Genomic DNA, 42811 nt, shown 5'->3' with positions numbered 1-42811 from the left:
CGCCAACACCATGGCCCACCCCGCCACCCGCCGATCCACCTCCCGCACCCGCACAGGAAACACACTCAACATCCCCACCGCCAACAACCACCCCGCCCAAACCACCCGCATCACCCCCTCACCTCCCCCTTGCCGCATGAGAAGCCGCGCCGTCCAGGCTGCGGGAGGACGGCATGACTGTCACCTCCATGAGGCGGAAGGCCGGGGAGCGCCGAGGCGTGCGAGTTGGGCGTGGCCTGTCGTCTTGGGGGTGGCGTCGAGCGCTTCGGGGGGAGGGAGGGCGGCATGACCGTCACCTCCGTGAAGGCGGGAAGTGGGAACGCCGAGGTGGGTGAGTGGGCGCTTACAGCCATGCGGGTGAGGAGCAGAGCACCCCAGAGTGTGGGAAGGGCCACGACCTTCGGCTCCACGGGCGGTAGCCGGGAATTCCAAGGCCGAGGGTGGGATCGCAGGGTGCATGAGCGTTCACGTCCGCGTGGAGTGGGAGGGAGCACCACCATCCACATCTGCCGGGCAGGTGGCGTGGCGTTGGGGTGGGGGAGAGGTGTCAGGTTGGGAGGGGGGTGATGCGGCCGGCGGTTATTAGGGCGGATTCTTCGGATTCGGTGGTGAGGTGTTGGTTGAGGGTGCCTAGGAGGTCGCGGAAGAGGCGGCCGCTGGGGGTTGGGGGGACGATGCCTTGGCCTACTTCTTCGGTGACGGCGACGATGTGGGCGGTGGTTTGGCGCCAGGCTTGGAGGAGGTTGGCGCATTCGGTGTGGACTGGTTCGGGGCTGGCGGGGGGCCAGGCGTTGTGGGCGTCGATGGTGGCGGTTAGCCAGGTGCCGAGGCCGTCGATGAGGAGGACGCCGGTTTCTGTGGTCAGGAGGTGGGCGAGGTCGGTTGTTTCGAGGGTTCGCCAGTGGGCGGGGCGGCGGGCCTGGTGCGCTTTCAGGCGGGCTTGCCATTCGGGGTCGTCGTGGCCGGGGGAGGCGGTGGCCACATACGTCACCTCGGGTTCGGCGGCGAGGCGTAGTTCGGCTTCGGCGGATTTGCCGGAGCGGGAGCCGCCCAGGAGGAGGGTCCGGCGGGGCAGCGTCCGGGGACGCACGCGATCTGGGGGGGCTTTCGTGTCCAGTACCGTTCCGTCCGGGACGGTGATCGCTCCCCAGAATCGAAGCCTGCGCTCCAGTTCCGCTTCTGAGGGCGCCCGATGGTCGAGACCGACCGCCACGATCTGAGTGGCCTCGTCGACCAGACCACGACGCCGCAGGTCGCCCAGATGGTCGGGTCGCTCAAGAAGATCGATGAGCACGATGTCGTAAGGCTCGGCGCCCGACGCGTCGGTGCGATCAAGTCCATCCCGTCCCTGAGAGAGATGGGGTCTCTCAGCGCCCGGCGCGTTGGTCCGGTCAAGGACATCACGTCCGTGAGGTCCCTTAGTGCCTGGTGCGTTGGACCCGTGATCGTTGGCCGCGTTGGCCCCATCATCGTTGGCTCGGTCGCCGTCGGCCCGGTGGCCGTTGGCTTGGCTGGTGTTGGCTCGGTGGGCGTTGGGCTGGTCGGTGTTGGCTCGGTCGCCGTTCGCGAAGAGCAGGCGGTCGCCGTCGGGGGCGATCACGGAGTCGCCGTCGGGGGTGCGGGTCAGGTCGTGGTGGGTGAGTGGGATGTTGTCGTCGATGACCACGGAGAACGGGCGTCGAGGGGTCGTGACCCGGCCGCAGGACGCGCAGCGGCAGCCCTTTTCCGGCCATCCTCCGGGACCGGCGGTTCCAGTCAGCAGCACCTTCATGAGTCCCCCGTTTCTCGTGCCTCCGCAGGATAGCGGCGGCGCCAGGGGGGCCAAATCACGCCTGTGGATAACCCGGCGGGAGGGCGCCGCGAATGGCCTCCGTGTTTGAGGGATATCTCAGCGTTATAGGGTTCGTGGACCCGAGGGTTGTTCAGATCTGCCGGGCTTGGCCCCTGCGAAGGGTCCCGGCGGGTTCGGGGGTTCGCGGATTCCGCTGAGTTGTATCCGGGGTGACCCGGACCGCGCGATAAGGAGCGTATGGCATGACATGGCGTTGGCGTTATGAAAACGCGAACGGCGGTGAGGTAACCGATCGTCCTTTGCCGCGGGAGGTCTTCACCAGCCAGGCCGATGCCGAGTCGTGGCTCGGCGAGATCTGGCGTGACCTGCTGGAATCCGGTGTTGAGCAGGTCACCTTGCTGGAAGACGACCGACCGGAATACACCGGCATGTCATTGCGTCCCCAATAGTCCGGAAATAAAAAGCCCACTGGATATTCCGGAAAAGGAATGATCCAGTGGGCTTTCTTGTGCTCAGCGGAACCCATCTGCCGGGAAGCGCGGGGGCCGTGCTCAGAGGACCCGCCCGATGCCGTGCTCAGAGGCCCCTGTGCTCAAGGGAACTCATCCGTCGAGACCCCCGAAGCCCGTACTTCGGGCTGGGCTCGTGCTCGGAACCTGCGGATCAGGGGCACCTGTTCAGAGGCCACCATGCTCAGGACACCTGCTCAGGGTGCCATGCTCAGGGCATCTGACCAGGACCCCATGTCCAGAGCACCTGCTCAGGGGCGGCGGCTGGGGCTTACGGTCTTTGCGGGGTCGCGTTCGACCACGGAGCCGAGTGCGTCGTCGATCTGCTTCAGGGCGTCGGCTTCGAGCTTGACGCCGGACGCCTTCACGTTGTCGCGGACCTGTTCCGGCTTGGTGGCGCCCACGATGGCGGAGGAGACGTTCGGGTTCTGGAGCACCCAGGCGACCGCGAGCTGGGCCATGGTGAGGCCGTGGTCGGCGGCGATCGGCTTCAGGTCCTGGACGCGGCGGAGGACCTCGTCGCCCATCATCCGGCCGATGAAGCCGGATCCGGACGGATCGGTCGCCCGGGAACCCTCCGGCGGCGGCTGGCCGGGCAGGTACTTGCCGGTCAGCACGCCCTGCGCGATCGGCGACCAGACGATCTGGCCGATGCCCTCCTGCTCCGAGAGCGGCACGACCTCCGCCTCGATGACCCGCCACAACATCGAGTACTGCGGCTGGTTGGAGACCAGGCGGTCGAAGCCCATCTCGTCGGCGATCTTCACCGCCCTGGCGATCTGGTCGGCTGTCCATTCGCTGACGCCCACGTAGAGGACCTTGCCTTGCCGTACCAGATCGTCGAAGGCGCGGAGGGTCTCCTCCAGCGGGGTCTCCACGTCGAAGCGGTGGGCCTGGTAGAGGTCGACGTAGTCGGTGCCAAGGCGGCGGAGTGAGCCGTTGATCGACTCCATGATGTGCTTGCGGGACAGGCCCCGGTCGTTGCGGCCGGCGCCGGTCGGCCAGTAGACCTTGGTGAAGATCTCCAGCGACTCGCGCCGGATGCCGTTGAGGGCGCGGCCGAGGACCTCCTCGGCACGGGTGCCCGCGTAGACGTCGGCCGTGTCGAAGGTGGTGATCCCCTCGTCGAGGGCGGCGCGCACGCAGTCGCGCGCGGCCTCCTCCTCGACCTGCGAGCCGTGGGTGATCCAATTGCCGTAGCTGATCTCGCTGACGAGCAGACCGCTGCGGCCCAAGTGGCGGAATTCCATTACCGCACCCTACTAACTAGAAAGTCGTGATCTGGACTGCCGCAGCGGTGAGTAGCCTGGTCGGCGGCCTCGCGGCCGTCTATGGGACGGGTTTCTGGTTAGTAAAACAGACTCACTTCTTGACCGGCACCGGCTTACCCCCAGGCAGCACGGTCGGCTTGGGGAAGCGCAGCCTGCGGATCTGCGAGGAGCGCATGGCCGCGTAGAAGCCGACGCCCTTCAGGTTCTCATCGGGATACCTCCGGGCCGCCTCCTTCTTGACCCGGCCGGCCACGTAGAAGGAGCTCACCAGCACCAGAACCATGACCAGCGGCAGCGACATCGTGTAGAGGGTGAGGACCCACCGGCGGATCTCCGGCGGGAACGGGACCATCGACGCCAGCATGATCAGCAGCACGGCGGGCAGGAAATACTGCCCCGGCAACCGGCGCGAGTCGACGAAGTCCCTGGCCAATTTGCGGACCGGGCCACGGTCACGGGCGGGCAAATATTTCTCCTCGCCGCGGAGCATCCCCTCCCGGGCGCGTTCCCGTAGCAGCCGATCCCGCTCCCGGGCCTGCTTGTAGGCCTCTTTGCGGTTGGACGGCGCCGTCACCGGCGACCTGCGGCGCCCCTGCGCCTCGCTCCGCTTGGGGGTTGGACGCCCCTTGGCCGGAGTCCCCTGGGGCCTAAGATCTTCCACAGGGACGGGGGAGTCGTCCGTGGTGGGCTGGGTACGACGTCGGAACACGTTGTCCAGCGTACCGGGAGTGCAACTTAGTGACGCCCCCGTGCGTTATGCGTAGGGTGAACCTAGGCGGTCAACCCGCTTGTCGGGGCAATTGAACGACTGGGGTTACCCCCGCACAACCTTAAGAAGGGGACGGCCGACGCGCATGAGCGTGATGAAGAGACTTTCCATGATCTTCAAGTCCAAGGCCAACAAGGCCCTGGACAAGATGGAGGACCCGCGGGAGACCCTGGACTACTCCTACCAGAGGCAGCTGGAATTGCTGCAGAAGGTGCGCCGGGGCGTGGCGGATGTGGCGACCAGCCGCAAGCGGGTCGAGTTGCAGATCAACCAGGCCGAAGCCGAGGCCGCCAAGCGTGAGCAGCAGGCCAAGGCCGCCTTGTCCTCGGGCCGGGAGGACCTGGCCCGGGAGGCGCTGGCCCGGCGGGGCACGATCCAGACCCAAGTGGCCGATCTGCGAATCCAGTACAACAACCTCCAGGGCGAGGAGGAGAAGCTGACCCTCGCCAGCCAGCGTCTCCAGGCCAAGGTCGACTCCTTCCGTACCAGGAAAGAGACGATCAAGGCCACCTACACCGCGGCCGAGGCGCAGACCCGGATCAACGAGGCGTTCTCCGGCATCTCCGAGGAGATGGGGGACGTCGGTCTGGCGATCCAGCGGGCCGAGGACAAGACCGCCCAGATGCAGGCGCGGGCCGGGGCGATCGACGAGCTGCTGGCCAGCGGCGCGCTCGACGACTTCACCGGGCAGCGTGACGACATCCAGGCCGAGCTCGACCGGATGGGCGGCGGCAGCGACGTCGAGCTGGAAATCGCCAGAATGAAGGCGGAACTGGGGCAGGCGCCGGCGCCGAAGAGCGCGATCGAGCAGGGCCAGCCTGCCGGGCAGCAGCACACCCAGCAGATCCGCCAGCCGGGGGAGGCACAGTGATCGTACGAATCATGGGAGAGGGCCAGGTCCAGATCGGCGACGGTGATCTCGACGTCCTGAACGCCCTGGACACCGAACTCGAGCGGGCCATCGAGGCCGACGACGAGGCCATCTTCCGCACCAAACTGCACGCGTTGCTGGACAAGGTCCGGCATGTGGGCAAGGCGCTCCCGGACGACTCGCTGGAGGCGTCCGAGCTTATCCTGCCTCCCGCTGACGCCTCGATCGAGGAGGTCAGGGAGATGCTCGGGGACTCGGGGCTCATCCCCGGGTGACCAGGTTCCGATGACCAGGTTCGAACCCGATCGGGGGCTGACCGGGCGCATGGTGGCGACCATGTTCCTGCTCGGGCTGCTGTACGTCGCGTTCATGGCGGTGCTCATCGCCGTCGGGACGCAGGCGATCGTCGTCGCGGTGATCGCCGTGGGCTTCCTGCTGGCGCAGTACTTCCTGTCCGATCGGATCGCGCTGTTCGCGATGCACGGGCGGGAGGTCTCGCCGCAGGAGGCCCCCGAGCTGCACGGTGTGATCGACCGGCTGAGCGCCCTGGCCGACATGCCGAAACCGCGGGTGGCCATCGCCGACTCGGATGTGCCGAACGCCTTCGCCACCGGGCGTAACCAGAAGAACGCCGTCGTCTGCGTGACGACCGGGCTGCTGCGGCGGCTGGAACCGGAGGAGCTGGAGGGCGTGCTCGCCCACGAGCTCTCTCATGTCGCCCACCGCGACGTGGCCGTCATGACCATCGCCTCGTTCCTGGGCGTGCTGGCGGGGCTGATCACGCGGTTCACGCTGTACTCGGGGCTGGGGCGCAGCCGCAACCAGAACGGGCCGCCGATCGGGCTGATCATCCTGCTCGTGTCCGGGATCGTGTACGCGGTGAGTTTCCTGCTCACCCGGCTGCTGTCGCGCTATCGCGAGCTGGCCGCGGATCGAGCCGGAGCGCTGCTCACCCAGCGGCCTTCCGCGCTGGCCAGCGCGCTGACGAAGGTCACCGGGGACATCGCCAGGATTCCGACCAGGGACCTGCGGGCGAACCAGGCGTTCAACGCGTTCTTCTTCGTGCCCGCGCTGTCCCGCGCCAGCATCGCCACGCTGTTCGCGACGCATCCGCCGCTGGACCGCAGGCTGGAGCAGCTGGCCCGGATCTCCGCCGAGCTGGGCCGCCGCTGATGGGCTGGTTCGACGCGCTGCTGGGCCGCTCCAAGCCCGCCCGGCCGGATCTGGACGCGCTGTTCGCGCTGCCGTCGGCCGCGATCAGCCTGCAGGTCGCGATGGCCTTCGCCCCGGCCGGGCAGGGCTCGGTCTGCTTCCGCGCCGCCGAGGGCGCCGCCTTCGCCGAGCTCCAGTCGGACATCCAGGCCCTGCTCGGCAAGGTCGAGATTTCTCAGGACTCGTACGGTTACACGTGGCTGCTCGCCCGAAACGACGATATTTCGGCACTTGTCACGGATTTGCACGCGGTCAACTCCACCCTGGAGTCGGCCGGGTTCGGACCGTCCCTGCTGTGCACACTGGTGTCCTTCACCGACCCCGCCGGGCGGCGCCTGGCCCTGGTCTACCTGTACAAACAGGGCACGTTCTACCCGTTCGCCCCCCTCGACCGCGAACGCCGCGACAACGCGCTCGAGCTCCAAGCCCGGGGCGTCCTGGCCGCCGAGCTGAAAATCGAGCCGGATCTCTCCCGCTGGTTCCCGGTCTGGGGCGCTCCCGGCGTCTGATGGTGTGGAATGTGGGCATCAGCTGGCTGCCCAGGGGAGGCACTGTGAAGGCTTGGACCCACGTCGCGCGAACCGACGCGATCGCCGCCGAGGTGATCCGCATGGCGAAAGCCGTACGGGACCGGAATCCGGCCACGCCGGTGCCCACCTGCCCGGCCTGGGATCTGCGGGAACTCGTCGTGCACACCGGGAGCATCCACCGCTGGGTCACCGCGATGGTCCGCGACCTCACGCCGACGCGCTATGAGCGCGCCGAGATGGACCTCGGCATCCCCGAACTCGCCGGCGAGCACGCCTCCTGGCTGGAGGCGGGGGCCGCGCCGCTGGCCGAGGCGCTCAGGTCACAGCCCCCGGACGCGGCCATGTGGTCCTGGGGTAGCGACCGGCACGTGCGATTCTGGTCCCGCCGGCAGCTGCACGAGAGCGTCATCCACCGGGTGGACGCCGAACTGGCGCTCGGCATCGCGCCCGAGATCGACGAGAGCATCGCGGCCGACGGGGTGGAGGAGTTCCTCGACGTCCTGCCGTACGCGCGCTGGCGGCCGCAGCTGGCCGACCTGCACGGCGGCGGCGACAGCATCGCCTGGCAGGCCGACACCGGCGCGGCCTGGCTGATCACCCTGACCCCGGAGGGCTTCCGCTATGAGCACTCCAGCGCCCCCGGCGACGTCACCGTGCGCACCGCCACCGCCGCCGACCTGATGCTGCTGGCCTGGCGCCGGCGCAGCTACCAGGACTACGCGGTCGAGGGCGACGTCAAGCTGCTGCAGTGGTGGGTCGACCACTCCGCAATCTGATCGCCAAGAGCGCGTGGCGGTCCCCGGCGGGGCGATCGGCCGCTGATGTGATCCGCCCATGATCAACCTTAGGCACGCGGCCGCCGCCGCGTTCGTCGTGACCGGGCTTCTCGGCACTCCCGCGTTCGCCGCCGCACCCGACGGGTATGCCGGTGTCGTGGTGAAAGGATCGCGTATCTCCGTCACCGGCCACGGCAACGTCTCCGCCCCGCCCGACCTGATGCGCCTGCAGGCGGGCGTCGAGATCCGCCGCGCCACGGCCGGGGAGGCGTTCAAGGCGGCCAGGTCGGCCGCGGCCAAGCTCACCAAGATCCTGCTCGGCGCGGGCCTGGCCGAGAAGGACCTGCGCACCAGCGAGCTCTCGCTCGGCCCCGAGTACGAGAACTACCCCAAGATCATCGGCTACCGCGCCACCCAGGGCGTCGAGGCGGTCGTCCGCGACCTGACCCAGGCCGACAAGGTCATCGACGCCGCCGCCGGACTGGGGGAGGACGCCCGCCTGAACGGCATCCACTTCGAGATCTCCGACCAGAACGCCATCCTGGTGGCCGCCAGGGACGCCGCCTTCAAGGACGCCATCGCCAAGGCCAGGCAGTACGCCAAGCTCGCCGGCTGCAGGCTGGGCAAGATCGTCTCGGTCAGCGAGGAGGGCGGCGACGTCCCGGGCCCGATCCCCTACCACGGCCCGATGGCCGTGGCCGACAAGGCCTCGATCTCGCCGGGCCGCCAGTCGGTGGGCGTGACCGTCACTCTCACGTACGAGCTGAAGTGATCAATCGGCCCGGCTGGGTTCGCCCCAGCCGGGCTGATGACCGTTACGGCAGCGCGAGCATGCGGTCCAGCGCGACCTTCGCCCAGTGCGTGGTGTCGGCGTCGACGGTGATCTGGTTGACCAGGTGCCCGTCGGCCAGCGACTCCAGCGCCCAGACCAGGTGCGGCAGGTCGATCCGGTTCATCGTGGAGCAGTAGCAGACGGTCTTGTCGAGGAACGTGACCGTCTTGTCGGGGAACATGGTGCCCAGCCGCTTGACCAGGTTCAGCTCCGTGCCGATCGCCCAGGAGGAACCCGCGGGGGCGGCTTCGAGGGTCTTGATGATGTATTCGGTGGAGCCCACGAAGTCGGCCTTGGTCACGACCTCGTGCCGGCATTCGGGGTGCACCAGGACGTTCACGCCGGGAATCCGGGCCCGTACGTCGTCCACGCAGTCCGCGGTGAAGCGGCCGTGCACCGAGCAGTGGCCCTTCCACAGGATCATGCGGGCGTCCCGCAGGGCGGCGTCGGTGAGGCCGCCGTTGGGCCGGTGTGGGTTGTAGACGACGCAGTCGTCCAGGCCGAAGCCCAGCTCCAGCACGGCGGTGTTGCGCCCGAGATGCTGGTCCGGCAGGAACAGCACCTGGCTGCCCTGCTCGAACGCCCACTCCAGCGCCCGCCGCGCGTTGGAGGAGGTGCAGACCGCGCCCCCGTGGCGCCCGCAGAAGGCCTTGATGTCGGCGCTGGAGTTCATGTAGGTGATCGGCACCACCTGGTCGGCGATGCCCGCCTCCTCCAGCGCCTCCCAGCACTCCTCGACCTGGTTGAAGGTGGCCATGTCCGCCATCGAGCACCCGGCTGCCAGGTCGGGCAGCACGACGCGCTGCGCGTCGGAGGTGAGGATGTCGGCGGATTCGGCCATGAAGTGCACCCCGCAGAACACGATGTACTCCGCGCCGGGCCGGGCCGCGGCCTCGCGCGCCAGCTTGAACGAGTCGCCGGTCACGTCCGCGAACTGGATCACCTCGTCCCGCTGGTAGTGGTGCCCCAGCACGAACAGCCGGTCGCCGAGCCGATCCTTCGCCGCTCTGGCCCGGGCCACCAGCGTGGGGTCGGAGGCCGGCGGGAGTTCACCCGGACAGTCCACCCCACGTTCGCTGTGCGGATCGGTGCCCTGGCCGAGCACGAAGAGCGGAAGACTCGTGGTCGTCACTGACCACACCCCCTTCGGGGACTTATCGTCGAACTGACGACTAATGATTACACACGAGTTGGGGGTGTTTATTCCCCGGGGTAGGGGATGGGGGAATGTCAGTCGAGGGCGAGGTGTTGGTAGCGTCTAAGGACGACATCAATCGGCCGCTCTCCCATGGGTGGCTGAAGCAGACGGTGGGAGTCACTACATGACGGTTGAGAGCAGCGAGCAGACCACGCAGCAGGGGCTCCTCCTGACTGACGCGGCCGCCGCCAAGGTCAAGAGCCTGCTGGACCAGCAGGGTGAGGAAGGGCTGCAGCTGCGCGTCGCCGTGCAGCCGGGCGGCTGTTCGGGCCTGCGCTACCAGCTCTACTTCGACGACCGGTCGATGGACGGGGACGTCGTGTCCGACTTCGGCGGCGTCGGTGTCGTCACGGACCGCATGAGCGCGCCGTACCTGATCGGGGCGACGGTGGACTTCGTGGACACGATCGAGAAGCAGGGCTTCACGATCGACAACCCGAACGCCACGGGCTCCTGCGCCTGCGGCGACTCGTTCAACTAACGGGGACCGGGTTAACCCACCCTGTACGGCGCGTGCCGTACAGGGTGGTGGCATGTGTCCGGATCGTGAGTTCGGGCGGGCGCGAAGTCGCGTATTCTTGCGTGGCTCGCGATCTGGCGGGCTCAAGAACGCGCTGCTGACAACGAGGAGAATGACCCCGTGCGCATCGCCGTCACCGGCTCCATCGCCACCGACCAACTGATGACCTTCCCGGGCCGGTTCGCCGACCAGCTCGTCGCCGAACAGCTCGACCGTGTCTCACTGTCCTTCCTGGTCGACGACCTGCAGGTCCGCCGGGGCGGCTGCGCGGCCAACATCGCCTTCGGCATGGGCTGCCTGGGCCTGACCCCGATCCTGGTCGGCGCCGTCGGCGCCGACTTCGCCGACTACCGCTCCTGGCTGGAGCGCCACGGCGTGGACTGCGCCTCCGTGCACGTCTCCGAGCTGCGCCACACCGCGCGCTTCCTGTGCACCACCGACGAGGAGCACAACCAGATCGCCTCCTTCTACACCGGCGCGATGGCCGAGGCCCGCGAGATCGAACTGGGCCCGATCGCCGACCGGCTGGGCGGCCTGGACCTGGTCCTGATCAGCCCCAACGACCCCGACGCGATGCTCAGGCACACCGACGAGTCCCGCAGCCGTGGCATCGCGTTCGCGGCCGACCCCTCCCAGCAGCTGGCCCGGATGCCCGGCGACCAGATCCGCCAGCTCATCGAGGGCGCGGCGTATCTGTTCAGCAACGACTACGAAAAGGGCATGATCGAGCAGAAGACCGGCTGGTCGGACGACGACGTGCTGTCCCGGGTGGGCGTCCGGATCACCACGCTCGGCCCGAAGGGCGCCAGGATCGACCAGGTCGGCGAGCCCTCGCTGCACATCTCGCCCGCCCCGGAACTGGGCAAGGCCGACCCCACCGGCGTCGGCGACGCGTTCCGGGCCGGCTTCCTGTCCGCCCTCGCCTGGGGCCTGTCGCTGGAGCGCTGCGGCCAGGTCGGCAACCTGACCGCCACCCACGTCCTGGAGCGCATCGGCTGCCAGGAGTACGAGCTGGGCCAGCAGACCTTCCTCGACCGTTTCTCCGGGGCGTACGGCAAGGCCGCCGCCGCCGAGGTGGCCGAGCACGTGCGCTGCTACCACCCCTGACCCGCCTGAGCGGGCCACCGGCGAGGTGGCCCGCTCAGCGTGGCGTCACTCCTGCGCGTAGATCTGGCCGACGGTCATGGCCAGCTTCTCGTCCGGCAGGTGCGCGGCCAGGTCGGCCTCGCTGATCATGCCGACCAGCCGGTGGTTCTCCAGCACCGGCAGCCGCCGGATCTGGTTCTCCTGCATGGCCGTGAGCGCGTCGTCGACATCGGCGTCGGCGTTCACCCAGACGAGCGTGCCCTCGGTCAGGTCGCCGGTCCTGACCTTGGCCGGGTCGTGCCCCGCCGCGATGCACCGCACCACGATGTCCCGGTCGGTGATGATCCCCTTGAGCCGGTCGTCGGTCCCGCACACGGGCAGCGCCCCGACGTCCATCTCGCGCATCATCTTGGCCGCGACGTCCAGCGTCTCGTTCTCGCCCACGCACTCGCACCCGAAGTGCATGATCTCCCGTGCCGTGGTCATGGCGATTTCCCCCTTTTTGTCCGGTTTCAATCGCTACGTACCCCGTCGGCGGGGATTAATAGTTAATAGTTACGGCGCACATGGATCGACCAGCCGCCCTGGGGGAGTTCGTAGCTGGCCACGTGCTCGTGGGACTTCAGGCGGCACCAGGCCGGGATGTCGGTGAACGCGGCCGGGTCGTCCGCGAGGACCGCGACGACGGCGCCGAGGCCGACGGTGTTGATCTGGTCGGCCAGCATGATGATGGGGATGGGGCACTTGCGGCCCAGGGCGTCAATGGTGAGGGCGGTGGCCGGGGGAGCGGAGGGGCGGGCGGCCGCGGATTCCTGCGGCAGTTCCCGCGGAGCGGGCTTGCGGCGCCACATCACTGGAACCCCCGGATGATGATGTCCCCGAACATCTAGTGCACTCCCAGACTATGACGGATGCGGCGGACGATATCCGGCAGGACGGTGAGGAATCTCTCCACATCATCCGCGGAAACGCCACGGGGCAGCGATACCCGGACGTTCCCATGCGTAAGCACGCCCATCGCCTCAAGCACATGTGACGGTCGAAGCGTACTCGCCGTGCATGAACTTCCTGACGACACGGCGAAACCCGCCTTGTCCAGCTCTGTCAGGAGCGCCTCACCTTCTACATAGAGGCAGGAAAATGTCACCAGGTGGGGAAGACGTTCCACCGGGTCGCCGATCACCTCGACATCGGGCACCAGGCGCGGGACCTCGTGGCGGATCCGGTCCACGAGGGCGGACAGGCGGGCCGACTCGGCCGCCGCCTCGGCCACGCGGGCGCGCAGCGCCGCCGCGGCGGCGACCACCGCGGGCACGTTCTCGAACCCTGGCACCCGTCGGCTCTCCCGGTCGTCCTCGGGGTACGGCGAGCGCCACCGCACCCCTTTACGGACGGCCAGCACGCCCACCCCCGCCGGGCCGCCCCATTTGTGCGCGCTGGCGGCCAGGATCGACCAGCCGGGCGGGATCGGCAGCCGTCCGGCCGACTGGGCCGCGTCCACGAACAGCGGCACCCCCGCCGCCTGGCAGGCCTCGCCCGCCTCGGCCACCGGCTGCAGGGTGCCGACCTCGTGATTGGCGGTCTGCAGGCAGGCCAGCGCCGTGCCCGGCTCGGCGACCGCGGCGGCGAAGGCGGCGGGGGAGACCCGGCCGGTGATCTCCACGCCCACGGTCTCGACGCTTCCCCCGTCACGTTCGTGCACCCCGGCCGCGTGCAGCACGCTGGAATGCTCGACGGCACTGACCACCAGGCGCCGGCCTGCGCGTTTGCGGCCGGCCAGCCCGCCGAGCACGCCCAGATGCACGGCCTGGGTGCCGGAGGAGGTGAAGGAGACCTCGTCGGCTCGGGCGCCCAGGATCTCGGCCACCTCCGCCCTGGCCTGATCGAGCAGGAGGCGGACCCGGCGTCCTGAGCCGTACAGCCGGGCGGGGTCGGCCCAGCCCACGTCCAGGGCCGCCAGGAGGGCCTCGCGGGCCGCGGGATGCAGGGGCTCGGTGGAAGCCGCATCGAGGTACGCCACAGTGAGGACATTAACGGGGGCTGCTCAGAGGGGCAGTGCCAGTCCGCGCTAATGTGTCCCCCAGCATTGAAGTGAATCAAGTAAAGCGGGCGAGAAGATCTCCCGTTTGCAGTGGAATCTGAGAAACGCCCAGGGGAAGAGTCCTTTGGGCTTCATCTGTGGGGTAGGCGATCCGTGAGTCCGACCCGCCGTACGACACGGCGACCGTTGGCCCGCCGCCGGTTGCCCAGCCTCGCCGTGGTGGCGTTGCTGGTCGCGTCCGCGTCGGCGTGTAGTGCCGAAGAATGGTCCCGCGGGGCCATGCCCGAGCCGCAGACCCACCAGGGCAATACGATGCTGACCCTGTGGCTGGGCTCCTGGATCGCCGCGCTCGCGACCTTCGTCGTCGTCTTCGGCCTGATCATCTGGTCCGTGATCTTCCATCGGAAGCGCAAGCACTCCGACCAGCAGCTGCCGCCGCAGGTGCGGTACAACCTGCCGATCGAGATGCTCTACACGCTCGTGCCGCTGGTCATGGTGGCCGTGTTCTTCTACTTCACCGCGCGCGACGAGACCGAGATCATGAAGGTCACCGGGACCGCGCCCGTGAAGGTCAAGGTCGAGGGCTTCCAGTGGAGCTGGCGCTTCACCACTGAATACCAGGGCAAGACGGTCGTCGTCGCGGGGGTTCCCGCCGACCTGGCCAAGCAGTCCCTGGAGAACCCGCAGGGCCCGCAGCTGGTGCTGCCGGCCGGGTCCAAGGTGGAGTTCCTGCTTCACTCGCCGGACGTCATCCACTCCTTCTGGGTGCCGGCCTTCCTGTTCAAGCAGGACGTGCTGCCCGGCTTCAACAACCGGTTCGAGATCGACACCCTCGACAAGACCGGCACTTTCTTCGGCCGCTGCGCCGAGCTCTGCGGAGTCGACCACAGCAGGATGCTGTTCTCGGTCAAACTCGTCCCGCAGGCCGAATTCGATCAGTATGTCGCTAGTCAGGCGGGGGGCGCCCAGTGACCGCCATTCCGGAACCGGCCGCGCTTCCCCCGCGGCCCTACCGCAAGGGCCGGCTCATCACGAGCTGGCTGTCCACCACGGACCACAAGGTGATCGGGCACCTCTACCTGATCACGTCGTTCGTGTTCTTCCTCATCGGCGGCGTGATGGCGCTGGTGATGCGGGCCGAGCTGGCCCAGCCGGGGATGGAGTTCGTCTCCAACGAGCAGTTCAACCAGCTGTTCACCATGCACGGCACGATCATGCTGCTGATGTTCGCGACCCCGCTGTTCGCGGGCTTCGCCAACGAGCTGATGCCGCTGCAGATCGGCGCGCCCGACGTGGCGTTCCCCCGGCTGAACATGGTCAGCTACTGGCTCTACCTGTTCGGCAGCATCATCGCGGTGAGCGGCTTCTTCAGCCCCGGCGGTGCGGCCGCGTTCGGCTGGACCGCCTACTCGCCGCTGTCCAACGCGGTCACCTCGCCGGGGATCGGCGCCGACCTGTGGATCATGGGTCTGGCCCTGTCCGGCCTGGGCACCATCCTGGGCGCGGTCAACTTCATCACCACGATCATCACGATGCGCGCGCCCGGCATGACCATGTTCCGGATGCCGATCTTCACCTGGAACATCCTGCTCACCAGCATCCTGGTGCTGCTGGCCTTCCCGGTGCTGGCGGCGGCGCTGCTGGTGCTGGAGGCGGACCGAAAACTCGGGGCGCACGTGTTCGACTCCGCGACCGGCGGGGCGATGCTCTGGCAGCACCTGTTCTGGTTCTTCGGGCATCCCGAGGTGTACATCATCGCCTTGCCGTTCTTCGGCATCATCACCGAGGTGCTGCCGGTCTTCAGCCGCAAGCCGATCTTCGGCTACATCGGCCTGGTCGGCGCCACCATCGCCATCGCCGGCCTGTCGGTGACGGTCTGGGCGCACCACATGTTCGTCACCGGGCAGGTCCTGCTGCCGTTCTTCTCGTTCATGACGTTCCTGATCGCGGTGCCCACCGGGGTGAAGTTCTTCAACTGGATCGGCACGATGTGGCGCGGCCATCTCTCGTTCGAGACGCCGATGTTGTTCGCGGTGGGCTTCCTCATCACGTTCCTGCTCGGCGGCCTGACCGGCGTCATCCTGGCCTCGCCGCCGCTGGACTTCCAGATCAGTGACTCCTACTTCGTGGTGGCGCACTTCCACTACGTGGTGTTCGGCACCGTCGTGTTCGCGATGTTCGCCGGGTTCTACTTCTGGTGGCCCAAGTTCACCGGCAAGATGCTCAACGACAAGCTGGGCAAGTGGCACTTCTGGACGCTGTTCATCGGCTTCCACCTCACGTTCCTGGTGCAGCACTGGCTGGGCGCGGCCGGCTTCCCCCGGCGGTACGCGAACTACTCGGCCGTGGACGGGTTCACCGACCTGAACATGATCTCCTCGGTGGGCGCGTTCCTGCTGGGCGCCTCCACGCTGCCGTTCCTGTACAATGTCTGGCTGACCCACCGGACCGCGCCCAAGGTCCTCGTAGACGACCCGTGGGGTTACGCGGGCTCGCTGGAGTGGGCCACGTCCTGCCCGCCGCCGCGGCACAACTTCCACGAGCTGCCCAGGATCAGGTCCGAGCGCCCGGCGTTCGACGCCAAGTATCCGCATCTGCCGGCCAAGCCCCCCATCGAGGAGAAAGTATGAAGGTCCAGGGCTGGATGTTCATCCTCTGCGGTGTCTTCTTCGCCGCGGCGGACCTGGTCTACTGGTTCTGGTCCAAGGAAGTGACCGGCACCACCGCGATGGCGATCTCGGTCGGGCTCGCCTTCATGATCGGCTACTACCTGCTCTTCACGGCCCGCAGGATCGGCGACCAGCCGGAGGACAACAAGGAAGCCGAGATCAGCGACGGCGCCGGTGAGCTGGGCTTCTTCAGCCCGCACAGCTGGTGGCCGCTGTTCACCACTCTGTCGGCGGCGCTGGCCTTCTTCGGCTTCGTGATCGGCTGGTGGCTGTTCATGATCGGCATGTTCGCGCTCATCATGAGCACGATCGGCTTCGTCTTCCAGTACTACCGGGGGAACTTCTCCCACTGAGGTCCATTACTTAGGTTTCACCAAGCCCCGGCGTGCCGATAAGCACGCCGGGGCTTTTCTTTTACTCGCCCGTCGGACGTACCGCCTGTAACTGGGTAATAACCCTACGAAAGGGATCAAACCGACGGGGGAGTACGCAACGTGCGAGCTACTGGTGCTGGGGCGCTGGCCCTGCTGATGGCGACAGGATGTTCCGCCGCGTCCGCGGTCGAGGAGAACCAGAAGGCCAAGAAGGGGTCCGCGCCGGCCCTGTACATCTCTCCGGCGAACGGAGGCAGGGATCTGCTGCCTGGGCACCCGATCAGGGTCGACTCCGCCAACGGCGCTCTCACGGCCGTCACGGTGACGACCAAGGGTAAGGCGGTGCCGGGCATCTTCAGCGCCGACAGGACCCGCTGGCGCAGCCTGCGCCCCATGCTGGCCGACACCCAGTACAGCGTGGCCGCGACCACCGCGGCCGGGTCAGCCCGCAGCGCGTTCTCCACCCTCAAGCCCAAGAGCGTCTACAACATCGAGCAGATCATCCCCAACAAGGACATATCAGGCCTGACGGTGGGCGTCGGCATGCCCATCATGGTCAGCTTCGACAAGGACATCGCCGACCGGGTCTCGGTGGAGCGGAACCTGTTCGTGCAGGCCTCCAGGCCGGTCGAGGGGGCCTGGCACTGGTTCGACAACAAGACCATCGCCTACCGGCCCAAGGAATTCTGGCCCGCGCACACCAAGGTCCGCTTCACCGCGCGCCTGTCCGGCGTGCGCGGCGCCGACGGCATGTACGGCGTGAAGGACTACGTCCGCGACTTCAAGATCGGGCGCTCCCAGATCAGCACGGCCAGCGTGCTCACCCACATGATGAAGATCAAGCGGGACGGCAAGCTGATCCGCAGCGTGCCGATCAGCGCCGGCAAGGGTGGTGTCACGAAATATCACACCACTAACGGCATTCACCTGGCCATGTCCCGCGAGCCGGTCACCGTGATGACCTCGCCCGACGCCGGCCCCGGTCAGGCCGGCTACTACTCCCAGACCGTCTACAACACCGTCCGCATCTCCAACAGCGGCGAGTACGTGCACTCCGCGCCCTGGTCGGTGGGCTCGCAGGGCTACTCCAACGTCAGCCACGGCTGCGTGAACATCAGCCCGGAGAACGCCCGCTGGTTCATCGACAACACGCTCATCGGCGACCCGATCATCATCACCGGCAGCCCGCGCGTGCTGGAGCCGCTGAACGGCTGGGGGCACTGGCAGGAGTCCTGGCCGGAGTGGCTGAAGTGGAGCCGCCTGCGCGCCGCCGAGACCGACAGCATGTGAAAAGGGCCCGGAGAATGAATCTCCGGGCCCTTTCCCCATGGTCTGGCTAGTGCTTGTCCTCACCCGAGCCGATGGCCGCGTGCCCGTGGCCGCCTTCCTCTTCGAGCGGGACGTGCTCGGTGCCGTACTTCTTGCTCAACACGGCCCGCGCCTTGCCCAGGATCGAGCGGGCGCCCTTCGGCGGGATGCCCTCGATGTCCGCCTCGCCGGGCAGGATCGGGAGCCGCGCCTTGCCGCGCAGGTGGTCGGCGATGTCCTCGGCCGGGGGCACGTGGACCTCGATGTACTGCCCGTTCGGCATGCGCTTGATGACGCCCGACTCCACGCCGTGCGACATGACCTCGGCGTCCTTGCGCTGCAGGCCCATGCAGATCCGGTACGTGACGACGTACGCCAGCGCCGGACCCAGGAACACCGCGAAGCGCCCGAAGATCGTCGTATGGTACAGGTCGATGTGGAAGAAGGCCGAGATCTCGTCGTTCGCGCCCAGCAGCCACAGCAGGCCGTAGAACACGACCGCCGCCATGCCGATCGAGGTGCGGTGCGGGTTGTTGCGAGGCCGGTCGGCGATGTGGTGCTCGCGCCGGTCCCCGGTGACCCACTGCTCGATGAACGGATAGAGCGCCAGGCCCGTCATGATGATGCCCATCGGCACCAGGGCGGGTATCAGCACGCTCAGCGGCAGGGTATAACCCAGGAAGTTGATCTCCCAGGCAGGCATCAGCCGCAGCGCGCCCTCCAGGAAGCCCATGTAGAAGTCCGGTTGCGACCCCGCCGAGATATCCGCCGGAGTGTAGGGACCGAACAACCAGATCGGGTTGATCTGCGCGAACGTCCCCAGCGCCGCGATGGCCGTGAACGTGAACAGGAAGTACGCCCCCGCCTTCGCCATGAAGGCCGGGTAGAACGGCGCTCCCACCACGTTGGTGTTGTTCCGCCCGGTCCCCGGCATCTGGGTGTGCTTCTGCACCCACATGAGGATCATGTGCGCCGAGATCAGCGCCAGCAGGATGCCCGGAATCAGCAGGATGTGCAGCGAGTAGAAGCGCGCGATCACATCCTCGCCCGGATACTCCCCGCCGAACAGGAAGAACGTGAGATACGTCCCGACCAGCGGCAGCGAGATCGCCACGCCCTCGGTGATCCGCAGACCGGCGCCGGAGAGCAGGTCGTCGGGGAGCGAGTAGCCGGTCAGGCCCTCCGCCAGCGCCAGCGTGAGCAGCAGGACGCCGATGATCCAGTTCAGCTCGCGCGGCTTGCGGTACGCGCCGGTGAAGAACACCCGGAGCATGTGCACGGTCATGCCGGCCACGAACAGCAGCGCCGCCCAGTGGTGCATCTGCCGCATCAGCAGACCACCGCGGACCTCGAAGCTGATCTTCAGGGTCGACGCGTACGCCTCCGACATCATGACGCCGCGCAGCTGCTCGTATGGGCCCTGGTACTCCACATGGCCCATGCCCGGCTTGAACCAGAACGTGAGGAACGTGCCGGTGAGCAGCAGGATGATGAACGAGTAGAGCGCGATCTCGCCGAGCAGGAACGACCAGTGGTCGGGGAAGACCTTGCGGAGGTTCCGCTTCAGGAAACTGCCCGCGCCCAGCCGGTCGTCCAGATAACTCGCGGGCCCGGCTATCAGCTTGGGCGTTTCCGTCAGGGCCGGTTCTTTCAGGGTGGTCATGATGCCTTCTCCCTGGCTTCCCTGGCCTCGGCCTCGGCGTCGCCGCGTTCCCAGAAGCTCGGGCCGACCGGGACGTCGAAGTCGGCTTCCGCGATGAGGTAGCCCTCGCTGTCCACGCCGATGGGCAGCTGCGGCAGCGGCCGGGCGGCCGGGCCGAAGATGACCTTCGCACCGTCGGTGGCGTCGAACGTGGACTGGTGGCAGGGGCAGAGAATGTGGTGGGTCGTCTGCTCGTACAGGGCGGCGGGGCAGCCCACGTGCGTGCAGATCTTCGAGTAGGCCACGATGCCGTCGTGGGTCCAGTTCTGGTTCGTGCCCGCCTTGAGCTGGTCGGAACGGAACTTGATCAGGATCAGCGTGGCCTTGGCGAGCGCGTTCAGGTCGTGCTCGTAGCCCTGCGGCACGACCGACAGGATGCCGCCGGGCGAGTTGAAGTCGGCGGCCCGGATCGGGGCGCCGGTGCCCTCCACGGTCAGCCGCAGGCCCTTCTTCCAGACCGTGTGCCGCAGCGAGGTGCCGGGCAGCGGGCCCAGGTCCTTCAGCAGGATCAGCGGGGCCAGGCCCAGCGGCGCGGCGGCCAGCAGCAGCGTGCGGCGCAGCAGCTTGTGCCGCACGAAGCCGCTCTCGTTGGCGCCCGCCACGAAGGTGTCGGCGACATACTCCTGCGTGTCCGGGGCGGAGACCATCGGGTGGCGCTCCTGGACCAGCGTGTACTTCGGCATGATCCGGCGGACCCAGAGCACGATGCCCGCGGCCAGCGAGAGCAGCGCCAGCGTGAGGCTGGTGCCCAGGGCCAGGTTGGAGGCCGCGGTGCTGTCCACCGTGCCGACCTGGAAGATCACATACGACGCGATGAACGCGACGCCGGACAGGAAGGTCACCAGGAAGAGCAGGGCGACCAGCCGCTCCGCCCGCCTGGCCGCGGCCAGGTCCGGATAGACGACGGCCGGGTCCTCGACGGGAGGCTGCGGTGGCGAGTCGCCGAGCACCGCGGTGCCCGCGGCGGGGGTGCCGATGACGCGCCTGGGCACGCGCGCGTCCTCTTCGTGGCTCGAATGCTCGTTGGAGGTCATTTCTTACGCTTCTTCGCGGTGATCCAGATGGCGGTCATAGACATGAAGCTGAGACCGGCGATCCAGACGACGAGGCCTTCGGTCACCGGGCCGATCCGGCCGAGGCCGAAACCTCCCGGGTCCTGCAACTCACGCATCTGCACGATGTAAGCGATCATGTTTCGCTTGTCCTCGGGCGTGATGATCGAGTCGTTGAAGACCGGCATCGCCTGCGGGCCCGTGACCATCGCCTCGTAGATCTGCTCGGGCGTGGCCTCGTTCAGGTTCGGCGCGTGTTTGCCGTAGGTGAGCGCGCCGCCCGCGCCGACGAAGTTGTGGCACTGGATGCAGTTCGCGCGGAACAGCTCGCCGCCCTTCGCCGCGTCGCCCTTGGCCGGGTCCACCATCTCGGCGGTGGGCCGCTGCGGGCCGCCGCCCAGGGACTGGATGTAGGCGGACAGCTGGGTGATCGCCTCCGGCGTGACCCACTCGCCGAGCGGCTTGCGCTCCATCTGCGGGCCAGGGCCGCCGGCCGGCATACGCCCGCTGCTGACCTGGAAGTCCACCGCCGCCGCGCCGACGCCGACCAGCGGCGGGCCCATCTTGGTGCCCTCGGCGTTCATGCCGTGGCAGCTCGAACAGTGGGCCACGAACAGGCTCTTGCCCTCGGCCACGTCGTCGGCCTTACCGGACGCGATCGCCGCGTCCGCTGAGTTGCTCGGCGCGAACAGGGCGTATCCTCCGCCGAGGAGGCCCAGCGCGAGCGCCACGACGGCGAGACGCGCGAGGGGATGCCGCCGTCGCGCGGTGATCGAGTTCACCGATATCCCCGTTCCGATCATTTGATGATGTAGATGGTCGCGAAAAGGCCGATCCAGACGACATCGACGAAGTGCCAGTAGTAGGACACGACGATGGCGCTGGTGGCCTGCTCATGCGTGAAGCGCTTCGCGGCGTACGTGCGTCCCAGCATGAACAGGAACGCGATCAGCCCACCCGTCACGTGCAGCCCGTGGAAGCCCGTGGTCAGGTAGAACACCGAGCCGTAGGCGTCGGAGGAGAGCGTCGTGCCCTCGTGCACCAGCGCGTTGTACTCGTACAGCTGCCCGGCGACGAAGACCGCGCCCATGAGGAAGCTGACGAGGTACCAGAACCGGAGCTTCTTGACCTGGCCCTTCTCCGCGGCCCATACGCCGAACTGGCAGGTCACACTGGAAAGGACCAGAATGATGGTGTTTGCCGTCGCGAACGGGATGTTCAGGTCGGCGTTCGGCCAGGGGAGACCCTGGTCGAGGCTGACCGATCGGATGGTGAAGTACATCGCGAACAGCGCCGCGAAGAACATGAGCTCAGAGGACAACCAGACGATCGTCCCCACGCTGACCAGGTTGGGCCGGCGGGACGCGTGTGGTGCCGTCGTCGTTGTAATTGCGGATGCTGTCGCCACGCCCAGCATTATTGCGGCTAACCTGCCCGGTCGCCTCTTCGGGGGGCTGTGTTGCCGGGTATGGTCGCGCGCGGGGGGTCGGGCAGGGCCGATACCATCGGCTTGACCACAGGCGGTTATTAACCAGAAACCCGTCCCACAGACAGCCGCACAACCGTCGACCAGGCGCCGCACCGCCGCGGCTGTCCAGATCACGACTTTCTGATTAATAGGAGTGTTGCGACGTGAAGGTTCTCATCTACAGCGATGACGCGAGCACCCGGGAGAAGGTGCGGACGGCGATCGGGCGGCGTCCGGCCGCGGATCTGCCCGAGGTGGAGATCGTGGAGAGCGCCACCCAGCCCGCGGTGCTCCGCTACCTGGACTCGGGGGGTTTCGATCTGGCGATCCTCGACGGCGAGGCCGCGCCCGCCGGGGGGATGGGGATCGCCCGCCAGGCCAAGGACGAGGTGCACAACTGCCCGCCGATCCTGCTGATCATCGCCCGCCGGGACGACCGCTGGCTGGCCAACTGGTCGCGCGCCGACGCGGTCGTGTCCCAGCCCCTCGACCCGATGGCGGTAGCGGAGACAGTGGCGGATTTGCTCCGCCGCCGGCCCGCGATCGCCTGACCCGGTCTGCCCGCCGTCCCTGAACCGACCGGCCCACCGGCATAGCACGATCATCCGGGCGATTCGGTTGGGATTCGCTGCCTTTCTGCCCCTCTTCGCTTATCAAGGAACGCCATGGACGCTCGCACCACCTGGCCGTCGCTTCTCCACGCGTTGCTCTCCGGCGAGGATCTGACCGCCGACGAGACCGCGTGGGCGATGGGCGAGATCATGTCCAACGCGGCCACCCCCGCGCAGTTCGCGGCCTTCGTGGTCGCGCTCCGGGCCAAGGGGGAGACCGTCGCGGAGGTGTCCGGGATGGCCAGGACCATGCTGGACCGCGCTACCGCCCTGGTCACCGTGGAAGGCGCGACCGTGGACGTGGTCGGGACCGGGGGTGACCGCGCGCACACCGTCAACGTGTCGACGATGGCGGCGATCGTGGCCGCCGCCGCCGGGGCGCGGGTCACCAAGCACGGCAACCGGGCCGCGTCCTCCCTGTGCGGGGCGGCCGACGTGCTCGAACATCTCGGCGTGGTTATCGACGCGTCCCCCGAGGCGACCGCCAGGATCGTGGCCGAAGCCGGGATCGCGTTCTTCTTCGCGCCCGTCTACCACCCGTCCATGCGCTTCGCGGGCCCGCCGCGCAAGGAGATCGGCGTCCCCACCGTCTTCAACTTCCTCGGCCCGCTCACCAACCCCGCCCAGCCCGTCGCCCAGGCGATCGGCGTCTTCGACGCCCGCATGCTCCCCGTCGTGGCCGGCGTCTTCGCCGAGCGCGGCGTCTCCGCCCTGGTCTTCCGCGGCGACGACGGCCTGGACGAACTCTCCACCGCCGCCCCCTCCACCGTGTACGTCGTGCGCGACGGCGTGGCCACCAAGACCACCTTCGACCCCCTGGACATCGGCATCCCCCGCTCCCAGCCCGGCGACCTGCGCGGTGGCGACCCCGAGTTCAACGCCAACGCCATCCACGACCTCCTCGGCGGCAAGCCCGGCCCCATCCGCGACGCCGCCCTCCTCAACGCCGCCGCCGCCCTCACCGCCCTCGACGGCCCCACCACGGAAACCCTCAACACCCAACTCCGCGACAACTACACCCGCGCCGCCCACGCCATCGACTCCGGCACCGCCGCCACCACCCTCAACCGCTGGATAGAAATCAGCCAATCCACCAAGTAGGCAGATCGTCCGTCAGTCCTGCGGGGGATGAGGGGTCCATCTGCGAGGGGACGTAATCCGACAGGCGGCGGCTTAGGTTGCCCGCATGATGCGTCATCTTGTGTCTTGGCTGGTGGGGTCGTGGGTTGTTCGCCGGTGGCTGGGGGATTCGACGGATGTGGTGGCGCGGGAGCGGCTGCGGATCGCGTGTGAGCTGCATGATGTGGTGGCGCATGACCTGAGCGTGATGACGCTGGGGGTGGGGGCCGGGCGGGTCATCATGGACCGCGATCCGGAGCGGGCCAGGCAGACGTTGCGGGAGGCCGAGGAGTCGGGGCGGCAGGTGCTCAGCGACCTGCAGCGCATGCTGGGGCTGCTCCGGGTGGACGGGGTGAGCAAGGGGCCGCAGCCGAGGCTGGCGGATCTGCCGGTGTTGCTCGACGGGTATCGGGCCGGGGGGCTCGCGGTGACGTTGCGGGAGGACGGGGTCAGGGCGGACGGTCCTGTGCTCGAACTGTCGGTCTACCGGATCGTGGAGGAGACGCTGCGGAACGCGGTGCTGTACGGGCACTCCACTACGGCCACGGTCGAGTTGCGGTGGCTGAGCGGCGTCCTGGAGTTGAGCGTGCGGGACGACGGGCTGCCGAGGGAACGGCTGCTCGGCATCTGGGAACGCGCCGCCCTGTTCGGCGGTTCTGTCGCATCGCGGGCGGTATCGAGTGGCTTCGAGGTCCGGGTGCGGCTGCTGATCACGCGGAATCGGTGAAAATCCGCGCGCATACTCGACCGGGATCGGTGCGCATTCTGGATGCGCATGCTCGCCCGGAAGCGATGGGCGCTCCGCGTGCGGCTGCTCGCCCGGAACCGGTAGGCGTATTGCGTGTGGCTGCTGCCCGCCCCCAATCGGTGATCAGTCGGCGTCGCTGAGGCCGATGGAGAAGGCCGCGTCCAGGTCGTGGCGGGAGTAGGCGCGGAAGGCGATGTGGGTTTCGGTGTGGAGCACGCCCGGGACCTTGTTCAACCGGCCGGGGATGACCTCGGCGATCTCCTCGTAGTCCTTCACGCGGACCATGGCCATCAGGTCGAACTCCCCGGTGATCGAGTAGACCTCGCTGACGCCGTCGAGTTCCGCGATGGTCTGCGCGACCTCCGGAATACGATCGACGTCGGCGTTGATGTGCACGATCGCGGTGACCATATGCGCTCTCCCGTTCCTGCGGACTGATCAGAACCTATCGCAGCGGCCGACCCTCCCTCGGCTGGTGGGCCCGCAGGCTCTCGTACGCCCGGTCGATCCTCCCCTTGAGCCGCCCTGCGCCGTACGCCGGGAGGCTCCAGGTGCCGCCCTCGACGCGGACCAGGCGGATGCCCGGAGTGTCCAGCCAGCGCAGGATCGTCTCAGTCTCCTCGGCGCTGGCGGCGGGGGTCGGCCCGGGTCCGGGGACGACCGTTTCCGCAGTGGCGACCAGGGCCTCCACATACGGCACCGGGTGGGCGCCGCGTGGCATCACCCCGGCGGCGGTCAGGCGGCCGTGGCGGATGACGTGGATGTCCCAGTCGCCGTTGAAGGCCGGGCTGGCGGCCACCATCTGCTCGATGCGGGTCAGCGAGAGCAGCCGCTGCATGCGCGCCGCCGTCCGGACATACGCGGCGAGGCGATCCCGGTCGACCGCTGCCTCCTCGTAGCGCTGCTCGGCGGCGAGGCGGTCCATCCGGGCCTCCACGGCGGAGAAGACCAGGCCGGCGTCGTGCTCCATGGCGTGGCGGGCCTGGGCGACGTGCACCCCGTACGCCGCCTGGCTTTGGCGGCCGTCGCAGGGAGCGCCGCATTTGCCCAGTTCGGCCAGGGTGCACGCGCTGCGGAAGACCGTCGGCGATAATCGTTCGCCGCACTGCCGCAGCGGCAGGGCCTCGTGCATGGCGGTGCGGGCCTCGTCGGCGGTGCGGCTGCTGCCGAAGGGGCCGAGGTAGGTGCCGCCGTCGTCCTTGAGCTCACGCACGATGCTGAGCCGGGGAAACGGCTCGTTGGTCAGTTTCAGCCAGACGACCCGCTCGGGGAAGCGGGAGCGCCGGTTGTAGCGGGGTTTGGTGGCGCCGATCATGCGGAGTTCGCGGATCTCGGCCTCCAGCGCGGTCGAGCAGACGATGTGCCGGACCCGCTCGGCGATGCCGATCATCTCCCGGACGCGCGGCCGGGTCTCGCTGGCGGTGAAGTAGCTCCGGACCCGGTTCCGCAGGTTCGAGCTCTTCCCGACGTAGAGGGCCTCGCCCCGGACGTCCTCGAAGATGTACACCCCCGGGCGGGCGGGCACGCCGTCGGAGAGATGGCGCTTGCGCTGCTGCTCGGGCGTCGGCATGCGGACGAAACCCCGCAGATCCTCCAGCGTGTGGACCCCTAGCGAGCCGACCCGGCCGATCAAGCCGTGCAGGACGTCGACGGTGGCGCGGGCGTCGGCCAGCGCCCGGTGGCACGGCTCGGTGGCGCTGCGGAAGAACCTGGCCAGGGTGGCGAGCTTGCAGTTGGGCGTCTCGTCCCGGTTGAGCACCCGGCGGGCGAGATCGGCGGTGTCCACCACCGGATTCACCGGCGGCGGGTAACCCTGGCCCGCGCAGGCCGCCTTGATGAAGCCCATGTCGAACGGCGCGTTGTGCGCCACCAGCGTGCACCCCCGGATGAACTCCAGGAAGCTCGGCAGCACCTCGGTCATCCGCGGCGCCGCCATCACCATCGCGTCGGTGATCCCGGTCAGCACCGAGATGAACGGCGGGATCGGGCCACCGGGATCCACCAGGGTGGCGAACTCGCCGATCACCTCACCGCCGCGCACCTTGACCGCGCCGATCTCGGTGACGCCGTGCTCGGACGTCGAGACGCCGGTGGTCTCCAGGTCGAAGACGACGAACGTCACGCCGGCGAGCGGGGTCCCGAGATCATCTAGCGTGCCCTGTTCCACGCCCACGACCATAGAGACGCGGACCGACACTTCCCGGCATCCCCGCCGTCCCGCGTGTCGCGTCTACGGGAGTTCGTCCCATTCGCGACGCAGCATCGCGTACACGATCTCGTCGGTCCACTCGCCCTTGACCATCTCGTTCTCGATCAGATGCGCTTCCTCGCGCATGCCGAGCCGCCCCATGACCTTGGTCGAGGCGGTGTTGCGGCCGTCGCAGCGCGCGGCGATGCGGTGGAGTTCCAGGTCGTCGAAGCCGAGCCTGAGCATCTCCCGGCTCGCCTCGGTGGCGTAGCCCTTGCCGTGGAAGGCGGGATTGAAGATGTATCCGATCTCGCCCTGCCGGTGCTCGCGGCTCTGCCAGAACAGCACGACCTCGCCCGCCAGGGCGCCGGTCTCCCGTTCGAACACTGCCAGGCAGAGCACCTGGCCCGCGTCGGTGAGCTCCCGCACCTGCGCCTTCTCCGCGACCCGCTCCCGCACCTGATCGAGGTCCCGGGGCTCCCAGTAGAGATATCTGGTCACTTCGGGCAGCGAGTGGAACGCGTGCGCCGCGGGGACGTCGTCGATTTCGTACGGCCGGAGGAGAAGTCGCGGGGTCTCGATGGGGTACGCGGGCTTGAGCATCCGACCACACTAAATGACGGCATTCCGCCCTAGCGACCGTATTCCAGGGGTTGCTGGCGGGCCCCCGCCGTGGCCGCAGCTGCACACGGCGGAGGCCCTAAGTGCACGGTATGTGATAGATCGTCCTGGTTGACGAAGGGGGTGGTGGTTAGCAGGGATTCGATCATCGCGCAGGTCATCGCAGGGATGGGCTGTTCCGCGAAGGAGGTCCCGCGGTGGGTGGTTGCGGGTGAAATCCACTGTTTCAGGCGGGGGAGGATGGCAAGGTCGCGGAAAGTGATGTGGTAGCGCCGCAGAGCCGTACCCTTGAATGAAAGACCAGAACGAGGAGCGACCAGGGATGAGTTCAGCCGGAGAGGGCCTGTCTCGTCCCCTGCCCGAGCAGGTTCGGGCGCATGTCGTCGAGTTGGCGGCCCAAGTGCTCGGCGCGATGCCGGGCGGGACGATTCCGCCGCCATTGCGGGGGATCGCGAAGTTCGATCCCCGGAAGCGGGCGCGGCTGGGCAGCGCGCCCATCGCCGCGCAGCTGGAGAACGACAAGGAGTTCCGCGAGCTCGTCGCGGAGGCGCTGACGGCCGCCTGGCCGGAGCTGGTGGCCGCGCTGGCCGAGGAGACCGTGCCGCCCGCGGCCGAGCCGGTGCTGGTGGCGGCGGCCGCCTACCTGACCAGGCCGCCCGGCTGGGCCGAGCTGGTCGAGCAGGCGCGCGAGGACATCGACCGGGCGGCGGCGCTGGGCAACCAGCGGGAGCAGGCCGAGACCCGGCTGCGCGAGCAGCTCGCGGCCCAGCGTACGGCGGCCAAGGAGGAGATCGACCGGGTCAGGGAGCAGCTGCGGGCCGCGCGGTCGGAGAACGCCGATCTGCGGCGCAAGCTGCACGACGCCAGGGAGCGGGCCAAGGCCGCCGAGCTGCGGGCGCAGGAGCTGGACGCCGCCACCGCCGACGCGCGCAACCGCGTCGCGGGCGCGGGGGCCGCCGCCGAGACGGAGATCCGCAAGCTGAAGGAGCGGCTGGCCGAGGCGGAACGCCATCTGGAGGCCAGCCGCCGGGCCGCCCGCGAGGGCCGCAGCGTCGAGGACGCGCGGATCCGGGTGCTCATGGACGCGCTGGAGGACGCCGCCAAGGGGCTGCGCAGGGAGCTGTCGCTGCCGACGTCGATCAGCAGGCCGGCCGACTACGTGACGGCCGTGACGCCGGGGCCGCCCAGCGTGCGGGCGGTGCCCGCGCGGGCGCTGGCCGACGACGATCCGCAGCTGCTCGATCAACTGCTGGCGATACCCAATCTGCATCTGGTCGTGGACGGCTACAACGTGACCAAGACCGGATACGGGGCGCTGACCCTCGTCGATCAGCGCAGCCGGCTGCTGACCGGGCTCGGCGGCCTGGCCGTGCAGGTCAAAGTGGAGATCACGTGTGTCTTCGACGGGGCCGAGCTGGACGGTCCCGTGCAGGTCTCCGCGCCGCGCGGGGTGCGGGTGGCGTTCAGCGCGCCCGGCCAGATCGCCGACGACCTGATCCGGCAGCTGGTCCGGATCGAGCCCCCCGGGCGGGCCATCGCGGTGGTGTCCTCCGATCGGGAGGTGGCCGAGTCGGTGCGCCGGATGGGCGCCAGGCCGGTCCCGGCCACCCTGCTGCTGCGGAGACTTGGCCGTGCGTGATCAATTGATCGCAATGGGTGATGAACTGGGCAAATAGCCCGAATCGGTTGAGCGGGCAAGATCGCTTCACTAGAGTTCCCGACCAGGTCTGTCCGTCTGGAAGGGGTTCTTGTGCGTGGGCGAGCATCGGTCGCGGCGGGTTTGGCCGCAGCCGTCATCCTCCTGCCGGTAGTCGGTGCGCAGGCGGATCCCAAGCCCACGCTCGCCGAGGCGCAGGCCAAGCTGAAGAAGCTCAACAAGCAGATGGACGAGATCGTCGACGACTACAACGGCGCCAACGAGAAGTGGAAGAAGGCGAAGAAGCAGTACGACAAGGTCAACACCGCTTTCAAGAAGCAGGACCTTCAGGTCCAGGCGTTACGCGCGGGTGTCGTCGGGGTCGCGGTGACCAACTATCAGACCGGTGACTTCCGGACGCTGAGCGGGCTGTTCACCGCCGACGACCCGGACATGATGCTCAACAGGATGACGCTGATGGATCAGCTCGCCGCCGGGCGCACCCAGTCGCTGACCGAGTTCGAGGTCGCGATCAAGGGGTTGCGGACCCAGCGTGAGGCGAAGAAGAAGACCTACGAGGACGCCGCGAAGGTCAAGGACGAGCTGGTCAAGAAGAAGAAAAAGGCCGACCGTATGGTGGCCGAGCAGGTGAAGCTGCTCCGGGAGCTCGGTGCGTACAACCCGGGCAATACCAACAGCACGGGGCAGATCTACACCGGGCCCGCGTCGGGGAACGCGCTGGCGGCCCTTGAGTTCGCGTATGCGCAGATTGGGAAGCCCTACCGGTATGGGGGGACTGGTCCGGGCTCGTGGGACTGCTCAGGGCTCGTTCAGGCGGCCTGGCGGAAGGGTGGGGTCAGCCTGCCGCGGACGAGCTACGAGATGTGGGCCTGGGGGGCGAACCGCAGGGTGTCGGTGAACGCGCTGGAGCCGGGCGATCTGGTGTGGCACAGCGGGTTCGGGCACGTGGGAATTTATGCGGGTAACGGGAAGGTCGTGCACTCGCCGCAGACGGGTGACGTGGTCAAGGTCACCCCCGTCGGTGAGTACAACCCGGACAAGGCCGTCCGCCCGTAGGCACGGCTGTCCGTCTGTCGGCACGTTCAAAGGTCATCTGTCTGTCGGCACGTCCGAGGCCGTCCATCCGTGGGCAAGTTGCCTGATTCGTCCGGGCGTTGGCCGGTTGGAACGATCTTATGAACCTGTGGGGCTGATGGGGCTTCTGGTGCCGTGTTCAGCTTCTGTTTCGTGAAGTGTGACCAGAGTCACAATGGGCATTGAAATGCCGGTGTATGCAGGGCTTTCGCAAATAAAATCTAGTTATCTGATCTTTATCTTTGGAGAAAGCTTTGCATAAACGTGGTGAAGCTCGGTAGCTTCTGGGCCGCGACGTACAAGCCATGGCGTCGCCACCATGTCAGCCGAATGCGCTGATGTCTCCATAAAGATCCGTGTGTCGCATGTCACAAATGCGACCGGCCGAGTCCATGCAGTCAGGAGGCATGGAGCCGGGGACCCAAAAGGCTCTGTACGCAGGAGTCAAGGGGTGAATCGGTGTGAATTCCACCGTAGGGCGACTTCCCCGCCCGAATCCGTCAGCTAACCCGGTAGGCGTACGTGGAAGATCATAGGAGCGATCCTGTCAACCACCCCCGCATGTCTGTCCCGTCTTGCCCGTCTCTCCCTGGGCGGCGTCGCTCTCACGGCCTCGGTCGGAGTGTTCGCGGCGCAGCCCGTGGCGGCTGACACGACGACAGTCACCCTCACGAAGACCGAAACGGCCGACCAGGCCACCACTGGGAACGTTCCCAGCTCCGATCTTCCGGCCGCCGGCCGGGCCAAGAGTTCGGTGAAGCAACGCGCCACGATGAGCAAGGCCGCACGCCAGCGGTCCAAGGCTCGGCGGGCCGTCGCGGTGGCCAAGGAACAGATCGGCGATCCGTACCGGTGGGGAGCCACCGGTCCCGGCGCGTTCGACTGTTCCGGTCTGGCCGTGTTCGCCTGGCGCAAGGCAGGCGTGAAGCTCCCGCGAACCACCTATTCCCAGCGTCGCGCGGTGAAGAAGAAGATCTCCTGGAAGAACCTCAAGCCCGGAGACCTGATCTTCACCAGCGGCGGCGGTCATGTGGGCATCTATGTCGGCAAAGGCAGGATGGTCCACTCCCCGCACAGCGGAGCCCGCGTTCGCATCGACAAGCTGAACTCCTACCGCAAGCGCACCTTCGTCGGTGCGGTAAGACCCGGTCTCTGACCGTTTGTAGGTTCTCAATCTGAATGTCGTATTCTCAAGGATCTTGTCGTCTGGATGTCGTCGGCGTCCCAGCCGATGTCGTGGATCTTCGGGTGATCTTAGCGGTTTCACCACCAATCACTCTTTGCTTATGTAAGAGTGCGAATTGTGATCAGTGGATCGGCTGTCTCGAAGTTGTCATACACGTCGGCGACGGTGTCTGTGCGTGCCCAGGACGGAACCAACGAGGACGGCCTGGAGTGGCCGCTTGTGAGCGTTGAACGTTTGCAGGCGGCCACACCATGGCGGACGTTCCGTTGGCATCACGGGCAGCAGCATTTCCCTGGTTTCTACTGGTCTGTCACGATGTTCGACCTTGTGATCTATGAGTCTCGGCTGGAGCTGGCGAGGCTGTTGTACGCCGATTTCGACCTGGGCGTGGCCTGGATCAAGGCTCAGCCGTTCCTGCTCACTGCGCAGGTCGAAGGGAAGATCCGACGGCATGTGCCGGACTTTCTGCTGTTCACAGATGCAGGGCCGGTGGTGGTGGACGTCAAACCTCGTGAGCGGCTGGAGAAGGAGAAGGTCGCGTTCACGTTGGCGTGGGCTAGGGAGGTCGTCGAAGACCGCAACTGGCGGTATGAGGTGTGGTCCGAACCCCCCACAGCGGAGTTGGCGAATCTGAGGCTGCTGGCGGGATTCCGCCGGAGCTGGCTGTTCAACCCCGATCTGCTCGAAGCGTTGATCAGCTCGGATCTCGCAGGACGCACGCTGCGCGAGGCCCTGGGGGCCGTCACCGGGTGGCCGCAGCGGCTTACTCGTTCTCACCTACTTCACCTGCTCTGGACGCAGGTCTATCGCGTGGATCTGACGGCTGTGCTGTCAGGCGATCACGTGCTGGAGAGAGCACGATGAGCTGGGCCGGGGTGCGGTTCGGGGTCGGGACCCGTTTGGTACTGGACGGTGAGACGGTCGAGATCGTCGAACTGGTGGCGACGAAAGCGGGCAACGAGGTCATCGTGAAGGACATGCGCGGCGGGAGACGGCGTATGTCCCAACGGGAGCTGCTGTTTTCCGACCGGGCCAGGGTGATCCCGGACGTCGACGGGCCGGAACCCGATGATCCGTATGAGACCGCTGGCACAGTTCTGGGCCGACTGACTCCCGCACAACTCGCACGGGTGGCTGAGCGAGCAGCGCATCTGGAAGAGGTACTGACCGGCTATCGCTCCGGCAGCGAGGAGCTGGTAGGGCCAGGTGAGCCCAGAGCCGAGTATGACCCGGATCTGCCGCTGGGCACACGATATGCGGCCAAGGCGAAGGAGTTGGGGGTCGTTCCCAGGACAGTCGAGCGTTGGGTCCACGACTACAGGCGGTTCCACCAGGCCGGTCTGGCCGAAGGGATGGAACCGCACGGAGCCGGGCGGTTGGGCCAGGCCGATCCCCGCTGGGTCGAGATGGCTCTGGAGGTGATGGCTGAGTACACCAGCGAGTCCCAGCCGACCATGGCTCTGGTCGCCGAGCAGACCGCAGCCCGGCTGCAGGCCCGTTACGGGGCGGATGTGGTGAAGATGCCCAGCCGTGCGAGCTCTTACCGATATCTGGAAGAGCTGGACCACAGGGTTCCGACGTTTCACGGCAGCTCCAAGCGGCGCCGGGAAAGCGCTGACCGGCCGAAGACCGCCTACGGGCGGCTTCGGCCGACACGGCCCGGCGAGTATGTGCTGCTGGACACCACCCGGTCGGATGTGTTTGCACTGGATCCGATCACGCTGCGGTGGGTGCAGGCCGAAATCACCGTCGCTATGGACTGGTATGACCGGGCCATCACCGGGCTGCGGGTGACGCCGGTGTCGACCAAGGCCGTGGACGTTGGCGGCATCCTCTACCAGACCTTCCGACCCCGCCCGGTGGGCAAGAACTGGCCGGCGCACGCCGTCTGGCCCGAGCATGGCCTTCCCAGAGGCGTGCTGATGGACGTGGACGCTTTCACTTCGACACCAGTCCGTGCGGCTGCGGTGGCGCCGCGGGTTCCGGAGACCATTGTGATCGACCACGGCAAGGTGTTCGCGTCGGCGCACGTGACCAGTGTCTGCCGTCGGTTGGGGATCTCGATCCAGCCCGCGAGGTTGCGCACCGGCCGCGACAAGGGCCCGATCGAGCGATTCTTCCGCACCTTGCGGCAGGGCCTGCTGGAGCGGCTGCCTGGCTACAAGGGCCCCGATGTCTACTCCCGGGGGCTTGACCCCGAGGGGCAGGCGTTCTTGTTCCTGGACGAACTCGAGGCGATCATCGCCAAGTGGATCGCGGTGGTCTACCACCACAGGCCGCACCGCAGTCTGGTCGACCCGCACATGCCGGGGCTGAAGCTGTCCCCCGCGATGATGTTCGAGCACGGAGTCGCCCGGTCCGGTTACGTGGAGGTGCCGCGGAACCCGGACCTGGGCTTTGAGTTCCTGAAAGTGGAGTACCTGCCGGTCCATCACTATGGGGTGGAGATCAACCGCTGCCGCTACAACGGCGACGTGCTGGAGGACTTCCGAGGCAAGACCAGCCCTTTCCTGGGTGCGGCCAAGGGCCGCTGGCCCTTCCACGTCAACATCGACGACATCACCAAGATCTACTTCCGGCATCCCGACACACGCCAGTGGCACGCGCTGGACTGGGAGCACGCGCCGATGCTGGATATGCCCTTCAGCCTGGAGGCATTGGAGTTCTCCCGCAGGCTCGCCGCGGCGAAGTACACCTACCCCGACGACAAGCTCGCCCTCGCGGACCTCCTCAAACGCTGGAATCTCGGGCTGGAGATGAGCCGGACGGAGCGGCGGATGGCCCTGCGGCTGTCACGTGAACAAGCTGCCGTCGAACTGCCCGACTTGGACGCCGACCCCGTGCCGTCGCCGGCCTCGGTCCGCAAGGCACTCGGCGGTCCGGCCGAGGCAGGCGACCAGTCGCAGCCGCCACCGGCGCAGGAGGCCGGCGACGATGACGACGCCGACGAACTCGACCTGGCCCCGCCGGATCGGACTTCCGACGGCACCGAGGGTATGGGCGATCCGGTGAGCGACTTTGAGGACGACTTCTACGCGACCGCACTCAAGGACGTCGATGACTGAGCGCCGCCAACCCCAAAAGCCTGACGATGATCTGCGGTCCAAGCTGGATCATCTGACGCTGTCGCGCAAGGAAGGCTTCAAACGCCTGGTGGAGGCTCCTGCTCGGCAGCGGCCCGAGCAACTCGCCCGCCGCCAGCTCAACAACCTGGGTGAACCGGCTCTCGCGGAGTACAACAAACGACGCCGCAAGCATCACGCGAACCTGGGGCCGATCCAGACACCGCAGATGGCGGCGCTGCACGAGGATCTGTGGGACATCTTCGACAGCAACGACCAGGATGGCGACAAGGTCAAGGGTGGGGTCGCGATCGACGCGTTCCCCGGGCTCGGCAAGACCACCGCCGTCTTGGCCTTCGCCAAGAAGCTGCATCGCCGCGAGATCGAGGAGAAGGGGGAGTACACCGAGCCCGGTGACGAGCGATGGCCGGTCTGCCGGGTCGGGTTGACCAGCAACACCAGCATGCGGGACTTCAACCGCGCCATCTTGGAGTTCTACGGCCACCCGGGCCGTATCCGCGGCACCGCCGCCGACTTCGGCTTCCGCGCACTGGACACCATCCTGTCCAGCGAGGCGCAGCTGCTGATCGTGGATGACCTGCACTTTCTGGGGTGGAGGAGCAAGAACGGCATCGAGGTCAGCAACCACTTCAAATACATCGCCAACGAGTTCCCCATTACCTTGCTCATGATCGGCGTTGGCCTGCAGAAGCGAGGACTGTTCGAGGAAGGCGACAGCTACGAGGACGCGGTCCTGGCCCAGACCGGCCGCCGCACCACCCGGCTCGGCATGGACCCCTTCCTCATCAACACCGACGGAGGCCGCACGAACTGGCGCAACACCCTATTGGCGATCGAGCAACGCGTCGTACTGGCCGACAAGTTCCCAGGAATGATCGCCGATGAGCTCTCCGACTACCTGTTCGCCCGCAGCACGGGACACATCGGCTCCCTGATGACCTTGATCAACCGGGGCTGCCAACGAGCCGTCCGCACCGGGACCGAACGCCTGGATGTCAGTCTCCTGGATCAGGTCAAGATCGACGCCGCCTCCGAGAAAGGCCGCCTCGAACTCGAGACCGCGTTCGCCGCCGGAAAGCTGACCAGCAAGCCTAAGAAGCGAACAGCGTGACCGGGCTACGCACCGCGGGCCCGGCTGACGGGCATCCTCGCACGGAGCACGCACTGACGGCGGTCAGGACGCTGCCGCTGCGCGTCGGCATAGCCGAAGGGGAGAGCGTCGACTCGTGGATCGAGAGGCTGGCCCGCCGTCACAAGATCGCGCCGCGTCCGCTGCTGCCGGTCCTCGGACTACCCCCGCCCACTCGCGTCACTTTCACCAACAGGCTGATCTACGGAATCGACCCGGCGCTCTGGCGCCGCGTCGAGCAGGCCACCGGTTTGCAGGAGCGGCGGTTGGACAGCGCCGTCGGCGACGCGATCGCGGTAGTGACTCCATTGCTCTCGGGTGGATCACGGTTTTGCCCACGGTGCCTGGCCGACCATGACGGCTGGCAGGTTTCCTGGCGGCTGAACTGGACGGTCGCCTGCCGCCGGCACCTGCTGCTGCTCCATGATGGGTGCCCGGCTTGCGGCGCCGTGCCGAGGAGGACGGTCATTGGCGGTGCCACGCCGATTCCGCCGGCGACCTGCACGCATCTGCCCAAGGGCTCCCGCCGGCGTTGCGGGGCGGAGTTGACGACCGCGCCCGCGCACCGGGCCGGATCTGCGGTCCTGGAGGTTCAGAACTGGATCGACCAACTGATCGCCGAACTCGCCGGAACTGGCGGACTCGCGGCCAGCAGCTTATTCGCCGACCTCCCGGTTGTGGTCTCCTGGCTGCTGCGCCATCAGCGCGGTGAACTCCAGACCACCGCGAATCGCCTCGCCCGCGGACTTCCGCAGACGCTGACAGCCGACCGCGGCACCGGGCGCCGGCCCCGCACCGGCGCGCCGTTGACCGCGGCCCTCCTCATTCACGCACAAACCATTCTCGGACCTGATGGCGACAGGGCCACAGCCACGCTACGCAGTGTCTTGTCGAGCCTGGAGACCAGGAGAAGGGTCCCGCCGCCGGGTATGTCGGCACGGCGATGGAATTCCCTGGCACCCACGTTCCCGAACCGGTTCCTGCGAGCCGCCGACACCGACCTGTCATCCCTGCAGCGGTTGCGTATGAAATCGGCCCTCGCCACCGCCGCACGCCCGACCGGCGATGTCACCGGGCGGGTCCGGGCGATCCCGCAAATGTTCTGGCCCGACTGGTCGGGGCGTCTTCTGCCTGTTGCTGGCTTCCTCCCCGAGCTGTTCCGCGCGGCGATCAGTGCCTGCCTGCTGATTCCCGGGAATCCTCGTCGCGATCTCGCCGGGGTCGCCGCGCCCCTCAACCCCCGGGTCAGCAGCCACATTATCTCCGGCCTTCTCCAGGGGTTCGCCGACCTGCCCGGATCATCCCACAGCCAGGTCCTCGCCCTGCTCTGCCGGATCGCCGACTACCTCGATGAGGTCGGCTCGCCGATCGACTACCAGCGCCGCCGCGAGCAGATCCCGGCCGCGCCCCTCGGCTGGCATCAATGGCGAGCCCTGGCCTGCTCAGCCGGGGCTCACCCGGGCGACCGCCCCGATCAAGGGCGTCACCTGCACGCCCAACGGCACCTGCACCAATTGCTGTCTGGCGCCGATCTCGCCGACCGACGTCACCAACTGGCATTCCGCGACCCCGGCGACCGCAACCGCTTTGTCGACTTCGCCGTTTCACTGACCCCGGCTCTGCGCCGCGCGCTGCGGGCACATGCAACATCGCTTCTGGCCGATCTCGGCATCGCCGAACCGCTGACCTGGTCGCCGCCTGCCGAACTCGCCGAGGACCTTGTGGATCTGCCCGGCATCGACACCGACACGCTGGACATGGACACGGTCAGCCGCCTCGTCGTGGACGAACACCGGCCTCTCGGCGACGCCGCAGTAGCCCTCGGCGTCCATATCGAGCACATCCGGATCGCGCTGGAACGCCTGGACCGGCCACAACGACAGTGGAGCAGGGGGGCAGTCCCCAACGCCTGGCTGCGCGAACAACAGGCCGCACAGCTGTTCACCAGGGACTTCTTCGAGCGCGAATACCTCCAACGCGGCCGCCGCCTGAAAGAGATCGCCGAGGAGACCGGGTTCGACCGAAAAACCATCGCGCGGTTCGCCAAGCAGGCTGGTATCACCCTGGCCAAAGCGGCAACCCCGTTCCCCATCGACCCAGCCTGGCTGCGCGAGCAGTACTGCGACCGGCACCGCTCCACCGCCGAGATCGCCACCGAACTCGGGACAACGCAGATGACCGTCAACCGGGCCCTGCGCCGCCTCGGCGTCCCGCTACGGCCGCAAGGCGTCGCCGGTTTCCCGCAGATGAACGCCGTCCTGGCCCCGCACATCCCGGCCGACGTCCGGGCGGCCGTCGAAGGGAGCCTGCACGGCTGGCATCGCTTGCGGCGCTTCCAGATCGCCATGCAGTTCCCGAACCAGAAAACGGCCGCAAGCTACCTCAACGCCAACCAAAACGCCCTGGTCAAACAGCTCCAGCGACTGGAACACGACATCGGCGAGCCGCTGTTCCACCGATCCGCCTTCGCCAAGCCCCAGCGCCCGACCACACGCGGCCACGCTCTTCTCCACGATCTGCAGAACGACCGTGTCCAAGCTTCGATGAACGCCGCACTCCGCGGCAGCTCAATCCCGCCCATGCCCGGCTCTGCCGTCCTGGCGCAAGCCACAGAAAGCCTCACCACACGACGCCCACCAGGGCCTATGGTCCCGTTCGACGACATCCCCGTCGAACGGATCCGTGTCGGCTCCTCCACACTCACACTCCTACGCCACCTTCTCGACCACCCGGGCGAAGAGTTCTATGGAGCCCAAATCCGTGCCCGGACCGGCCTCGACCAAGGCACTCTCTATCCGCTCCTCAACCGCCTGAAGCAAGCGCGCTGGTTAACCAGCCGCCTTGAAGACGATCAGTCATGGCTCGACCGCGCCCCGAACGGATGCGGCCCGGGCCGCCGCCGCACCTACTACACCCTGACCCCAGACGGGCACCGGGCCGCAACCTACGAAGTCGAACGTCGTGCCGTCTCGAGGGGTCTTCTCCAAGAGCGTCCCTAGCCCCTGATGCGGCGACAACGCTGCCGCAGGTCACGGGTGGTGATCGGTCAAGGCGGCTGGGGCCGGGGTTTCGGTCCACAAGCTCCATATGTCATGGCGTTGAGACGAACTGGGATGACATCCCTCTGAGACAAGCCGCACCTATGCGGGTCACAGGGCTGCCACATGTCAGTTACGCCGGGACGCTACACCGTTGTAGATTCTCGCTGTCTCATCGGTGTTTCGCCTACTTTTCACGGGCGAAACACCGATGAGAAAGCTACCGTGCTCGCCTAGAGTCGGCAGGGCGACGACGGGCACAGACGTCGTGTGCCTGCTGGCGGCGGGTCTGACCAGCCCGGACGGCAGTTTCGCCGCTACCGACCTCAAACCGTCCGGGACTTGGCAGGCCGGGGCCTCGGGCGGCGTGTTCTCCTATGACCTGCCGATCTCCGAACCGCCATCACCCGGCGGAAGCGGGCCCGGGCTGTCCCTCAGCTACGACGCCTCGTCCATCGACGGGCAGGAACCAGTCCGGCGTGGTCGGCGCGGCTGGGAGCTGAACGCGGGCTTCATCGAACGACGCTTCCGTCGCTGCGACGTCTATTACTACGACGAGGAAGCCAACCAGATCTGGGTCGCGGAGACCGCCGACGGCGGCAACCACGTCTGCTGGGAGTCTCCCGATCTCAACGACGGTGACTCCACCAACGATCTGACCCAGTCTGAGCTGGTGCTGAACGTGGACGGCAGGTCCGCGCAGATCGTCAAGGATCGCACCTCCGGCACCTACAAGACCATCCCGGATCTGGGGTGGAAGATCGAGTTGCTGACCGGCGCAGCCTGAACCCGAAGAACATGAGTTACTGAACGCCGATGAGTGAAATCTACGAGAAATGGCTCCGGGAGTACGGCCGGGTGTTCAATGATCCTCGATCCTTGAGGACCCGGCCCTGTCCCAGCTGTGGTCGGCCGGGCCTTCGACTGCTGTTCAATGTCCATAGGACGGATCGGTCGGTCGGCTGGGCGGAATTCTGGTGCGACAACTGCAGGAAGGGAATCTTCTTCTCCCGCGTGAGCGTGCCCGACTGGGGTGAAAGCGTTACCACGGAGGAGAAGAGAGCCCTCTCCAGCGGAGAGGCACCGGAGTACGAAACCATTCCTCCCACCACCTATTCGGATTGATCGCGGCTCCGTGAATGAAGAGCGCGATGCGTTGTCTCGCCTGGCGTCCGTGCTCGGCGCCAGGCACATCACAAGCTCAGGGAGATGAGACGTCTCGGACGTGAAGGGCCAGCGTCCGAGACGTCGGCGCATCCCCCTACCGCTGGATCAGCAGGGAGGATTCAGACGCGTCGGGGTGCGCTCCTGACCGGCGGGGGTGCCGCCGAGGAGGGCCCGGGTGAGGGCCTGGGCGTCGCCCGACATGGCCTGCAGGGCGGTGTCGAAGTGGTCGTCGGTCAAGGCCCGTTCCTCCGCGCGCAGCGCGATCAGGACCACCCGGCGCAGCAGCTCCTTGACGAACGACGCCGTCACGCCGTCGGTGGCCGCGACGACCTTCGTGACGTCGGCCTCGATCGCGCGGCCGCGGGCGTACAGGCGGATCAGCCGCTCCCGGGCGTCGGCGTCTGGCTTGGGCACCTCGACCGCCAGGTCCACCCGGCCGGGCCGCTGCACGAGGGCCTTCTCGAGCGACTCCACCCGGTTGGTGGTGAGCACGAACGTGACGTCGACGTCGCCGGCGATCCCGTCCATGGCGTCGAGCAGCGAGAACAGCAGTGGCGACGTCTCGTGGTGGCTGCGGTCCTCGGCGATCAGGTCCACATCCTCGATCACCATGACCGACGGCGCGAGCTTGCGGGCGAGGGCCACGGCGTAGTCGACGTACCGCATGGCCGGGCCGGTCATCAGGATCGCGGTGTGGTCCTTCAGCGCGCCGATCAGGTAGCGCGTGGTGTGGGTCTTGCCGGTGCCGGGCGGGCCGTACAGGAGCAGGCCGCGCCGCAGATGCTGGCCTGCCTCCAGTAGCTGCCCGGCCTGCCGGGCGATGCCGACGACGTGCTCCTCGATCGCCTCCAGGCGCCCGCTGGGCAGGACCACCTCGTCCTGGGTGAGCTCGGGGCGCGGCAGGAAGGTCAGCAGCTCGTTCTCGCGGTGCTCGCTGAAGCCGAAGCTGAGCACCTTTCCCCGGAACGGGTCGTGCTCGCGCTTGAGCCGGTCCACCTCGTCCCGTACGGCTCCCGCTGCCGCCCGGTCGGCCGCGATCACCGTCATCAGGCAGAACTTGCTGTAGTCCTCGCGGTCGCTGATGCCGAGGATCACCGGCGTGCCGTCGGGGGCGTGCGTGGCGACCAGGCCGAGCTGGAGGACCTCGATGGTCGCGTCATGGTCCACCGGCGCGGTGCCGTAGTCGGGCAGGCCGAGCAGGCGGCTGCCGTCCCGCATGGCGCCGAGCAGCATGTTGATCATGCTCTCCCAGCGCCGCTCGCCGCCGACGACCCCGAACCAGCGCGCGTCCGGCGTGTGCGCGCGCAGGTAGCGGTCGGCGCCGGTCTGCAGGGCGACGTGCTCGTAGAGGCGGTACTTCTCCTCGACCACGACCACGTCGCTCAGTGGGCAGCCCAGGTGCTCGGTCACCTTGGTCACCAGCGGAGAGCTGGCGTTGTCCTCGGTGATGCGCTGGGCGACCGCGTCGTACACCTGGCGCAGGCTCTCGGCGAGGGCCCGCGCGTCGTGCGGCTCGATTTCCGTCACCCGTCCATGGTGCTCCGCGCAGGGGGAATTCGCGCGGGAAAGAACGGTCTGATCCATTTGGTGCGAGCGGAGGCGGCAGCAGGGTGAGCGCGACCTGGCGGGCGGCCGCGTTGGCTTGATGGAGAGCTGAGCTGGGCAGGTAACCGGTGTGGGTGATCGTTCGTCATCCGACCGATCAAGGCGTGACCTGCGCGGGAAGTGTGGAACCTGACCTCCTCCCTGAGGGCGAAGCTTGGGCCTCACTGAAGGGGAGATGATGAAGACAATCGATGATGATATGCGCCTGATCGTGGAGAACTCGCGCTTGTCCTTTGTGGCCACCGTGTGTTCCGATGGCTCGCCGAATCTCTCGCCGAAGGGATCGATGCGGGTTTACGACGATGAGCACATCGCCTTCATGGACATCGCGTCCCCGAACACGGTCGGCAACCTCGAACGCGATCCGCGTATCGAGATCAACTCGATCGACTTTCTCCGCAGGCGGGGCTACCGGTTCAAGGGCACCGCGGAGTTCCGCGAGCCTGGCGATCCTGTGTACGAGTGGCTGCACGCGTGGCTGCTCGACCTGAACGGTCCCGGCTATCCCGCCATTCGCGCGATTCTGGTGCACGTGGAGAGGGCGCTGCCGATCTTGTCTCCGGCCTACACCTTCGGCGGCGCCGACGAGGGTGATCTCAGGCAGGCGTGGGCGCGTACGTACCTCGCTGACCTGGAAGAGGAATGACGAGCGACCAGGAGACCATGACCGCGGCGTACATCACGCGACCCGGCTCGGCGGACGAGATACGGATCGGCCGGTTCCAGGTGCCCGAGCTCGGCTCGTCGGAGGTGCTGGTGAAGGTGCGGGCACTCGCGGTCAACCACGTCGACACCTTCGTCCGTTCCGGCGCCTACCGGACACGCCTGCCGTACCCGTTCATCATCGGCCGTGACCTGGTGGGGACCGTGGTCACGGCGGCGACGGGGTTCGCTCCCGGCGACACGGTGTGGTGCAACAGCCTGGGGTTCGACGGTCGCCAGGGGTCCTTCTCCGAGTACGCCGCCGTGCCCGCAGACCGGCTCTACCTCCTGCCCGGCGGCGTTGATCCGGAGAACGCGGTCGCCTCCCTGCACACCGCCGCCACCGCGTACATCGGCCTGTTCAAGGAGGCGGGCCTGCGGGTCGGGGAGACGGTCGTCGTGACCGGTGCGGGCGGCGGGGTCGGCACCGCCGCCGTTCAACTCGCCGCGGCCGCGGGGGCGCGGGTCGTCGCGACCGCACGCCCGGACGACTTCGACTGGTGCCGGCGGTGCGGCGCCGACGAAGTCGTCGACTACCACGACCCGGATATGTACGTGAAGATCGCCAAACTCGCTCCCGGCGGGGTGGACGTGTTCTGGGACTCCGCCGGCCAGCACCACCTGGAGCAGACCGTCCCGCTGCTCGCCCACGGTGGCCGGATGATCATCCTGGCTGGTCTCGGCGCCACCCCTGTGCTGCCGGTCGGACAGCTCTACACGCGCAACGCCAGCCTCCGGGGCTTTGTGATCAGCAACGCCACCGTAGCTGAACTCGCCGCGGCGGCTACGGCGATCAATCATCTCCTGGCTCGCGGCACCCTGGTCTCCCGAATCGGGACACGGCTGCCGCTCACCGAGGCCGCCCGATCCCACCGCCTCCAAGAAGGCGCCGAGCCGCACCGC

At 67.6% G+C, this 42811-nt stretch carries 42 protein-coding genes and 1 riboswitch (1 of these 43 only partly in view); of the genes, 27 read left to right on the top strand and 15 right to left on the bottom strand.

Features of this window, described 5'->3' with window-relative positions; translation table 11 throughout:
* Nucleotides 1-547: 547 nt before the first annotated feature.
* Nucleotides 548-1771, bottom strand: a complete 1224-nt coding sequence (locus Amac_RS19835; RefSeq protein WP_155355851.1) for a bifunctional adenosylcobinamide kinase/adenosylcobinamide-phosphate guanylyltransferase — start codon at nt 1769-1771, stop codon at nt 548-550.
* Between the two features lie 263 nt (nt 1772-2034).
* Here Amac_RS19835 and Amac_RS19830 point away from each other — a divergent pair, with 263 nt between their 5' ends.
* Nucleotides 2035-2241 carry a hypothetical protein gene (locus tag Amac_RS19830; RefSeq protein ID WP_155346879.1) on the top strand — a complete coding sequence of 69 codons (207 nt, stop codon included), beginning with the start codon at nt 2035-2037 and terminating at the stop codon, nt 2239-2241.
* A 311-nt stretch (nt 2242-2552) separates the two neighbouring features.
* Here Amac_RS19830 and Amac_RS19825 read toward each other — a convergent pair whose 3' ends face one another.
* Together Amac_RS19825 and Amac_RS19820 are read right to left on the bottom strand one after the other, a co-directional pair.
* Complete coding sequence (locus Amac_RS19825; RefSeq protein ID WP_155355850.1) at nt 2553-3551, bottom strand: aldo/keto reductase family protein; 999 nt, start codon at nt 3549-3551, stop codon at nt 2553-2555.
* 112 nt (nt 3552-3663) lie between these two features.
* A complete protein-coding gene (locus Amac_RS19820) occupies nt 3664-4281 on the bottom strand; it encodes a DUF3043 domain-containing protein (RefSeq protein WP_155355849.1) in 618 nt (205 codons plus the stop codon).
* Between the two features lie 145 nt (nt 4282-4426).
* Here Amac_RS19820 and Amac_RS19815 point away from each other — a divergent pair, with 145 nt between their 5' ends.
* From Amac_RS19815 to Amac_RS19790, 6 genes are read left to right on the top strand one after another with little or no spacing between them, the layout of a single operon-like run.
* On the top strand, nt 4427-5212 hold the full coding sequence (locus Amac_RS19815; protein ID WP_155346882.1) for a PspA/IM30 family protein: 786 nt from the start codon (nt 4427-4429) through the stop codon (nt 5210-5212).
* Complete coding sequence (gene pspAA, locus Amac_RS19810) at nt 5209-5487, top strand: PspA-associated protein PspAA (protein WP_155355848.1); 279 nt, start codon at nt 5209-5211, stop codon at nt 5485-5487. Before Amac_RS19815 ends, pspAA begins: the two co-directional genes overlap by 4 nt.
* Before the next feature lie 10 nt (nt 5488-5497).
* The gene (gene htpX, locus Amac_RS19805) at nt 5498-6385 is read left to right on the top strand and encodes a zinc metalloprotease HtpX (RefSeq protein WP_155355847.1); all 888 of its coding nucleotides are present in this window, start codon (nt 5498-5500) and stop codon (nt 6383-6385) included.
* A complete protein-coding gene (gene pspAB, locus Amac_RS19800) occupies nt 6385-6933 on the top strand; it encodes a PspA-associated protein PspAB (RefSeq protein WP_155355846.1) in 549 nt (182 codons plus the stop codon). Before htpX ends, pspAB begins: the two co-directional genes overlap by 1 nt.
* Nucleotides 6934-6977: 44 nt before the next feature.
* On the top strand, nt 6978-7730 hold the full coding sequence (locus Amac_RS19795) for a maleylpyruvate isomerase family mycothiol-dependent enzyme (protein WP_170322564.1): 753 nt from the start codon (nt 6978-6980) through the stop codon (nt 7728-7730).
* A gap of 58 nt (nt 7731-7788) precedes the next feature.
* A complete protein-coding gene (locus Amac_RS19790) occupies nt 7789-8502 on the top strand; it encodes an SIMPL domain-containing protein (RefSeq protein WP_155355844.1) in 714 nt (237 codons plus the stop codon).
* A gap of 43 nt (nt 8503-8545) precedes the next feature.
* On the opposite strand, the gene nadA is transcribed toward Amac_RS19790, so the two are convergent.
* Nucleotides 8546-9694: a quinolinate synthase NadA gene (gene nadA / locus Amac_RS19785; RefSeq protein ID WP_246268496.1), complete on the bottom strand. Its 1149-nt coding sequence runs from the start codon at nt 9692-9694 to the stop codon at nt 8546-8548.
* A 190-nt stretch (nt 9695-9884) separates the two neighbouring features.
* Here nadA and Amac_RS19780 point away from each other — a divergent pair, with 190 nt between their 5' ends.
* Together Amac_RS19780 and Amac_RS19775 are read left to right on the top strand one after the other, a co-directional pair.
* The gene (locus Amac_RS19780) at nt 9885-10241 is read left to right on the top strand and encodes a HesB/IscA family protein (RefSeq protein WP_155346889.1); all 357 of its coding nucleotides are present in this window, start codon (nt 9885-9887) and stop codon (nt 10239-10241) included.
* Nucleotides 10242-10400: 159 nt separating this feature from the next.
* Nucleotides 10401-11387: a carbohydrate kinase family protein gene (locus Amac_RS19775; protein WP_155355842.1), complete on the top strand. Its 987-nt coding sequence runs from the start codon at nt 10401-10403 to the stop codon at nt 11385-11387.
* Nucleotides 11388-11432: 45 nt separating this feature from the next.
* Here the strand turns inward: Amac_RS19775 and Amac_RS19770 are convergent, their stop codons facing one another.
* The 3 genes from Amac_RS19770 to Amac_RS19760 all read right to left on the bottom strand — a co-directional run bounded on the left by Amac_RS19770 (nt 11433) and on the right by Amac_RS19760 (nt 13386).
* On the bottom strand, nt 11433-11852 hold the full coding sequence (locus tag Amac_RS19770) for a CBS domain-containing protein (RefSeq protein ID WP_155355841.1): 420 nt from the start codon (nt 11850-11852) through the stop codon (nt 11433-11435).
* 62 nt (nt 11853-11914) lie between these two features.
* Complete coding sequence (locus Amac_RS19765) at nt 11915-12217, bottom strand: sulfurtransferase TusA family protein (protein ID WP_155355840.1); 303 nt, start codon at nt 12215-12217, stop codon at nt 11915-11917.
* Nucleotides 12218-12252: 35 nt separating this feature from the next.
* Nucleotides 12253-13386, bottom strand: a complete 1134-nt coding sequence (locus tag Amac_RS19760; RefSeq protein ID WP_155355839.1) for a cysteine desulfurase family protein — start codon at nt 13384-13386, stop codon at nt 12253-12255.
* Nucleotides 13387-13560: 174 nt separating this feature from the next.
* On the opposite strand from Amac_RS19760, the gene ctaC reads away from it, so the two are divergent.
* The 4 genes from ctaC to Amac_RS19740 all read left to right on the top strand — a co-directional run bounded on the left by ctaC (nt 13561) and on the right by Amac_RS19740 (nt 17740).
* Nucleotides 13561-14379 (top strand): aa3-type cytochrome oxidase subunit II, encoded by an 819-nt coding sequence (ctaC, locus tag Amac_RS19755; RefSeq protein ID WP_155355838.1) that lies wholly within the window; start codon nt 13561-13563, stop codon nt 14377-14379.
* On the top strand, nt 14376-16037 hold the full coding sequence (gene ctaD / locus Amac_RS19750) for an aa3-type cytochrome oxidase subunit I (RefSeq protein WP_155355837.1): 1662 nt from the start codon (nt 14376-14378) through the stop codon (nt 16035-16037). Before ctaC ends, ctaD begins: the two co-directional genes overlap by 4 nt.
* Complete coding sequence (locus Amac_RS19745; RefSeq protein WP_155355836.1) at nt 16034-16429, top strand: cytochrome c oxidase subunit 4; 396 nt, start codon at nt 16034-16036, stop codon at nt 16427-16429. The genes ctaD and Amac_RS19745 overlap by 4 nt, the downstream gene beginning before the upstream one ends.
* Before the next feature lie 141 nt (nt 16430-16570).
* Complete coding sequence (locus Amac_RS19740) at nt 16571-17740, top strand: L,D-transpeptidase (protein WP_246268494.1); 1170 nt, start codon at nt 16571-16573, stop codon at nt 17738-17740.
* A gap of 46 nt (nt 17741-17786) precedes the next feature.
* Here Amac_RS19740 and qcrB read toward each other — a convergent pair whose 3' ends face one another.
* From qcrB to ctaE, 4 genes are read right to left on the bottom strand one after another with little or no spacing between them, the layout of a single operon-like run.
* Nucleotides 17787-19421, bottom strand: coding sequence for a cytochrome bc1 complex cytochrome b subunit (qcrB, locus tag Amac_RS19735; protein ID WP_155355835.1), 1635 nt, complete (start codon nt 19419-19421; stop codon nt 17787-17789).
* Complete coding sequence (gene qcrA, locus Amac_RS19730; protein ID WP_155355834.1) at nt 19418-20494, bottom strand: cytochrome bc1 complex Rieske iron-sulfur subunit; 1077 nt, start codon at nt 20492-20494, stop codon at nt 19418-19420. Before qcrA ends, qcrB begins: the two co-directional genes overlap by 4 nt.
* Nucleotides 20491-21294, bottom strand: coding sequence for a cytochrome bc1 complex diheme cytochrome c subunit (gene qcrC / locus Amac_RS19725; protein WP_155355833.1), 804 nt, complete (start codon nt 21292-21294; stop codon nt 20491-20493). The genes qcrA and qcrC overlap by 4 nt, the downstream gene beginning before the upstream one ends.
* Before the next feature lie 17 nt (nt 21295-21311).
* Nucleotides 21312-21929 carry an aa3-type cytochrome oxidase subunit III gene (gene ctaE, locus Amac_RS19720; protein ID WP_155355832.1) on the bottom strand — a complete coding sequence of 206 codons (618 nt, stop codon included), beginning with the start codon at nt 21927-21929 and terminating at the stop codon, nt 21312-21314.
* A 215-nt stretch (nt 21930-22144) separates the two neighbouring features.
* Between ctaE and Amac_RS19715 the strand changes: the two genes are divergently transcribed.
* The 3 genes from Amac_RS19715 (at nt 22145) to Amac_RS19705 (ending at nt 24437) form a co-directional block, all read left to right on the top strand.
* The gene (locus Amac_RS19715) at nt 22145-22531 is read left to right on the top strand and encodes a response regulator (RefSeq protein WP_155355831.1); all 387 of its coding nucleotides are present in this window, start codon (nt 22145-22147) and stop codon (nt 22529-22531) included.
* A 114-nt stretch (nt 22532-22645) separates the two neighbouring features.
* Nucleotides 22646-23692 (top strand): anthranilate phosphoribosyltransferase, encoded by a 1047-nt coding sequence (gene trpD, locus Amac_RS19710; RefSeq protein ID WP_155355830.1) that lies wholly within the window; start codon nt 22646-22648, stop codon nt 23690-23692.
* An 85-nt stretch (nt 23693-23777) separates the two neighbouring features.
* The gene (locus Amac_RS19705) at nt 23778-24437 is read left to right on the top strand and encodes a sensor histidine kinase (protein WP_155355829.1); all 660 of its coding nucleotides are present in this window, start codon (nt 23778-23780) and stop codon (nt 24435-24437) included.
* A 144-nt stretch (nt 24438-24581) separates the two neighbouring features.
* Here Amac_RS19705 and Amac_RS19700 read toward each other — a convergent pair whose 3' ends face one another.
* The 3 genes from Amac_RS19700 to Amac_RS19690 are packed head-to-tail and all read right to left on the bottom strand — an operon-like array spanning nt 24582 to nt 27249.
* Nucleotides 24582-24869 carry an Lrp/AsnC family transcriptional regulator gene (locus Amac_RS19700; protein WP_155355828.1) on the bottom strand — a complete coding sequence of 96 codons (288 nt, stop codon included), beginning with the start codon at nt 24867-24869 and terminating at the stop codon, nt 24582-24584.
* A gap of 34 nt (nt 24870-24903) precedes the next feature.
* A complete protein-coding gene (locus tag Amac_RS19695; RefSeq protein ID WP_155355868.1) occupies nt 24904-26637 on the bottom strand; it encodes a DEDD exonuclease domain-containing protein in 1734 nt (577 codons plus the stop codon).
* Nucleotides 26638-26688: 51 nt separating this feature from the next.
* The gene (locus Amac_RS19690) at nt 26689-27249 is read right to left on the bottom strand and encodes a GNAT family N-acetyltransferase (RefSeq protein WP_155355827.1); all 561 of its coding nucleotides are present in this window, start codon (nt 27247-27249) and stop codon (nt 26689-26691) included.
* 340 nt (nt 27250-27589) lie between these two features.
* On the opposite strand from Amac_RS19690, the gene Amac_RS19685 reads away from it, so the two are divergent.
* The 9 genes from Amac_RS19685 to Amac_RS19645 all read left to right on the top strand — a co-directional run bounded on the left by Amac_RS19685 (nt 27590) and on the right by Amac_RS19645 (nt 39559).
* On the top strand, nt 27590-28906 hold the full coding sequence (locus Amac_RS19685; RefSeq protein WP_155355826.1) for an NYN domain-containing protein: 1317 nt from the start codon (nt 27590-27592) through the stop codon (nt 28904-28906).
* A gap of 111 nt (nt 28907-29017) precedes the next feature.
* Nucleotides 29018-29980 (top strand): C40 family peptidase, encoded by a 963-nt coding sequence (locus Amac_RS19680; RefSeq protein ID WP_155355825.1) that lies wholly within the window; start codon nt 29018-29020, stop codon nt 29978-29980.
* Between the two features lie 390 nt (nt 29981-30370).
* A riboswitch (cyclic di-AMP (ydaO/yuaA leader) is annotated at nt 30371-30532 on the top strand.
* Nucleotides 30533-30638: 106 nt separating this feature from the next.
* Nucleotides 30639-31154, top strand: coding sequence for a C40 family peptidase (locus tag Amac_RS19675; RefSeq protein ID WP_246268492.1), 516 nt, complete (start codon nt 30639-30641; stop codon nt 31152-31154).
* A gap of 201 nt (nt 31155-31355) precedes the next feature.
* Nucleotides 31356-32048 carry a TnsA-like heteromeric transposase endonuclease subunit gene (locus Amac_RS19670; RefSeq protein WP_218041178.1) on the top strand — a complete coding sequence of 231 codons (693 nt, stop codon included), beginning with the start codon at nt 31356-31358 and terminating at the stop codon, nt 32046-32048.
* Entirely contained in the window at nt 32045-34249 is a 2205-nt protein-coding gene (locus tag Amac_RS19665; RefSeq protein WP_155355824.1) for a TnsB C-terminal domain-containing protein, read from the top strand. The genes Amac_RS19670 and Amac_RS19665 overlap by 4 nt, the downstream gene beginning before the upstream one ends.
* Nucleotides 34242-35378 carry an AAA family ATPase gene (locus tag Amac_RS19660; RefSeq protein ID WP_155355823.1) on the top strand — a complete coding sequence of 379 codons (1137 nt, stop codon included), beginning with the start codon at nt 34242-34244 and terminating at the stop codon, nt 35376-35378. The genes Amac_RS19665 and Amac_RS19660 overlap by 8 nt, the downstream gene beginning before the upstream one ends.
* On the top strand, nt 35375-38395 hold the full coding sequence (locus Amac_RS19655; RefSeq protein WP_218041177.1) for a TniQ family protein: 3021 nt from the start codon (nt 35375-35377) through the stop codon (nt 38393-38395). Before Amac_RS19660 ends, Amac_RS19655 begins: the two co-directional genes overlap by 4 nt.
* A gap of 250 nt (nt 38396-38645) precedes the next feature.
* Nucleotides 38646-39221, top strand: a complete 576-nt coding sequence (locus Amac_RS19650) for a hypothetical protein (protein ID WP_155355822.1) — start codon at nt 38646-38648, stop codon at nt 39219-39221.
* A 29-nt stretch (nt 39222-39250) separates the two neighbouring features.
* A complete protein-coding gene (locus Amac_RS19645) occupies nt 39251-39559 on the top strand; it encodes a hypothetical protein (protein WP_155355821.1) in 309 nt (102 codons plus the stop codon).
* Nucleotides 39560-39706: 147 nt separating this feature from the next.
* Here the strand turns inward: Amac_RS19645 and Amac_RS19640 are convergent, their stop codons facing one another.
* Nucleotides 39707-41128, bottom strand: a complete 1422-nt coding sequence (locus tag Amac_RS19640) for an AAA family ATPase (RefSeq protein WP_218041176.1) — start codon at nt 41126-41128, stop codon at nt 39707-39709.
* 253 nt (nt 41129-41381) lie between these two features.
* Between Amac_RS19640 and Amac_RS19635 the strand changes: the two genes are divergently transcribed.
* Both Amac_RS19635 and Amac_RS19630 read left to right on the top strand, forming a co-directional pair.
* Nucleotides 41382-41852, top strand: a complete 471-nt coding sequence (locus tag Amac_RS19635) for a pyridoxamine 5'-phosphate oxidase family protein (protein WP_307729738.1) — start codon at nt 41382-41384, stop codon at nt 41850-41852.
* Nucleotides 41849-42811: the 5' portion of a zinc-binding dehydrogenase gene (locus Amac_RS19630; protein WP_246268490.1), read on the top strand. It continues 30 nt past the right edge of the window; 963 of the gene's 993 nt are visible here — the first part of the coding sequence; the start codon lies at nt 41849-41851; its stop codon lies off the right edge, out of view. Before Amac_RS19635 ends, Amac_RS19630 begins: the two co-directional genes overlap by 4 nt.

The organism is Acrocarpospora macrocephala (genome assembly GCF_009687865.1).
GTDB lineage: Bacteria > Actinomycetota > Actinomycetes > Streptosporangiales > Streptosporangiaceae > Acrocarpospora > Acrocarpospora macrocephala.
This window is presented reverse-complemented; position numbering and strand designations above follow the sequence as displayed.

What these genes read in the sequence shown, in the direction of transcription:
- ctaE (WP_155355832.1), bottom strand. Translation starts at nt 21,929, where the DNA reads ATGCTGGGCGTGGCGACAGCATCCGCAATTACAACGACGACGGCACCA.
- Amac_RS19765 (WP_155355840.1), bottom strand. Translation starts at nt 12,217, where the DNA reads ATGTGGCGCCGCAAGCCCGCTCCGCGGGAACTGCCGCAGGAATCCGCG.
- Amac_RS19665 (WP_155355824.1), top strand. Translation starts at nt 32,045, where the DNA reads ATGAGCTGGGCCGGGGTGCGGTTCGGGGTCGGGACCCGTTTGGTACTG.
- Amac_RS19780 (WP_155346889.1), top strand. Translation starts at nt 9,885, where the DNA reads ATGACGGTTGAGAGCAGCGAGCAGACCACGCAGCAGGGGCTCCTCCTG.
- Amac_RS19635 (WP_307729738.1), top strand. Translation starts at nt 41,382, where the DNA reads ATGATGAAGACAATCGATGATGATATGCGCCTGATCGTGGAGAACTCG.
- Amac_RS19685 (WP_155355826.1), top strand. Translation starts at nt 27,590, where the DNA reads ATGAGTTCAGCCGGAGAGGGCCTGTCTCGTCCCCTGCCCGAGCAGGTT.
- trpD (WP_155355830.1), top strand. Translation starts at nt 22,646, where the DNA reads ATGGACGCTCGCACCACCTGGCCGTCGCTTCTCCACGCGTTGCTCTCC.
- pspAB (WP_155355846.1), top strand. Translation starts at nt 6,385, where the DNA reads ATGGGCTGGTTCGACGCGCTGCTGGGCCGCTCCAAGCCCGCCCGGCCG.
- Amac_RS19825 (WP_155355850.1), bottom strand. Translation starts at nt 3,551, where the DNA reads ATGGAATTCCGCCACTTGGGCCGCAGCGGTCTGCTCGTCAGCGAGATC.
- Amac_RS19790 (WP_155355844.1), top strand. Translation starts at nt 7,789, where the DNA reads ATGATCAACCTTAGGCACGCGGCCGCCGCCGCGTTCGTCGTGACCGGG.
- Amac_RS19660 (WP_155355823.1), top strand. Translation starts at nt 34,242, where the DNA reads ATGACTGAGCGCCGCCAACCCCAAAAGCCTGACGATGATCTGCGGTCC.
- qcrB (WP_155355835.1), bottom strand. Translation starts at nt 19,421, where the DNA reads ATGACCACCCTGAAAGAACCGGCCCTGACGGAAACGCCCAAGCTGATA.
- Amac_RS19645 (WP_155355821.1), top strand. Translation starts at nt 39,251, where the DNA reads ATGAGTGAAATCTACGAGAAATGGCTCCGGGAGTACGGCCGGGTGTTC.
- Amac_RS19745 (WP_155355836.1), top strand. Translation starts at nt 16,034, where the DNA reads ATGAAGGTCCAGGGCTGGATGTTCATCCTCTGCGGTGTCTTCTTCGCC.
- Amac_RS19705 (WP_155355829.1), top strand. Translation starts at nt 23,778, where the DNA reads ATGATGCGTCATCTTGTGTCTTGGCTGGTGGGGTCGTGGGTTGTTCGC.
- Amac_RS19770 (WP_155355841.1), bottom strand. Translation starts at nt 11,852, where the DNA reads ATGACCACGGCACGGGAGATCATGCACTTCGGGTGCGAGTGCGTGGGC.
- Amac_RS19835 (WP_155355851.1), bottom strand. Translation starts at nt 1,771, where the DNA reads ATGAAGGTGCTGCTGACTGGAACCGCCGGTCCCGGAGGATGGCCGGAA.
- Amac_RS19815 (WP_155346882.1), top strand. Translation starts at nt 4,427, where the DNA reads ATGAGCGTGATGAAGAGACTTTCCATGATCTTCAAGTCCAAGGCCAAC.
- qcrA (WP_155355834.1), bottom strand. Translation starts at nt 20,494, where the DNA reads ATGACCTCCAACGAGCATTCGAGCCACGAAGAGGACGCGCGCGTGCCC.
- Amac_RS19690 (WP_155355827.1), bottom strand. Translation starts at nt 27,249, where the DNA reads ATGCTCAAGCCCGCGTACCCCATCGAGACCCCGCGACTTCTCCTCCGG.
- Amac_RS19700 (WP_155355828.1), bottom strand. Translation starts at nt 24,869, where the DNA reads ATGGTCACCGCGATCGTGCACATCAACGCCGACGTCGATCGTATTCCG.
- Amac_RS19650 (WP_155355822.1), top strand. Translation starts at nt 38,646, where the DNA reads ATGAGAAAGCTACCGTGCTCGCCTAGAGTCGGCAGGGCGACGACGGGC.
- Amac_RS19830 (WP_155346879.1), top strand. Translation starts at nt 2,035, where the DNA reads ATGACATGGCGTTGGCGTTATGAAAACGCGAACGGCGGTGAGGTAACC.
- htpX (WP_155355847.1), top strand. Translation starts at nt 5,498, where the DNA reads ATGACCAGGTTCGAACCCGATCGGGGGCTGACCGGGCGCATGGTGGCG.
- Amac_RS19695 (WP_155355868.1), bottom strand. Translation starts at nt 26,637, where the DNA reads ATGGTCGTGGGCGTGGAACAGGGCACGCTAGATGATCTCGGGACCCCG.